Origin of the sequence: Vibrio sp. M260112 (assembly GCF_036533775.1) — a bacterium.
In the GTDB taxonomy this organism is placed as follows: Bacteria; Pseudomonadota; Gammaproteobacteria; order Enterobacterales; family Vibrionaceae; genus Vibrio.
Map to the genome: position 1 here is coordinate 1 of NZ_JATABH010000024.1, position 47,325 is coordinate 47,325.

General features: G+C 45.2%; 40 protein-coding genes and 1 pseudogene. 11 read left to right on the forward strand and 30 right to left on the reverse strand.

What is annotated here, in order from left to right; translation table 11 throughout:
* Positions 1-146 (forward strand): transposase (locus QTN95_RS11720; RefSeq protein WP_331417622.1); only part of this gene is annotated, 146 nt, incomplete at its 5' end.
* 6 nt (positions 147-152) lie between these two features.
* Here the strand turns inward: QTN95_RS11720 and QTN95_RS11725 are convergent.
* Positions 153-479 (reverse strand): annotated as a pseudogene (locus tag QTN95_RS11725) (D-2-hydroxyacid dehydrogenase); the annotation flags it as partial.
* An 85-nt stretch (positions 480-564) separates the two neighbouring features.
* Between QTN95_RS11725 and QTN95_RS11730 the strand changes: the two are divergent.
* A complete protein-coding gene (locus tag QTN95_RS11730) occupies positions 565-1,152 on the forward strand; it encodes a YjaG family protein (protein WP_138972995.1) in 588 nt (195 codons plus the stop codon).
* Positions 1,153-1,356: 204 nt separating this feature from the next.
* Here QTN95_RS11730 and QTN95_RS11735 read toward each other — a convergent pair whose 3' ends face one another.
* Positions 1,357-2,430 (reverse strand): hemolysin family protein, encoded by a 1,074-nt coding sequence (locus tag QTN95_RS11735; protein ID WP_331417598.1) that lies wholly within the window; start codon positions 2,428-2,430, stop codon positions 1,357-1,359.
* A gap of 330 nt (positions 2,431-2,760) precedes the next feature.
* Between QTN95_RS11735 and hupA the strand changes: the two genes are divergently transcribed.
* Both hupA and QTN95_RS11745 read left to right on the forward strand, forming a co-directional pair.
* Positions 2,761-3,033 (forward strand): nucleoid-associated protein HU-alpha, encoded by a 273-nt coding sequence (gene hupA, locus QTN95_RS11740; RefSeq protein WP_331417599.1) that lies wholly within the window; start codon positions 2,761-2,763, stop codon positions 3,031-3,033.
* 88 nt (positions 3,034-3,121) lie between these two features.
* A complete protein-coding gene (locus tag QTN95_RS11745) occupies positions 3,122-3,817 on the forward strand; it encodes a DUF1481 domain-containing protein (protein WP_331417600.1) in 696 nt (231 codons plus the stop codon).
* Positions 3,818-3,925: 108 nt separating this feature from the next.
* On the opposite strand, the gene purD is transcribed toward QTN95_RS11745, so the two are convergent.
* Complete coding sequence (purD, locus tag QTN95_RS11750; RefSeq protein ID WP_331417601.1) at positions 3,926-5,215, reverse strand: phosphoribosylamine--glycine ligase; 1,290 nt, start codon at positions 5,213-5,215, stop codon at positions 3,926-3,928.
* Positions 5,216-5,329: 114 nt separating this feature from the next.
* Complete coding sequence (purH, locus tag QTN95_RS11755; RefSeq protein ID WP_331417602.1) at positions 5,330-6,937, reverse strand: bifunctional phosphoribosylaminoimidazolecarboxamide formyltransferase/IMP cyclohydrolase; 1,608 nt, start codon at positions 6,935-6,937, stop codon at positions 5,330-5,332.
* A 285-nt stretch (positions 6,938-7,222) separates the two neighbouring features.
* Between purH and zntR the strand changes: the two genes are divergently transcribed.
* Positions 7,223-7,633, forward strand: a complete 411-nt coding sequence (zntR, locus tag QTN95_RS11760) for a Zn(2+)-responsive transcriptional regulator (protein ID WP_138972999.1) — start codon at positions 7,223-7,225, stop codon at positions 7,631-7,633.
* Positions 7,634-7,658: 25 nt separating this feature from the next.
* Here zntR and QTN95_RS11765 read toward each other — a convergent pair whose 3' ends face one another.
* The 10 genes from QTN95_RS11765 to QTN95_RS11810 form a co-directional block, all read right to left on the reverse strand.
* Positions 7,659-8,636 (reverse strand): GGDEF domain-containing protein, encoded by a 978-nt coding sequence (locus QTN95_RS11765; protein WP_331417603.1) that lies wholly within the window; start codon positions 8,634-8,636, stop codon positions 7,659-7,661.
* A gap of 175 nt (positions 8,637-8,811) precedes the next feature.
* Positions 8,812-9,108: a DNA-binding transcriptional regulator Fis gene (gene fis / locus QTN95_RS11770; protein ID WP_000462885.1), complete on the reverse strand. Its 297-nt coding sequence runs from the start codon at positions 9,106-9,108 to the stop codon at positions 8,812-8,814.
* Between the two features lie 72 nt (positions 9,109-9,180).
* Entirely contained in the window at positions 9,181-10,143 is a 963-nt protein-coding gene (gene dusB, locus QTN95_RS11775; protein WP_269377065.1) for a tRNA dihydrouridine synthase DusB, read from the reverse strand.
* A gap of 150 nt (positions 10,144-10,293) precedes the next feature.
* Positions 10,294-11,181: a 50S ribosomal protein L11 methyltransferase gene (gene prmA, locus QTN95_RS11780; protein ID WP_138973009.1), complete on the reverse strand. Its 888-nt coding sequence runs from the start codon at positions 11,179-11,181 to the stop codon at positions 10,294-10,296.
* Between the two features lie 210 nt (positions 11,182-11,391).
* Positions 11,392-12,735, reverse strand: coding sequence for an acetyl-CoA carboxylase biotin carboxylase subunit (accC, locus tag QTN95_RS11785; RefSeq protein ID WP_331417604.1), 1,344 nt, complete (start codon positions 12,733-12,735; stop codon positions 11,392-11,394).
* 15 nt (positions 12,736-12,750) lie between these two features.
* The gene (gene accB, locus QTN95_RS11790) at positions 12,751-13,212 is read right to left on the reverse strand and encodes an acetyl-CoA carboxylase biotin carboxyl carrier protein (RefSeq protein ID WP_331417623.1); all 462 of its coding nucleotides are present in this window, start codon (positions 13,210-13,212) and stop codon (positions 12,751-12,753) included.
* 80 nt (positions 13,213-13,292) lie between these two features.
* On the reverse strand, positions 13,293-13,742 hold the full coding sequence (gene aroQ, locus QTN95_RS11795; RefSeq protein ID WP_269377069.1) for a type II 3-dehydroquinate dehydratase: 450 nt from the start codon (positions 13,740-13,742) through the stop codon (positions 13,293-13,295).
* Positions 13,743-14,037: 295 nt separating this feature from the next.
* A complete protein-coding gene (gene acs / locus QTN95_RS11800; protein ID WP_331417605.1) occupies positions 14,038-15,987 on the reverse strand; it encodes an acetate--CoA ligase in 1,950 nt (649 codons plus the stop codon).
* A 209-nt stretch (positions 15,988-16,196) separates the two neighbouring features.
* The gene (locus tag QTN95_RS11805; RefSeq protein WP_331417606.1) at positions 16,197-16,832 is read right to left on the reverse strand and encodes a 3'-5' exonuclease; all 636 of its coding nucleotides are present in this window, start codon (positions 16,830-16,832) and stop codon (positions 16,197-16,199) included.
* A gap of 9 nt (positions 16,833-16,841) precedes the next feature.
* Complete coding sequence (locus QTN95_RS11810; RefSeq protein ID WP_331417607.1) at positions 16,842-18,668, reverse strand: DUF294 nucleotidyltransferase-like domain-containing protein; 1,827 nt, start codon at positions 18,666-18,668, stop codon at positions 16,842-16,844.
* 202 nt (positions 18,669-18,870) lie between these two features.
* Here QTN95_RS11810 and QTN95_RS11815 point away from each other — a divergent pair, with 202 nt between their 5' ends.
* Positions 18,871-20,055 (forward strand): 3-phenylpropionate MFS transporter, encoded by a 1,185-nt coding sequence (locus QTN95_RS11815; protein ID WP_331417608.1) that lies wholly within the window; start codon positions 18,871-18,873, stop codon positions 20,053-20,055.
* 116 nt (positions 20,056-20,171) lie between these two features.
* Positions 20,172-23,600: a hybrid sensor histidine kinase/response regulator gene (locus tag QTN95_RS11820; RefSeq protein WP_331417609.1), complete on the forward strand. Its 3,429-nt coding sequence runs from the start codon at positions 20,172-20,174 to the stop codon at positions 23,598-23,600.
* A 254-nt stretch (positions 23,601-23,854) separates the two neighbouring features.
* Here the strand turns inward: QTN95_RS11820 and QTN95_RS11825 are convergent, their stop codons facing one another.
* The 15 genes from QTN95_RS11825 to aspA form a co-directional block, all read right to left on the reverse strand.
* Entirely contained in the window at positions 23,855-24,337 is a 483-nt protein-coding gene (locus QTN95_RS11825; RefSeq protein WP_138973018.1) for a hypothetical protein, read from the reverse strand.
* Positions 24,338-24,431: 94 nt separating this feature from the next.
* Entirely contained in the window at positions 24,432-26,159 is a 1,728-nt protein-coding gene (locus QTN95_RS11830) for a sodium:solute symporter family protein (RefSeq protein WP_331417610.1), read from the reverse strand.
* A 12-nt stretch (positions 26,160-26,171) separates the two neighbouring features.
* A complete protein-coding gene (locus QTN95_RS11835) occupies positions 26,172-26,435 on the reverse strand; it encodes a DUF4212 domain-containing protein (protein ID WP_331417611.1) in 264 nt (87 codons plus the stop codon).
* A gap of 223 nt (positions 26,436-26,658) precedes the next feature.
* Entirely contained in the window at positions 26,659-27,036 is a 378-nt protein-coding gene (locus QTN95_RS11840; protein ID WP_331417612.1) for a MarC family protein, read from the reverse strand.
* Between the two features lie 104 nt (positions 27,037-27,140).
* Positions 27,141-27,776 (reverse strand): response regulator transcription factor, encoded by a 636-nt coding sequence (locus tag QTN95_RS11845; RefSeq protein WP_269377077.1) that lies wholly within the window; start codon positions 27,774-27,776, stop codon positions 27,141-27,143.
* Between the two features lie 191 nt (positions 27,777-27,967).
* Entirely contained in the window at positions 27,968-29,767 is a 1,800-nt protein-coding gene (locus QTN95_RS11850) for a protein-disulfide reductase DsbD (RefSeq protein WP_331417613.1), read from the reverse strand.
* A gap of 152 nt (positions 29,768-29,919) precedes the next feature.
* A complete protein-coding gene (locus QTN95_RS11855) occupies positions 29,920-30,408 on the reverse strand; it encodes an arginine repressor (protein WP_331417614.1) in 489 nt (162 codons plus the stop codon).
* 303 nt (positions 30,409-30,711) lie between these two features.
* A complete protein-coding gene (pyrI, locus tag QTN95_RS11860; RefSeq protein ID WP_331417615.1) occupies positions 30,712-31,176 on the reverse strand; it encodes an aspartate carbamoyltransferase regulatory subunit in 465 nt (154 codons plus the stop codon).
* A 17-nt stretch (positions 31,177-31,193) separates the two neighbouring features.
* Positions 31,194-32,123 carry an aspartate carbamoyltransferase gene (pyrB, locus tag QTN95_RS11865; RefSeq protein WP_331417616.1) on the reverse strand — a complete coding sequence of 310 codons (930 nt, stop codon included), beginning with the start codon at positions 32,121-32,123 and terminating at the stop codon, positions 31,194-31,196.
* A 415-nt stretch (positions 32,124-32,538) separates the two neighbouring features.
* Positions 32,539-33,549, reverse strand: a complete 1,011-nt coding sequence (locus tag QTN95_RS11870; RefSeq protein WP_269377083.1) for an ornithine carbamoyltransferase — start codon at positions 33,547-33,549, stop codon at positions 32,539-32,541.
* A gap of 164 nt (positions 33,550-33,713) precedes the next feature.
* A complete protein-coding gene (gene arcC / locus QTN95_RS11875; protein ID WP_138972744.1) occupies positions 33,714-34,625 on the reverse strand; it encodes a carbamate kinase in 912 nt (303 codons plus the stop codon).
* A gap of 57 nt (positions 34,626-34,682) precedes the next feature.
* Positions 34,683-35,906, reverse strand: coding sequence for an arginine deiminase (gene arcA, locus QTN95_RS11880; protein ID WP_269377084.1), 1,224 nt, complete (start codon positions 35,904-35,906; stop codon positions 34,683-34,685).
* A gap of 776 nt (positions 35,907-36,682) precedes the next feature.
* The gene (locus QTN95_RS11885; protein WP_331417617.1) at positions 36,683-38,131 is read right to left on the reverse strand and encodes a YfcC family protein; all 1,449 of its coding nucleotides are present in this window, start codon (positions 38,129-38,131) and stop codon (positions 36,683-36,685) included.
* A gap of 481 nt (positions 38,132-38,612) precedes the next feature.
* Positions 38,613-39,920 carry an anaerobic C4-dicarboxylate transporter gene (locus QTN95_RS11890; protein WP_331417618.1) on the reverse strand — a complete coding sequence of 436 codons (1,308 nt, stop codon included), beginning with the start codon at positions 39,918-39,920 and terminating at the stop codon, positions 38,613-38,615.
* Positions 39,921-40,072: 152 nt separating this feature from the next.
* Positions 40,073-41,524 carry an aspartate ammonia-lyase gene (gene aspA / locus QTN95_RS11895; protein ID WP_331417619.1) on the reverse strand — a complete coding sequence of 484 codons (1,452 nt, stop codon included), beginning with the start codon at positions 41,522-41,524 and terminating at the stop codon, positions 40,073-40,075.
* A 328-nt stretch (positions 41,525-41,852) separates the two neighbouring features.
* Here aspA and QTN95_RS11900 point away from each other — a divergent pair, with 328 nt between their 5' ends.
* Positions 41,853-42,368 (forward strand): FxsA family protein, encoded by a 516-nt coding sequence (locus tag QTN95_RS11900; protein WP_138972749.1) that lies wholly within the window; start codon positions 41,853-41,855, stop codon positions 42,366-42,368.
* Between the two features lie 347 nt (positions 42,369-42,715).
* Positions 42,716-45,313 carry an ExeM/NucH family extracellular endonuclease gene (locus tag QTN95_RS11905; RefSeq protein WP_331417620.1) on the forward strand — a complete coding sequence of 866 codons (2,598 nt, stop codon included), beginning with the start codon at positions 42,716-42,718 and terminating at the stop codon, positions 45,311-45,313.
* 125 nt (positions 45,314-45,438) lie between these two features.
* Here the strand turns inward: QTN95_RS11905 and QTN95_RS11910 are convergent, their stop codons facing one another.
* Positions 45,439-45,765, reverse strand: a complete 327-nt coding sequence (locus QTN95_RS11910) for a hypothetical protein (RefSeq protein ID WP_138972751.1) — start codon at positions 45,763-45,765, stop codon at positions 45,439-45,441.
* Between the two features lie 429 nt (positions 45,766-46,194).
* On the opposite strand from QTN95_RS11910, the gene QTN95_RS11915 reads away from it, so the two are divergent.
* Together QTN95_RS11915 and QTN95_RS11920 are read left to right on the forward strand one after the other, a co-directional pair.
* Positions 46,195-46,551 (forward strand): hypothetical protein, encoded by a 357-nt coding sequence (locus tag QTN95_RS11915; RefSeq protein WP_138972752.1) that lies wholly within the window; start codon positions 46,195-46,197, stop codon positions 46,549-46,551.
* Positions 46,552-46,609: 58 nt separating this feature from the next.
* A complete protein-coding gene (locus QTN95_RS11920; protein ID WP_331417621.1) occupies positions 46,610-47,194 on the forward strand; it encodes a SpvB/TcaC N-terminal domain-containing protein in 585 nt (194 codons plus the stop codon).
* The last annotated feature ends 131 nt before the right edge of the window (positions 47,195-47,325 follow it).

Consider the following 47,325-nt stretch of genomic DNA (forward strand, 5'->3'; position numbering starts at 1 on the left):
CGTCAGCTTCGTATCATCTAAATACATGTACCTTGGAAGGGATCAATAACAAGATTAAGCTAATAAAAAGAATGGGCTATGGATACCGAGATACGGAATACTTCTTTATGAAGATAAAAGCGGCTTTCCCCGGAAAGCCGCGATGAACCATAAAAATGGCGCTGATAAGCAATGCTATAACCAAGTACATACTCAGAGATCTGTTGACCAAATATTCCTTTTACATTGGTCAATGGGCCTGTAAAACCGCTCAAATGTGGAAGCAACGCATCAACACCAGCATAGATAGATTGGATCCACTCCAGTTTTGGGAACTGATCAAGGCATTTTGCTGCCATTGGTGGAGAGGCGAGTAGGATCGTTGCCTCGTGGCGTTTTTGAGTAACTTCTAAGTCATCTAGCTGCGCGGATTCAAGCAGCTTGAGATAATAAGTGTCATCTTCAGTGAGAAGGTAAACTTTATGAGTGAAATTGTTCATCGCCTTGCTTTTTTCCCTGTTGGTTATCAAGTACACTTTCCGCTGTCTAATTCAGCAACTAGGTCAACAGACCCAAAGAGTCTCTATGCTACAGAATCCTCTTCAGCTTCGCCTTGAGAAGTTAGAACCATGGAAACAGATTACCTTTATGGTGAGCTTGTGTGAACGTATGTATCCAAACTTCGCAATGTTTTGTGAAAGCACCAAGTTTGCCGAAGCGCGAATTTATCGTGATATTTTGGATAGTATTTGGGAACAGTTAACCGTTAAAACCGCCAAAGTGAACTTTGAGCGCCAGCTAGAAAAGTTAGAAGAAATCATTCCTAGCTCAGAGGATTTCGACTTCTATGGTGTTTATCCAGCCATTGACGCATGTGTGGCTCTGTCCGATCTTCTTCACGGCTTGCTAGATAGAGACTACCTGTATGAAAACATGCATAAGGTTAGCCAACAATCTGTAATGACGGTTGCTCAACTAGAAGAAGCGCAAACGGGTGAAGAGATTACGAACGAAAACCAGAAAGAGAATGAAGCGGTTTGCGGTGAATGGGATGTGCAATGGGCAATCTTCCGTCCACTTCGTGAAGCAGAAGAGCGTGATATTGAGTTGATTAAAGACTTACGTTTTGAACTGCGTGATGAAGGTGTCAGTAATATCGGTATTGAGATCTAGAAAGCCGCGACTATCCAGCTTCTAGCTATGAGTAAACAGGAAAAAGAGAAGGGTTGACATAAAACGTCACCCCTCTTTCTTTTCGCCACTCGCAACTCGCCACTCGCCACTCGCTACTCGCCACTCGCTACTCGCCACTCGCTACTCGCCACTCGCTACTCGCCACTCGCTACTCGCCACTCGCTACTCGCCACTCGCTACTCGCTACTCGCTACTCGCCTTTTCGTCATCATCGCGACTTTCGATAACGCCGTGGGTTTTCTTCCACTTCTCCCAGCGTTCAAAGGCCAGCTCCTGCATATCCGTTGCACGGTCAGCTTCGTCAACAATCTCTTCACCAACTAAGTGCTCGAAAACGTCTTCAAGGGTTAAGATCCCTTGAATCGTACCGTATTCATCGACCACCATGGCCAGTTGCAGGCGCTTTGCCATCATTTGTTCAAAGGCTTTTGGTAGCTTAATGGTGTTGAGCAGAACATGTACTGGGCGCATTACCGCACCGAGTTGTTTTTCTCCACTACCAGCGTGTTGCAGTTTGAACAGTTCGAGGCGGTGCACAAAACCAATAATATTGTCCGTAGACTGGCTGTAGACCAGAGGACGAGAAAACGGTGAATCTTTATGACGGTCAAGAAACTCATTGATTGTCATTTCTGCATCAACGCGAAAAACCACTGGGCGAGGGGTCATGACCTGTGTGACAAGTACATCTTGAATACCCAGAAGGTTGTTGAGCATCTTTGACTCACCTTCCGCAAACTCTCCGCTCTCGCGAGCAAGAATCGCCATCGCTGACAACTCATCACGCATTTTTGGTGCTTGATGCCCTCGAGATAGGCGTTTGGTTATCTGCTCTGAGAACCACACAAACGGTGTTAGCGACCATACCATCCAGCGCAGTGTCGTCGCGGCAGCTGGTGCTAATTGACGCCAGTACGTCGCACCAATGGTTTTCGGGACGATCTCAGAAAAAACAAGTATGCCGAGCGTAAGAACACCAGAGAAAACGCCTAGCCATTGACTCCCAAAGACGACGGCTGCTTGAGCACCTGCGGTTGCTGCGCCGATGGTGTGGGCAATCGTATTGAGCGTCAGGATCGACGCTAGTGGTCGGTCGATATCTGTTTTTAATTTAGCCAATGAGGTGGCAGCAGGGTGGCCTTGCTGACGCAATTGGGCGATATAACTTGGTGAGATACTCAGAAGAACCGCTTCTAAAACGGAGCAGATAAACGATACGCCAATCGCAACAGAGACGTATATTGTTAGCAGAAACATAAATGTCCTATGTGGTTTTATACACTCATCAAATTTTGCATGAAAAGGGTCAATTTTCATGCCTGCGCATTATCGATGTGAGCATTTTCTATTCGCTTTAAGTCCCGAAATATCAGGCTTTACGGGCTATTGCATGCTTATAAATAAGGCTAAAGATGGTTAAAAACAAGTATTAAGTTTCTCTGTCACAGTAACAAATTGTGAGTTAATGCTCAGATTATGGTTAAAAGTACGTCATGAGAGCTAAAGATCGCTTACAAACCTTTGCCAGATAGGGCATTTATGATTTAGAGTGAGTGGAATTCGATAACCTATGAGAAGGGAAACCTAATGAACAAGACCCAATTAATCGACTTTATCGCAGAGAAAGCAGATCTATCTAAAGCACAAGCTAAAGCTGCTCTTGAAGCAACTATTGAAGGTGTGACTGGTGCACTGAAAGAGGGTGACCAAGTTCAACTAATTGGTTTTGGTACATTTAAAGTTAACCACCGTGCTGCACGTACTGGCCGTAACCCTAAAACAGGTGCTGAGATCCAAATCGCAGCGGCAAATGTACCGGCATTCGTAGCAGGTAAAGCACTGAAAGATTCAGTGAAATAATTAAGTACCGATTTCAGAGTCAATCGCTCTAGATTGTATATAATGCGTCAAGGTAGTCCCTATCTTGGCGTATATTTGTTTTATGAAGATGAAAAAATTACTAGCCCCTTCACTAATCGCTTCTTTACTTATCGGTTGCTCTTCTAGCGTACCGACACCAAACCTTGACCAATATTCTGATTATACTGGTGGCCAGACTATTGGTGATGCGACTAGCTTATATTGGTATACCGAAAAGTTGAGCTTCCCATTTACTGCGGCTGATTATGTCAGTGCGGGCGACTACGGTTGGTATCAGACAGACTATCGCTGGGATGAAGGCCAACTTCGAGAATTGATTCGTGAGGGAGAGCAATTAAAAGACAATAAAGCGCTAGTGCCATATCGTATTCATGTACGTTTCAATAAAGATGGTGAGGCGGTTTATCAACAATATCGGCTTGATGGACGTGTACTGCCGCTCAAATCTGAGAAATTAGCTTGGTTGAAACAAGAAGCGCTGAACATTTCCAATGTCACTAAAGAGCAGAGTCGAGACGGTTTAGCTCTTATTCAAGGCTATTGGGATGGTTCGACGTTTGATACTTGCTCAGGAAAGAGTTACTCAGAAGTTGAGTTTAACGAAACTTTGCCGAGTTTTGTCGTCAACCGCCTATCCACGATTGACAGCTACGCGGCATTCCTTGGCACTACTCGTGGCAATCGAATCGTTGCTAGTGAATTGCTGATGCTTGCAGATGATAGTCATGACTGCATCGAACGGCCGAGTCTGATTGAAGAGTAACTGTTAGCCAGCGACACTAGCCATCGGTGATGACCAGAATAAACAAAAGGCTTGGTATTGATGACCAAGCCTTTAACGTTTTTGAAGCTAGAAGCTAGAAGCTAGAAGCTATTTCCCTTGCTCGCGTTCAATCGCTCTGTAGCCGATGTCATTACGATGGAACATTCCGTTCCAACTAACTTGTTTAGCGAGTACGTAAGCGCGTTCCTGAGCCTCTGAGACACTATTTCCAAGCGCCGTCGCGCATAGAACACGGCCACCGTTAGTGACCACATCGCCATCAGTATTGTTGGTTGTGCCAGCGTGGAAGATTTTCTCTCCTTCCTGCTCATTCGCTGGGAGAGAAATGACATCACCTTTCGCATAATCACCCGGGTAGCCACCTGCCGCCAGCACCACACCGATAGAAGCGCGAGGATCCCACTTAGACTCGGCTTCATCTAGCTTTTCGTTGATTGCCATCAAGCAAAGCTCAACAAGATCGGACTCCATACGCATCATTATTGGTTGCGTTTCTGGATCACCGAATCGACAGTTGTATTCGATCACTTTTGGCGTGCCTTCTTTGTCGATCATTAGACCAGCGTAAAGGAAACCTGTGTACGGTGCACCTTCAGCATCCATCCCACGAACGGTTGGGTAGATAACCTCTTCCAAGATTCGCTCATGAATTTCAGGAGTAACCACGGGCGCAGGAGAGTAAGCACCCATACCACCGGTATTCGGGCCTGTGTCTTTGTCACCGACACGCTTGTGGTCTTGGCTGGTGGCCATTGGCAGTACGCTTTTGCCATCGACCATAACGATAAAGCTAGCTTCTTCACCGTCGAGAAACTCTTCAATGACAACACGACTACCTGCTTCACCAAACGCGTTACCCGCCAACATGTCTTTAATCGCTTCTTCCGCTTCTTCTAGCGTCATTGCAACAATAACGCCTTTACCAGCGGCTAGGCCGTCAGCTTTCACGACGATAGGTGCGCCTTGCTCACGAGCATAAGCAAGTGCTGGTTCAATTTCAGTGAAGTTTGCGTAAGCAGCCGTTGGAATATTGTGGCGTGCTAAGAAGTCTTTGGTGAAAGCTTTAGAACCTTCCAGCTGAGCAGCGGCTTGCGTAGGGCCAAAGATAGGCAGACCTGCTTCACGGAAAGCGTCAACCACACCGATTACTAATGGAGCTTCAGGGCCGACTATAGTCAGCTCAATCTGTTTTTCTTTCGCAAAAGCGACCAGCTCAGAAATACTCTCAACGCCGATGTTGACGTTCTCAAGTTTAGGCTCAAGTGCTGTACCTGCGTTACCTGGTGCAATAAAAACAGTTTCTACATTTGGGTTTTGTGCCGCTTTCCAGCCAAGAGCATGTTCACGACCACCAGAACCAATAATCAATACGTTCATTTTAAATCCTTCAATCAAATTGCTTAGCTTCGAATATCGAGTAGCGAGCTTCGAGTGATTGTTGTTAACCGTACTCGCTGCTCGCGACTCTGCGCGAAGCGCTCTAGCTTCTTTTTAGTGGCGGAAGTGACGCATACCCGTAAAGATCATCGCCATACCGTGCTCGTCTGCGGCTGCGATAACTTCGTCATCACGCATAGAGCCGCCTGGTTGAATTACGCACTTAATGCCCGCTTCTGCTGCTGCATCGATACCATCACGGAATGGGAAGAATGCATCTGAAGCCATTACACAGCCTTCGACTTGCAGACCTTCGTCAGCCGCTTTAATACCAGCGATTTTTGCTGAGTAAACTCGGCTCATTTGACCTGCGCCAACACCGATAGTCATGTCGCCTTTTGAATAAACAATCGCGTTTGATTTAACGTACTTCGCAACTTTCCAGCAGAATAGAGCGTCTTTTAGCTCTTCATCTGTCGGTTGGCGTTTAGACACGACTTTAAGGTCATCTAGGCTTACCATGCCTTGATCGCGGTCTTGAACCAGAAGGCCACCGTTAACACGTTTAACATCAAAACCTGTCGTCTTGGTTGACCATTCACCACACTCAAGTAGACGAACGTTTTTCTTCGCTGCAACCACTTCAATCGCTTCAGCGGATACAGACGGTGCGATAATCACTTCAACGAACTGGCGCTCAACGATAGCCGTTGCTGTTTCAGCATCAAGCTCTTTGTTGAATGCGATAATGCCGCCGAATGCAGACGTTGGGTCCGTTTTGTATGCACGATCGTATGCCTCTAGGATGTTGCTACCGAGTGCTACACCACATGGGTTAGCGTGCTTAACGATGACACAAGCTGGCTCGTCGAACTCTTTAACACACTCTAGTGCCGCATCAGTATCGGAAATGTTGTTGTAAGAAAGCGCCTTGCCTTGGATTTGGCGTGCAGTCGAAACGGATGCTTCTTCTGGGTTCGCTTCTACATAGAAAGCGGCATCCTGGTGGCTGTTCTCACCGTAGCGTATATCTTGCTTCTTGATGAACTGCTGGTTGAAAGTGCGAGGGAATTTGCTCTCTTCATCACCTTCTTTGCTTACGGTTTCAGGGGAAGCACCGTAAGATGGAACCATTGTGCCGAAGTAGTTAGCGATCATGCCGTCGTAAGCAGCCGTGTGCTCGAATGCGGCAATCGCTAGATCGAAGCGAGTTTCTAAGGTTAGAGAGTTATCGTTAGCATCCATTTCTGCGATAACACGCTCGTAATCGTGAGCATTAACCACGATCGTTACGTCTTTGTGGTTTTTAGCAGCAGAACGAACCATTGTTGGGCCACCGATGTCGATGTTTTCAACCGCGTCAGCTAAGGTACAACCTTCTTTAGTAACGGTTTCTGCGAACGGGTAGAGGTTAACGACTACGATGTCGATAGGGTTGATGCCGTGTTTTTCCATCACATCATCATCTTGACCTCGACGGCCAAGCACACCACCGTGAACTTTAGGGTGTAGAGTCTTAACACGACCGTCCATCATTTCTGGGAAACCAGTGTAGTCTGATACTTCTGTAACAGAGATCCCTTTCTCTGCTAGTAGGCGAGCTGTACCACCAGTGGATAGAATATCAACGCCACGGTTAGCAAGAGCTTGGGCAAACTCAACAATACCAGTTTTGTCTGATACGCTGATTAGAGCGCGGCGAATAGGACGAGCGTTAGTCATGCTTCCATTTCCTCAAAGTCACAGAGTTAATATATAAATAAAGATATTTGCCAAAAATGAACTTGTTCTTACGCTTTACTAGGTAAATAGCAGTAAAATATTGGCCAGTTTTGGTAAAGACCTTTCCAGCATTGGCTGGTGATAGACTAGTCTCTGAGTTTGATGGCGCACATTCTAACTAATTTATTACAAAAAAGCTCGCGCAATCGTTTGGCATCGCAAAATTAATTGCAAAAAGCTCGTCTTTTGACTTAAAAAGTAATGAAACAGTTAATAGGAAAAGTTATGTTTCAGATCGGTGAACTGGCAAAACGGTGTAATGTCACCGCAGATACTCTGCGATTTTATGAGAAAAACCAACTGATTAAGCCTGCTGGGCGAAGTGAGTCTGGCTACCGCTTATATAATCAACAAAACCAGAATCAGGTCAGCTTTATCCTAAAGGCGAAAGATCTGGGTTTGAGTCTTGATGAGATTCGTGAATTGTTAGAGATAAAGCTAGAAGCAACAGAACATAGTTGTGCCGAAGTGAAAGCGATTACGAGTGCAAAGCTGAACTTGATTGATGAGAAAATTGGTGAGTTACAACGGATACGCAGTGCGTTGAAAAAAATCAATGATGCCTGCTGTGGGCATGTTGATGATGATGCGAGTCATTGTTCGATTCTCGGTGCGTTAGCCAGTGAAGAAAAGTGATCCCACTCGGCGATACAAGGTGGCGTTAAGACGCGCGACGGATATTCGCTTTAAGCTCGGTTGTGCTTTTAATTTGAGGCAGGTTGTCGTAGTAGAGAGTAACCTGGTTGCGACCAGTCTGCTTTGAGTAATACATCGCCTTGTCTGCCTGAACCATCAACTCGCGAACGGATGAGACTTGAGCGTTGAGTTCCGCAATCCCAATACTCACAGTAGGCAAGATAATATGGCCATCAACATGGCAAGGTGTGGATTCTATGGATTCGCGAATTCGCTCTGCGATGTCATAAGCTTGAATCGCCTTCGTGTGGCCTAAAAGCACCCCAAATTCTTCTCCGCCTAAACGACCAATATAATCGCTACCGCGAATCATCTCACGGCAGATGTGTGCTACCTGAGTAATCACTTCATCGCCAGAAAGGTGACCAACTTGATCATTGATTTCTTTGAAGTGGTCAATATCAATCATTAAACAAGAGAGCCCTTGCTCTGAAGGGGAATGAAACTCTCGCTCTAAATGCAGCATAAAAGCACGGCGATTTAAGATTCCTGTGAGTTCATCGGTTTCAGCGAGCTTCTTTAACTCCAGTTCTTGTTGACGAGCGAGAGTGGTTTCTCGCTCCTGCCACATAATGTATTTGGAGCCGTTTGTCAGAGTGATGGGCTTGAGCGTGGCTTCGAACCATCGTTCTTCGACACCACGCCATGCATCCAGTTCTTCAATAGAAGACATAAGTAACTGACATGGAGTAACCGAGTAGCGAAGCTGAGTCGTTTGGTTGGATTTAAACGTTTGCGTTAAGCTCTGTTTCACGTTTTCAGCAATGTGTGGAGGTACCATCTCGCTGAATGTTAGGTCTAGATTATCCGTGCTGTAAGGGGGAATTTGAACCGCACCACCAAAACTCTCCAAGATGCGACCACACTCATCAAGGATCAGCAGTCGATCTGGCAGCTCTCGTAGCATCAGGCTTAGCCATTCTTCCCTTTGCATATCAGCCATGTAGCTTAGTCCGAACAAAAAACGTAATTTTGCATTATATCCGGAGTGTTGCACTAAGCAATCGTATTAGATCACAGAATGACGAATGTTTAATCAGTTCATATTGTTACGATCAATGAAAAAGCCGGGCTCACAATGTGAGCCCGGCTTTTAAATCAAGAAAGGTAATGAACGATTAGTTCATGCCGTATTTCTTCAGTTTCTTGCGAAGAGTACCGCGGTTGATACCCATCATAGTTGCTGCGCGAGTTTGGTTACCGCGAGTGTACTGCATGATGGTATCTAGTAGTGGCTGTTCAACTTCAGCTAGAACTAATTCGTATAGTTCTGTGACTTCTTGACCGTTTAATTGAGCCAAGTAGTTTTTAAGAGACGCTTTAACAGAGTCACGTAAAGGCTTCTGAGTGATCTGGTCTTGTGACGTTACTGTAGTTACTGTTAATGCTTCTGAAGTCAGATTTTGTTCGAACATATTCGGTCTAGCTCTTCTCTTAATTATGATGCAACGTTAACCCGTAATAACTGAAGCCTTAGCTCCAATTATTTAGGCCTTATCAAAATACTCTTCTAATGCTTCAAGCTGTAGCTCTGCTACATCGATAGCATTGAAGGTACGGCGAAACTCACTTGCCTGTTCATGCTCTTTTAGATACCAGCCAACGTGCTTACGCGCGATACGTGGACCTAAATACTCACCATAGAAACTATGTAGAGCATTGACATGACCAAGCAGGATGTCTTTCACTTCCGAAATCGGGAGATCAGGCATCGTAGTGCCGTTTTCCAAAAAGTGTTGGATTTCCTGAAAAATCCACGGACGACCTTGGGCTGGGCGTCCAATCATTAAAGCGTCTGCACCGGTGTACTCCAGTACATACTTAGCTTTCTCTGGGCTATCGATATCACCGTTAGCAATAACCGGAATAGAGATCGCCTGTTTTACCGCTTTAATGCTGTCATATTCGGCCTCACCTTTGTACATGCATGCTTTGGTACGCCCGTGAAGGGCTAAAGCTTGTATGCCGCAGTCTTCGGCTAATTTAGCGATTTGGACACAGTTTTTGTTGTCTGTATCCCAGCCCGTGCGGGTTTTCAATGTCACAGGGACATCGACTGAATTAACAACAGCTTTCAGAATATCTTCGATGATATCTGGGTACTGGAGTAATGCAGAGCCAGCGAGCTTTTTATTCACTTTTTTTGCTGGGCAGCCCATGTTGATATCGATGATCTGTGCACCGTTCTCAACACTAAACTGAGCAGCGTCGGCCATAAGCTGTGGGTCGGCTCCGGCAATTTGTACAGAGCGAATGCCCGATTCGCCTTCGTGTACCATGCGTTGCTTGGACTTAGACGTTTTCCAAAGTTTAGGATTTGAGGACATCATTTCACTGACGGCCATTCCCGCACCATAGCGGAGACACAACTCACGGAATGGTCTATCTGTCACGCCAGCCATTGGGGCAACGATGAGATTGTTCTTAAGTTGGTAGTTTCCGATTTTCAAAACGTCTTCACAGTTTAATGGTCAACAAACCTATAGCAGGGCGCGCATTTTACGCATTTTTTAGCGCCGTGAAAAGACTAATATTTGAGCATTTACAATTTGTTTTAGTAAAATGCCAAAAAATCAGTCAATTAGCTTGTAAAGTCTTGTCTAGCCTTGCTTTCGACCAGAGATGCGACACCATTCACTTTGCTCTTTGATAGGATCAATGTGAAGCTCATCACGGTAATAATTCGCAACATCTTCAGCTTGCGTATCCAGCACACCAGACATCGCAAGGTGACCATTTGGTTTCACTAATGACTTAATAATTGGTGACAGTTCACGTAGAGGAGCGGCCAAAATGTTCGCAACAACGACATCCGCGATCAGACCGTCAGGCTGATCTTGAGGCAGGAAGACTTCAAGTTGTTCAGCAACACCATTTCGCTCCGCGTTATCTTTTGATGCTTGCAGAGCTTGAGGATCAATGTCGATCCCGATAACTTTTTCTGCACCAAGCTTGATCGCAGCGATCGCAAGAATGCCAGAGCCACAACCAAAATCGATGACTGTTTTACCGCTTAAATCTAGCCCTTCAAGCCACTCGAGACAAAGAGCCGTCGTTGGGTGAGTCCCCGTACCAAATGCTAGGCCTGGATCGAGCAGTACATTGACTGCGTCTGGCTCTGGGATATCACGCCAGCTTGGACAGATCCATAAGCGCTCGCCAAACTTCATCGGGTGGAAGTTATCCATCCATTCGCGTTCCCAGTCTTTATCTTCGAGCTGTTCTACTTTGTAGGCAAAGCCTTCAGCAAGTAAATTGCTTAGCTTTATTTGCTCAATAATAAAGTTGCTGTCTGCTTCTGCGTCATACAGTGCGAGGATATCAGTATCACCCCAAAGGCGCGTTTCACCCGGAAGAGGCTCAAATACAGGCGTATCGTGAGCGTCTAAAAACGTGACAGACAGGGCTCCAGTCTCTTCCATTAGCATGTCACCGATTTGTTCGGCGTTTTCATTGGTCGCGTTGAGTTTAATTTGAATCCAAGGCATGGGTATGTGCTCTTAAAAGTAAAATTTGCGCAGAGTTTAGCAGATATCTGCTGAGATTATAGACGTAAACAAAAAATGCTCACCGAAGTGAGCATTTTTAAAATAGTTGCTAGTTGCTAGTTGCTAGTTGCTAGAGACAATGTATTCTCGTAGCTCGTAGCTCGTAGCTCGTAGCTCGTAGCTCGTAGCTCGTAGCTCGTAGCTCGTAGCTTACTGTAGCCCCAGCTTCTTCTCTAGGTAATGAATGTTGGCACCACCATGTTGGAAGTTTTCATCATTCATAATGCTTTCTTGAAGCGTGATGTTAGTTTTGATGCCTTCAACGATCATCTCGCCTAACGCGTTCTTCATGCGAGCGATGGCTACGTCGCGGTTCTCACCGAATGTGATCAGTTTACCGATCATTGAATCGTAATGAGGTGGTACCGTGTAGCCAGTGTAGATGTGTGATTCCCAACGAACACCCATACCGCCAGGAGCATGGAAGCGTTCGATCTTACCTGGTGAAGGTAGGAAGCGCACTGGGTCTTCTGCGTTGATACGACACTCAATGGCGTGGCCACGGATCTTGATATCATCCTGAGTGAACGACAGAGGTTGGCCCGCAGCAACACGAAGCTGCTCTTTGATTAGGTCAACGCCAGTGACCATTTCAGTTACTGGGTGCTCTACCTGAATACGAGTGTTCATTTCGATGAAGTAGAATTCGCCGTTTTCGTACAGGAACTCAAACGTACCCGCGCCGCGGTAACCGATTTCTAGACATGCACGTGTACAACGTTCACCGATGTATTTACGCATCTCTTCAGTGATACCTGGTGCTGGAGCTTCTTCCACAACCTTTTGGTGACGACGCTGCATCGAACAGTCACGTTCACCTAGGTGGATCGCACCGCCTTGACCATCAGCAATAACCTGAACTTCAACGTGACGAGGGTTCTCTAGGAATTTCTCCATGTAAACCATGTCATTGTTAAAGGCTGCTTTTGCTTCTGCGCGAGTCATAGCGATAGCTTCAACCAACTCGCCTTCTGAGCGTACGACACGCATACCACGACCACCGCCGCCACCAGAAGCTTTGATGATCACTGGGTAACCAATTCGCTTAGCGTGCGCTTTGTTTTTGGCTTGATCGTCGTCTAGTGGGCCGTCAGAACCTGGTACACAAGGTACACCAGCTTTCTTCATTGCAGTGATTGCAGAAACTTTATCACCCATGATACGAATGGTATCAGCCTTAGGGCCAACGAAGATAAAGCCGCTACGCTCAACTTGCTCAGCAAAATCCGCATTTTCTGACAAGAAGCCGTAACCTGGGTGGATAGCCACCGCGCCAGTGACTTCAGCCGCAGAGATGATGCGAGGGATGTTTAGGTAGCTGTCGATACCGCGAGCAGGACCGATACAAATCGATTCATCAGCAAGCAGTACGTGCTTTAGGTCACGGTCGGCTGTTGAGTGTACAGCAACCGTTTTAATACCTAGTTCTTTACATGCACGAAGGATTCGAAGAGCAATTTCTCCTCGGTTCGCGATGACTAATTTATCTAGCATAAGAGAGAGCCTCTATTATTCGATAACAACAAGTGGTTGGTCGAATTCAACTGGTTGGCCGTCTTCAACTAGGATAGCGGTAACAACACCAGACTTGTCAGCTTCGATTTGGTTCATCATCTTCATCGCTTCAACGATACAAAGAGTGTCGCCAGCTTTTACAGTTTGACCAACTTCTACAAATGACTTCGCATCTGGACTTGGAGAACGGTAGAACGTACCTACCATTGGAGAAAGAACTTGGTGACCCGCAGGTACCGCAGGTGCTGCTGCTTCAGTTGCTGCTGGCGCAGGAGCCGCCGCTGCAGGTGCAGCTGCCGCTACAGGAGCTGGCGCTGCTGCATAGTGAATCGGCGCAGGCATTGCAGTGCCGTTACGGCTGATGCGTACCGACTCTTCACCTTCAGAGATTTCTAGCTCAGCAATGCCAGACTCTTCTACTAACTCGATAAGCTTCTTGATTTTACGGATATCCATCTTTTCTTTCTCTTTTATCTTGTGAATAAGACAGCTCATATTGAGCTGCAGAGTGTTTATTTACTTTGATAGTAACTGAGTTACTTTGCCTGCAATTTATTAATAGCAGCAGACAGAGCGAATTCGTAACCTTGTGCGCCTAAGCCGCAAATGACACCTTCTGCCTTATCAGAAAGATAAGAGTGGTGACGGAATGGCTCACGTGCATGTACATTTGATAAATGCACTTCGATAAATGGGATAGCCACGCCGAGCAGTGCATCACGCAGCGCCACACTAGTGTGAGTGAAGGCGGCTGGGTTGATGATAATAAAGTCGACGTTATTGTATGCAGCATGAATGGCTTCAATTAGCTCATATTCACGGTTTGACTGGAGGTGTTGAAGTTCAACGCCGGCTTCGTGAGCTTGTTTGGTTAACGTATCGACAATCTGTGGTAGGCTTTGAGAGCCGTAATGAGCGGGCTCGCGTAGACCTAACAGGTTTAGATTTGGACCATTTAAGACAAGAATGCGTGATTTTGCTGTCATTATGCTGCCATCTTCCTACTTCATGATATGAACTGGAATATTCCCATATTATCGCTGATTCAGCATGCTTATTTTGTTAAAAACAACACTGGATCTTTGAAATAGACCCAGATTATAGCCAATTCAGCGCAAATCGCAGCAATTTACTGGTCTAATCTCCCACCTTGGACGTCGTTTTTTGTAACCGAGGTAACATTTTTAATTCGGTTGAGTCAGTGAAACGCTCGTTTTGACAGGCTTAGAAACAACAAAACCGCCACGATGTGACGGTTTTGTTGTATAGGGGAAGGGGGAGTTACGCGAGTTCTGCTTTTTCTGCAATGAGCTTCTCAACCACACTAGGATCGGCCAATGTTGACGTATCACCTAGGTTGCTGGTATCACCGGTTGCAATCTTACGCAGAATTCGGCGCATGATCTTACCTGAACGAGTCTTCGGCAGAGAGTCTGTCCAGTGCAGTACATCTGGAGTCGCGATTGGGCCAATCTCTTTACGTACCCAGTTTTTCACTTCAGCATGCAGTTCTGCGCTTGGGAATTCACCGTCATTTAGGGTGATGTAAGCGTAAATTGCCTGACCTTTGATATCGTGTGGGATACCAACAATTGCGGCTTCCGCAATCTTGTGGTGAGCAACAAGCGCTGATTCAATCTCAGCAGTACCCATACGGTGACCTGACACGTTTAGTACGTCATCAACACGACCTGTGATCCAGTAGTAACCGTCTTCATCACGACGAGCACCGTCACTAGTGAAGTACATACCTTTAAAGGTAGAGAAGTAAGTTTGTTCAAAGCGTTCGTGGTCGCCGTAAACGGTACGCATTTGACCTGGCCATGAATCAAGAATGACTAGGTTACCGTCAGTCGCGCCTTCGATGATGTTACCCATGTTATCGACTAGGGCAGGCTGCACACCAAAGAACGGACGGGTCGCTGAGCCAGGTTTTAGGTCTGTTGCCCCTGGTAGTGGAGCGATCAAGATACCGCCAGTTTCTGTTTGCCACCAAGTATCAACGATTGGTGAGTTCTCATTACCGATGGTTTTGTAGTACCACTCCCAAGCTTCAGGGTTAATAGGTTCTCCCACAGAGCCCATGATACGAAGGCTGCTACGAGACGTACCTTCTACCGCTTCGTTGCCTTTCGCCATTAACGCACGAATGGCTGTTGGCGCAGTGTACAGAATGTTGACTTGATGTTTATCAACCACTTGGCTCATTCGGTTGGTGTTAGGATAGTTTGGTACACCTTCGAACAGAATGGTTTTTGCCCCGTTTGCTAGCGGGCCGTAGATGAGGTAAGTGTGACCAGTGATCCAGCCTACATCCGCTGTACACCAGAAAGTTTCGCCTGGTTGGTAATCAAAGACGTATTTGAACGTCATTGCGGCATATACTAGGTAACCACCCGTTGTGTGTAGGACACCTTTTGGCTTACCTGTTGAGCCGGACGTGTAGAGGATAAAGAGTGGATCTTCTGCTTTCATCTCTTCAGGTGGGCAGTCAGACGAGACGCTTGCAGTTGCTTCATGCCACCAAACATCGCGATGCTCGTGCCAGTCAATGTCACCGCCCGTACGCTTCATAACGATGACTTTTTCGATGGTTTTCACCTCTGGGTTGGTGAGTGCTTCATCGACATTTTTCTTCAGTGGTACTGCGCGACCACCACGTACGCCTTCGTCAGCGGTGATGACGACTTTAGCATCAGAGTCGATAATACGGCCTGAAAGTGCTTCAGGAGAGAAACCACCAAATACCACAGTGTGTACGGCACCGATACGAGTACAAGCAAGCATGGCAACGGCCGCTTCAGTGACCATTGGCATGTAAAGACAGACAACATCACCTTTGCGTACGCCTTGTTCTTTAAGTGCATTTGCGAACTCACAGACTTCTTTGTGTAGTTCTTTGAACGTGAGTGTTTTGTCATCGTTTGGATCGTCGCCTTCCCAGATGATGGCAATATCATCGCCACGCTCAGCTAGGTGACGGTCAATACAGTTAGCGGATACGTTAAGCGTGCCATCTTCGAACCAACGAATGTCTACGTGGCCTGTGTCGAAAGAGGTATTTTTAACCTGAGTGAATGGCTTGATCCAGTCGACAATTTTGCCGTGCTCACTCCAGAAGCCAACAGGGTCTGTGACAGATTGCTGGTACATGGCTTGGTAAGTATCGTTATCCGCGTGTGTGTTTTTCTTGATGTTCTCTTTTACCGGATAAATATGGGCTTCACTCATTGCTTGTCTCCTTGTTGCTTAATTCAGTGTGAATCGAGCAATTGTCCGTTTAAAACGAGAAGGTCACCTGACCTCGACGTTGTAAAATCCTTATGCCTATAACTTTCAATCACAGGAGTAGATTCGACAATTAGACTTTAGGATGATAGGAAGAATTCTGCTTAAAAATTAGCGATCTATGTTTGAAATTGGGATTTAAATTGGCCTTTTTACTCGCTTCTGTAGGGGAGGCTAAGACTAGGCAGATCACCTTTTGTCAGGCGAACGAAGACCAAGGCAGCAGAAATGGCATCTTGAAGTGCGTCGTGCTTATCTTGGATTGGCAGATCTAAATGGCGGCAGATCGCGTCGAGACTGAGATCAAAATACGCGTTGGGTAAATGCTTTTCTAACTTGTCGTGATAAATCTGGCTGACTTCGATCAACGGATTTGGCAATGGAAATCCTAGCTGTTTAAGACAGGCTAAATCGAGTATTTTCTTATCGTAACGAATGTGATAGCCAACCAGAGGTCGATTGCCAATAAAATCTAACAGTTGAATAAGGGCTTGTTTTTCATCGATACCATCAGCGAGATCTTGGTGGCGTATCTTGTGGATTTTGACTGAGCCAGAATCAAGGGACTGAGGAGCACGCAGTCGCACCTCAAATGGTTTGCTGGTGATGATTCGGTTATCGATGATTGTGGTCGCGGCAATCGTTACTAGTTCTGCACGATTAGGATCCAAACTGGTTGTTTCACAATCGAGCGAAACATATTCGCCTTTTTTAACAGAGGCAAATAGCGGCTGATAAGGCGAGCCTTTAAGTTTGTAATACCAGTAACGGCGGACTATCCAGTTCATCGCAAAGCCTTAATCCCTGATTTGATAATGATAGCCTAAGAACTGCTTAAACTTTTTCACTACATGTAAGCTATGTCGCAGCAAGTCACGCTCGGTTCGGTCTATCTGACTGAGATCGATACGGTTGTGGTTATGTTGATTACTTAATTGCTGATTCAAGCGCAGTTTAAACAGTAGCTTGAGGGCTTCGCTAAGGTTGTCAGCAGTGTCAGGTTCTAGAATCCGCTTTTTGCGTAGGGCTTCGATGCGCTCAAAGGTGTTTTTCTCTTCAATACCGTACTCCAGTGACAAGGTGCGAATACCATGCACTATTGGGAAGATACCGCCACTTTTGACATCCACCCCTTGTTTGTCTTTCTTTACGTTGCCAAACAGAGTTAACGGAAGAGAAAACTGTAGAGCGGGACGAGAGAAGTCTTGCAACGCCAACATGTTATTGAACATGATTTTCTTCAAATGTGCCATGACGGGTTCTAGCAACGATTTGTTGCCTGCAACCGCGTGAGCGTCGGTGAAGATAGCAAGATCCATGACTTGCTCTGCGGAGTTGGGTTTTGACCACACGCCTATGGTGTTCTTCCATGCGGTTTGTGTTTTAACCCATTTTGGATTGTTAACCATCACTTTTCCTGGGCAGAGAGGGTAACCCAATTGCTGCAATGTGTGTGTTAGCTGTTCCATGACGGCTTCACACTGATGCCAGTGCACATCGTCTTTAATAATTAAGGCGTTGTCTTGGTCTGTTTTGAGGATTTGTTCTCCTCGCCCTTCTGAGCCTAAAACAACCAGACAACACTGGTCGTGAAGGGCGGGAGGAACAATCAGTTCAAAAGCTTTTTCGATGATTTGTTCATTAACCGCAGAGATCAACTCCATGATAAAGCGGGTGCGAATACCGTTATTAAGCAGACTTTCTACTAGGTGACGCTGACGATTAGAAGCCAGTGCGAGTTCTTCAATGCTTGAGCTGCGAGCAATACTTAAGGTCAGTACATGAGAGTGAGTGGAGAAAGCACTCAAAATCTGTGTCATGTCGAGCATGCCAACCGCTTCTTTACCATCGGAGACCATGACGCGCTTCATTCGATTGCGCGTCATTTTTATCATGGCGTTAAACAGAAAATCCCCATTCTCGACATGAATGACCGGAAAAGTTGCAATTTGACCAACTGGGGTGTCGAGTGGATGGCCATCAAGCATGACTGCGTGAAGCATGTTGGTTCGAGTGATGATGCCATAAGGCAGAGAATGTGGGTCATTCACTACGCGTTCGTCATCGTCATTGAGTCTGACGAGTGCAGAATCAATCCCGTTTTGTTTTAAAGTGAGTGTCACTTCATTGAGTGGTTGCTCTGGTGACAGTAGCATCGGTGGATGATAAATATCGCTATCCACTTTGGTCAGAATAAATTCAGCGAGATTTTGCTGCTGTTGGGCGGCTTCAATCAACTTTTGTCTACGAGCTAGGTTGTTATCGAAGTAAGCGGCAAATTGACCATTGGCGTTGTAAAGTTCTAGAAAAACCGTTTTTGGGAGCAGATAAGAAAGTGTGTCTTCGAGTGCCACATATCTGTGCTTGACAGTCTCTTCGAACAGCGCGCGAACATCAAACAAGTCATCATTGGCGTAGTGGGCAAAGATCTCTTTGTCGTCTTCTGAACGTTCCTCAACGGCGCCCTTGATGAGTATATGTAAATGCTGACTGGCGACACCAGGCTGGAGTAAGGTCTCTTTGGCGCGAAAGTAAGCTACATCGAGTGAGCTACGCAGTTTTTTTTGCTGCTCAGGGTCTAAACGGTCAAAGGGTGGGGATTGCATATTGAACTTATCTGGCATAGCGACTGACTCATGCGATCTCTACATCCGTTTAGTGTGCAGGATTTTGACAATTGTGCTAGACGACTTTGGTCGAACCCGTGGCATGGACATTTTCTAATATGACAATAGGGAAACTAAGTTGTGATAATTCTTCCCTTTTTATTCCGCCTTGAGCAAACGATAATACCTTGCCCCTTATTTGATGTATTTCGAGGTTTTGATGTTAACCCCTTCTCCTTATGGCTGGATCTCCCAGTATTTTGTTGGCTTCTTTTTTGCCTACGGCGTCTATCTGCCGTTTTGGGCATTATGGTTTGAAGAGCAGGGGATATCCGCAGCTGACATTGGTCTACTTGTCGGCATTGGTTTTGCGACTCGTTGCGTCGCTAATATGGTACTGACGCCTCGAATTCATAAAGTCGAACATTTAATTCCGGCACTCCGCTGGTTGACGGTGGCCTCGATTATTTTTGTCGCATTTCATTTCTTCACAGGGGGAAGCTTCTGGTTGATGGCGTTGGCCACGGTACTATTCAACCTTTGTTGTGGTCCTGTTGTTCCACTTTCTGATGCCATGGCAAACTACTATGCACGGCTTAAGATGCTCGACTACGGACGTACCCGTCTATGGGGTTCCCTTGCCTTTATCGCAGGGTCAACTGTGGTTGGCTACCTTGTTGCTCAGTACGGTTCAGATATGATTATCTATACCGCGTTGTCAGGTGTCATCGTCGCGCTAATCTTTTCGGCGCGTAGCATTAACCCAATGCCCGTGACGACCTCAGAAGATGACGCTGAACGTCCTAAACTGACTGAGTTGCTGCGTGAACTGCCTGTGATTAAATTTTTACTACTGGTGGCAATGATTCAGGGAAGTCATGCGGCGTATTACAGTTTTAGTTCAATTTATTGGAAAGGTGCGGGTTATTCTGAAGACATAATCGGTTACTTGTGGAGCTTAGGGGTGGCGGCTGAGGTGGCAGTATTTGCTCTAAGTAAACGTCTGTTCTCTGGCTGGAGTTTGCGCGCTTTATTTGTCGTAGCAGCACTAGGGGTAATCGTTCGTTGGGGTCTAACCGCGTCGACGACGGCATTGTTAGCGTTAGTTGCAATCCAGCTATTACACGGCGTGACTTTCGCGATGGCACATATTGCTGCCATTCAATATATTCAGCATTCAGAGCAGCGCAAAATGGTGGCACTGCAAGCCTTATATAATGCGATTCCGCTCGGTGCTTTTATTGCGCTAATGACGACCCTAAGTGGCTGGGGATATGAACACTGGGGTGCGAATATTTTCTGGGCAATGGCCGTGATGGGAGTGGTGGCTCTATTTATTAAGGTTGAGCCGCAAGGACACAGTGCCGATCAGATAATGAAAGCGGAGCCCAAAGCACAGAATTAAGCCTATTTGATTGAGTTCGTGTGCTTTAATGAGTTTAATGAAACCTCTTCAATATGAAGAGGTTTTTTGTTTCTGACCAGAACAAATACCATGGATGAATAAGATAAGGATATCTGATGCAAGGTTGGCTCGTGATCACCGTATCACTGTTGTATCTCGGTTTGCTGTTTTTCATTGCCTGGTACGGTGATAAACAACACTCTTGGTTAGCGAAGTGGCGACCTTGGGTCTACAGCTTATCCATTGCTGTGTACTGTACCTCTTGGACCTTTTATGGCACCGTTGGGCAGGCCAGCAGCAACCCATGGTCATTTCTTCCCATTTATCTAGCCCCAATACTGGTGTTTACTCTAGGCTGGCGTATTCTTGCTCGCCTTATCATTACGGCTAAACGGGAACATATTACGTCGATAGCTGACTTTATTGCGGCACGCTACGGCAAATCCCAAGGTTTGGCTGTGGTGGTTACTTTAATCGCGGTAGCAGGCATCCTACCTTACATAGCGCTCCAGTTGCGTGGTATTACCATGGGATTGGAGATCATCGCCCCAGATTTGCCAGCACAATTCGAAGGGTCAGGGTTCGATGTGTCTTGGTTTGTTGTCGTTGCATTGGCTATCTTTACCATGCTGTTTGGTACACGACATATCGATAATACCGAGCACCACCGTGGCATGATGATGGCGATTGCGTTCGAATCGATTATCAAGCTGGTGGCCTTCCTTGCGGTTGGCCTGTTTATCCTATTTTTGGCATTAAACCGAAGCGATGTGGAATTAGTCGATATCGCTCGACAAACCTATCAGTCGCCCAATATTCCAACTTTACTGATCCATACTCTGCTCACCATGTTGGCAATTGTTTGTCTGCCGCGTCAGTTCCATACCATGGTGGTAGAAAACGAACGTGCTCAAGACTTACATACTGCTCGTTGGTTGTTTCCCGTGTATCTGATTTTAATGGGGATGTTTGTTCTTCCTATTGCTTGGGTTGGTCAGGCGCTGCTGACGGACGCTAGTCCTGATACGTATGTGATTAGTTTGCCAATGGCCGTCGGTGCACAAGATGTGGCATTGTTGGCGTTCTTAGGTGGTACTTCCGCCGCGAGTGGTATGGTGATTGTCTCGACGATTGCATTGGCAATTATGGTCTCCAATGACTTAGTCATGCCGCTGTTGCTACGTAGAATGCGCTTGTCTCAGCGTAATCACAGGCATTTCTCCGGTTTACTGTTGGTTATTCGCCGTGGGCTAATCCTGTTGCTGCTGCTTGGTGCATGGGCTTTTTATCAGGCGTTGGGCAGCATCCACTCCTTGTCAGCGATCGGTTTTCTTTCTTTTGCGGCGATCACTCAATTCGCCCCAGCCCTGCTAGGTGGGATGTACTGGCGACAGGGCAATCGAAAGGGGGTTTATGTTGGCTTAGCGGTTGGCTTTACCCTCTGGTTGATCACTTTGATGAGTCAGACTGATATGTTGGCGGGCAGCGCGGAGAGTAATCTGTTGTTATGGCTGATTACACCACCTGATTTGCTGCAGCATTGGGATGTGACTAATTCTGATTGGGGCATATTGCTGAGTATCTCTCTCAATGCTCTTTGCTACGTTGTCGTTTCGCTGTTTACCCGCGCAAGTTTGAGTGAACGACTACAATCCGCTTCTTTCGTTGGTACTCCATTACCAGAAAGCGAGAACATGAGCCTTTATCAAAGTCGAGTGACCGTCGGCGAGTTAGAAATGCTCGCTTCTCGCTTTGTTGGTCGCCAGAGAGTGCGTAACGCCTTCCGACAATATTGGCACCAGCAACGAGAAACCATGCTGCCAAATCAGCAGGCTCCATCAACCTTAATCCGCCATACTGAGCGTGTTCTCGCTGGTGTGTTTGGTGCTTCTTCAGCAAAGTTAGTACTAACTTCAGCTCTGCAAGGACGCAACATGCAGTTAGAAGAAGTGGCTACCATCGTCGATGAAGCGTCAGAGCTGTATGACTTCAGCCGAGGTCTATTGCAAGGTGCGATTGAACACATAGGTCAGGGAATTGCGGTGGTCGATAAGCAGTTACGGCTGGTGGCGTGGAATCAGCGCTATCTTGAATTATTTACTTTTCCAGCCGGACTGATTCAGGTTGGTCGACCGATCGCCGATGTGATTCGCCACAACGCTCAACAAGGTCTATGTGGCCCAGGCGACCCTGAAGAACATGTTCGTCGGCGTGTGTTCCATTTAGAGCAAGGTACGCGGCATACCTCGTCGCGGGTTCGCCCTGATGGTCGAGTTATTGAAGTTCAGGGCAATCCAATGCCGGGTGGCGGCTTTGTTATGAGTTTTACTGATATTACGGTGTTCCGAGACGCAGAACAGGCACTAAAAGACGCCAATGAACGCTTAGAAGTGCGAGTGAGAGAGCGAACTCAAGAGCTAGAACAATTGAACAAAAAGCTGGTTGTGGCAACTCAGCGATCGGAACATGAATCTCAATCTAAATCTCGCTTCTTGGCAGCAGTAAGTCATGATTTGATGCAGCCGCTCAATGCGGCTCGTCTGTTTGCGTCCTCGCTATCAGAGGTTGCGAGTGAGCCAGAAACCAAGCAGTTGTCTGGTCATATAGAGAGCGCATTGGGGGCGGCCGAAGATCTGATTGGTGACCTGCTGGATATTTCTCGTCTTGAGTCGGGCAAACTTGATACTCACGTTCATGGTTTTGCCATCAATGACGTATTGTCCAATCTCAATGCCGAATTTAGTGCCTTAGCCAAGCAACAGGGCATTGAGTTTTCAATGATACCGAGCCGGATGCTGGTTCAGTCAGACCCTAAGCTACTGCGCCGAGTGGTGCAAAACTTTTTGACCAACGCATTTCGCTACAGCCCTAAAGGAAAGGTTGTGCTTGGCGTCAAGCGTGTTGGGGGGCAAGCGAGAATCGATGTTTGGGACAACGGCATGGGGATCGACGAAGACAAACAACAAGAGATCTTCGAGGAGTTCAACCGTGGTAGTCAGGTCCGTTCAGATCAAGGGCTTGGTCTTGGTTTAGCCATATCAAAAGGCATCGCTCATGTGTTGGGTCATCAAATCACCATGCGCTCATGGCCGGGCAAGGGAAGTGTTTTCTCTATTACGCTAGCACGCAGTGAAAAAGTCCAGCCTCCGGTTAAAGAGAGTGTTGCAACCACAGTCTCTGACCTTAGTCATTTGAAAGTTCTTTGTGTCGATAATGAACAAGATATCTTGGTTGGAATGGATAACTTGCTCGGACGTTGGGGCTGTGATGTTCGCACGGCTATCGATTTGGTGGGCTGCTTGCAGTCGATAGACGAGCACTGGGTACCAGACGTGATATTGTCAGATTACCGTCTTGATAATGGGCGCACGGGTCTAGAAGTTCTGCAGCAGTGTCGTTTACGTTTAGGTGATAGTTTTGTTGGAGTCATCATCAGCGCCGATCGTACCGAAGACATGTTGTATGGCATTAAATCGAACGGCTTTAGTTTTATTCCTAAGCCAGTCAAGCCTCTAAAATTGAGAGCGATGTTGAATCGGGTGTAGGGGTTTAGAGTGGGCTTCGCCCTGCGAGAATTTAGAACGCTGCGCTCCGATAATCGAGACCAGACTCCGTCCTTCGAGAGGTGCGCGTTATAGCTGCTGGGTAGGTATCTGAACCAGAGCTTTTTGTTGGGAACTTACGTCTAAAATACAGAAAAAAAGGTTGACGCCTTAACGTCAACCTTGCAAATTTTCTCGCTTCTCGCTTCTCGCTTCTCGCTTCTCGCTTCTCGCTTCTCGCTTCTCGCTTCTCGCTACTATTCTGTAAACAATGTCTCGTACTTCACAAACGCAGTCTGTGTCTCGCCATAGTAAAGCGTGCCATTGGACTGAATGGCCACACGTAACCAGCTCTCTTCAGATTCAGGTTTCGGCAGGGAAACCATCCATTGTTGTCCACTACTATCTGCGGATTGCATATCAACGGGCTGTCCGCTCTGCTCTTGGCCGTTAACCAGCGACAGTTTTACCCCTTCTAAAGGAAAAGCGGATTTTAGCGACAGTTCTAGCCCTTGTGCTGTGAGTTTTTCGGAGCGAAATTGCACTTTAAAATCGCCGTTGGTCATGTCGCATAAACCACTGGTATAACGACAGTTAGACTTAGCCGCCAGCTTATATGTTTCCCCTTCCACAGCGGCATGAGGTTTCTCACTCAACGCGATATCTGCGCCGAAATAGGCAATGATGGAAAGAATCGGGGCGATCAGTAAGGCGATGATTAAGTGCTTATTTTTGAACATCTTGGCTTCCTTGCTACAACAGACAGCGAATACGGTAACTGAAATTTGAGAAGAAAAAAGCCCCAGATGGGGCTTTTGTGGTTTGGATTAGATTTTAGTGGTCAACAGCGCCGCCAGCACCAGCTGGTACACGTACGTGTTCAACCAGATCTTTCACTTCTTGTGGAGTTTCTGCTGTTACTTTCGATACAGCGAATGCCACGATGAAGTTGAATAGAGCGCCAATTGCACCAAATGCATTTGGTTCAATGCCTAGGAACCAGTTGCTGCCCCAGCTCTCTAGATATTTCCACTCAGGGATGAATAGAATACCTTTGTGCTGGAACACATAGAACAGCGTGATACTGATACCCGCAATCATACCTGCGATTGCACCTTCTTTATTGATGTTCTTGCTGAAGATACCCATCATTAGTGCAGGGAAGATAGAGGATGCCGCTAGACCGAATGCCAGAGCTACCGTACCCGCTGCAAATCCTGGTGGATTGAGGCCTAGATAGCCTGCCACCGCAATTGCGACCGCCATAGAAATTCGGCTGGCGAGCAGTTCTTTCTTCTCCGATATGTTTGGATTGATGACACCCTTGATTAAGTCATGGGATATCGCGGACGAGATAGCCAACAATAGACCCGCTGCCGTTGATAGTGCGGCTGCAAGACCACCCGCTGCGACTAATGCAATTACCCAGTTTGGTAGTTTAGCGATCTCTGGGTTCGCCAGTACCATAATGTCATTATCAACTTTGAGTTCGTTGGTTGCTGCATTAGATGTGTACTGGATAGCGCCGTCACCGTTCTTATCATCAAAGCTCAGTAGACCTGTCTTCTCCCAGTTCTTAAACCAGTCAGGACGCTCATCGTAAGCAAGGTGTTGTCCAGGTGCTGGGTTTACTGTATCCATTAGGTTCAAACGAGCCATTGCAGATACTGCTGGAGCAGTAGTGTATAGAATCGCGATGAATACGAGTGCCCAACCTGCTGAAGTACGTGCGTCACGTACCTTAGGTACAGTGAAGAAACGGATGATTACGTGTGGTAAACCAGCAGTACCGATCATAAGTGACATTGTGTACACGAACATGTTTAACGTATCACCACGGACTTGGGTCGTGTATTCACTAAAGCCAAGCTCGGTCACGACCTGATCGAGCCTATCGAGTAGATAAACATCGGTACCTTGAAGCGTACTACCTAGACCAATCTGAGGTAGAGCGTGGCCTGTTAGTTGCAGAGAGATAAAGATTGCTGGAATGGTGTAAGCTAAAATGAGTACGCAATATTGAGCAATCTGCGTGTACGTAATCCCTTTCATACCACCCATTACGGCGTACATGAATACGATACACATACCAATCAGAAGACCTGTTGAATAGTCAACTTCTAGGAAACGACCAAACGCAACACCAACACCTTTCATCTGACCGATAACGTAAGTTACAGATGCGATGATAAGACATACAACCGCTACGATACGCGCTGCGTTTGAGTAGAAACGTTCACCTACGAACTCTGGTACAGTAAACTTGCCGAACTTACGTAGGTAAGGTGCAAGTAGAAGTGCTAGAAGTACGTAACCGCCTGTCCAACCCATTAGGAATACAGAACCGCCGTATCCCATAAAGGCGATAAGACCAGCCATAGAGATAAATGATGCAGCTGACATCCAGTCTGCTGCTGTTGCCATACCGTTGGCGATCGGGTTTACACCACCGCCAGCAACATAGAACTCTTTAGTTGATCCAGCACGTGCCCAAATCGCAATACCGATGTAAAGGATAAAGGTCGCACCAACAACGAGGTAAGTGATAGTTTTCAAATCCATCTGAGTTACTCCTTACTCATCTACGCCGAATTCACGGTCAATTTGGCGCATTTTCCACGCGTAGTAGAAAATAATACCTAGGAAGGTATAGATGGAACCTTGCTGTGCGAACCAGAAGCCCAGTTTGTAACCACCTAGTTGAAATTGATTGAGTACATCGACAAATAAGATGCCGCAGCCAAAAGAAACGACAAACCAAATCACCATTAGGCTGATCATCAGTTTTACGTTCTTATCCCAATAGGCTTTGGCTTTATCTTGACTTTCAAACGCCATTGCCGCCTCCTTACGATTGGTTTTGTTGTTAAGAAAATGTTTCAATGTCTACATTAGCAAGGGTTGGACAAGATCTCTTTTCAACTTTAGTCGTGGCATGAAAAACAAAAAGCACCTAAAAATTAGGCGCTTAAGATAAGTGGTGGTTGTTTTTGTGATGTTAATGTTGTGTTAAATTAGCCTAAAGTCTAACGTTTCCCGCTCAAACTCAGAAATTATTTTACTAAAGGTAGAAATCTTTGATCCCCACCAGTAGGTTATTGACTGCAACGGCAGCCAAAATTAACCCCATAACACGGCTAATAATGGCGGCACCGACATTGCCAATCCATTTTTGGATATGAGTCGCTCCTAGCAGCAGTAGCAGTCCTACTGCAGCTTGGAAGGCGGGCAGAGGAATCTGCATTGCTTCTAGTAACAATTGACTAGCGGCGAGGAAAAACAGCAAAACCCCAGTAGCAATAGCGACCGCTTTTAGTGCAACCAGACGGCGCTGTTTGGCGGTGAGGTGTTGTGTTTGGGATAGGTAAACTGGCACTGAACCAATAGGGTCAATCACCGCCCATAAGACGACGAATTGGGTAATTAACATGCTTAGCAAGAGAAGTACTCCCAGAGTTAGTGAACTGAGGAGTAAATCAGATTGATGCTTGATACAAGCATTTTAGAAAAAAAACAGCGATGTCAGTGTTAATTTCTCGTGAATTAAGTTTCAGATTCAAGCTGTTGAAGTAAAATTACTGCTTGAGTTCGGTTTTTTACACCTAACTTTCTGAAAATCGCCGTCATATGAGCCTTTATGGTGGCTTCTGATACATTTAACTCATAAGCAATCTGCTTATTTAGTAGACCATCAGATAGCATTCCTAAGACTTTGTACTGTTGTGGCGTTAAAGTGGCAATTTTTTCTGCTAAATCGTTACAGGCCGCATTGTTGGTAATGGAACCTTCTGGGAAGAAGGGGTCACCGTTTAGCACTTGGTTTAATGCGCTAACCAACTCTCTCATATCACTCGATTTAGGAATAAAACCAAATGCACCATGGCTTTTAACTTGAGTGACTACGGCAGGCTCTTCACTTGCAGAGACAACAACAATCGGTAGGTCAGGGTATTCGGCACGAAGTTGCATCAGGCCGGACATCCCGTTGGCGCCAGGCATCTTCAGATCGAGGAGTAGCAAGTCTGGCTCATCCTCTTTCGCGAGTAACGAAAGAAGAGCATCTAAAGAATCTGCTTCCAGCAGATTCGCACCACTGACCGCCATATGCACTGATTGAAACAGGGCATTGCGAAACAGCGGGTGATCATCAGCGATGATTATGGTGTATGTCGAATCCATGACGTTAACTACTTATGAATGTTTGGTTAATAGAATTATTAACATCTTTGCATGTGTGGACAATATTTATGCGCTAAAAGTCTGAAGTGTATCGGGTTTTATTAGTGATATTGCATATAGATGCGCGAGGGTGATGGAAAAGAGCAGATTAATCAGCGTCCTCCGATGACTGAAGGACGCCGAGAGATGGCTTAAAGCTGGTGATTATTCAGATGATTAAGGAAGGTTTTTGCGTCCATAAATCCAGTGATACGAGCGTTGGAAATTGACTCTCCGTTGGCACCCCAAAATTCAATAGTAGGTAAGCCAAGCACGTTCATTTTTTTCAGCAACTCGATATCCTGAGGTTGGTTGCGAGTAACATCCGCTTGCAGCAAAACAAAATCCTTTAGTCGCAACTCAACATCTTGCTGGTGGAAGGTGTATTTCTCAAATTCTTTACATGCAACACACCAGTCGGCATAAAAGTCTAGCATCACTGGTTTTCCGAGCTTTTTCGCTGAGTCGAGTTGCTGTTCGAGCTGGGCAACATTTTCAATCCGAATGAACTCGATTTGACCCTGTTTCTCAACACTTGCTGTATTGCCAAAGTAGTAGTTCAATGCTGGCTGTGCTGAAGCGAATAAACCGAGCACCGCAACTATCCCAACGACACTTTGCTTCCACCCTCCAAATGAGAGTAAGTTTTTAACGTGATACAGCCAACCGAATGCCACTAGACCAAGGGCGGACCATAAACCCGTCGCCCAAGCTTCAGGCAAAATACGTTCAAGTAGGAAGATAGGAGCGGCGAGTAACACGAAACCAAACAGTGTTTTCACTCGATCCATCCAATTGCCTGCTTTAGGCAGAAGTTTATTGCCAAATACCGCGACGAGCATCAATGGAATACCCATCCCAAGCGCTAAGGCGTAGAGTGCGACACCACCGGTGACTAAATCACCACTTTGAGCAACGTACAGAAGCGCTCCTGACAATGGAGCGGTCGTGCAGGGTGAACAGACTAGGCCAGAAATTGCTCCCATAGCAAACACGCCTAATGAGCTGCCACCTTTCTGTTTATTGCTGAGGTTGTTGAGCCAAGTCTGAACCGAACTAGGAAGCTGCAAACTGTAGAGGCCAAACATCGATAGTGCTAGGGCAACGAATAGTGCGCTGAGCCCGATCAGTACATAAGGATGTTGCATTGCCGCTTGGAACTGCATACCCGCAGAAGCGACGACTAGGCCAAGTAGGGTGTAAGTCACCGCCATCCCTTGAACATAGATAAAGGCCAGTCCAAGAGCTCGACTATGGCTGAGCTTACCGCTGCCTAACACGATACTGGTTAAAATCGGGTACATAGGCAACACGCAAGGTGTGAAAGCCAAACCTACACCAAGGGCTAAAAATAGGAGGGGGGTCCACCAGTTATCGCTTAGCTTTGAGGCTAATTTAGACTCGCTAGACACCGGAGGATTGTTAGATTCTGTTGCTGGTGATGCGTCATTAATAGCGTTGGCTGCTTTGTTTTGGATGACCGCGCGACTTTCTTGAAAGTCAAAACTGGTCAGATCGAGAACTCGAGTTTCTGGCGGGTAGCAGAAACCTGCTTTGGCACAGCCTTGGTATTGAACAATTAAACGGGCGCCGTCTTGAAAGTTTGCTAACGGAACTTCGACAAATAGTGGCGAAGTGTAAATATTCACCTCACCAAAGAACTCATCTTTATAAGGTTCGCCATCACGTATTTCAACATCACCAAGGGTGATGTTTTCTCCGCTAACTGAAATTCTATGTTGGTAGAGGTAGTAGCCCTCTTTAACTTGCCAATCTAAAAATACCCGATTCCCTTGCTGATATGAGTTGAATGGGAAGGCTTGATCGACTGGCACGAAGGAATTGCTGTTCTGACCGAAAGTTGGCGCAGAGTTTGAGCTACCAAAAAGCGCCATAGCAGGCATTGAAATTACGGATAACAGCAAGACGAAAAAGGAGAATACGACGCGCATAGAAGAGCCACAGAGTTAAATTTGATTCATTTTAACTCAATCAGACAGGAGAAAGCGCGAATAAGTTCCAACTTGATGGAATTATTACAGATATTCGTCAAGTGCTAGCCACACCCCTCGCCGTTCTAGAGGGGTGTGAAACAGATAGAGTGCTAAGAAACACCTAGGCGAGCGCGAACGACTCTTTCACAGGCTTCGATATTATTGGTATCTTTTGGAATCACCAGCACCGTATCGTTACCGCCAACAGTACCAAGAATTTCAGTATGTGGGTCGATATCGACAAGGCGGGCGACCAATTGCGCACTGCCTGGGTGCGTCTTAACGACAACCATTGATTGGTTGTGAGTAATGAATTCAATTTGCGATGAGATAGAGGACCCTACACGAACGGGTGCAGTTTCTACTGTTATGCAGTAAACCTTTTTACCGCAAGCATTCTGTACTTTAACTACCCCTAATTGTGAAAGTAGTCGAGATACGGTTGACTGGCTTATGCCTTCGAAACCAATAAGAACTAATGCTTCGCGCAGCTCGTTTTGCGTGCTAAAGCTCTGCTGCTGAAGAAGACGCTTACAAGCCGCAGTAAGAGTTTTATCTTCGCTGTAATCAACGGTGACCGAGGTTAGAGTTTCGCTCATGGGAACTCCTCAAAAAAACATGGCGTAGGAATACGATCATCCATGCTGGTATCAGCACATAACTCCATATAAGTGCTGTTTAATTGTGAGCAATCACTTCTGTGGTGATTTGATTTGTCGTTTGATAAATAGATTAACACCAAATTTTGTGTGGCATTGTGAAAGAGATCGCCAAACAAACAACTGGTCATTGCGGTTTTTTGTGAGCTGAAATTCTGTTGAGTGTGGATATTTATTCGCTGCTGCGAATAAATATCCAGTGCGGTAAAGGGCGTTGCGTTGCAGGATTAGATACCTGTTGAATTAACGCGCTTCAGTCATGATTTCACGAGAGAATACTTTTTCACAGTAGTGGCATTTTAACTGCACATTCTCATGTTTCTGTTGCACTTTAAATCGACTTTCAACGGGCTCTCCGTGTGAAATACAGTTGCTGTTAGGACATTCGAAAACACTTTCAATGCTTTCTGGCAAGGTCAAATTCAGCTTACTTATCACCTTGTACTCTTCAATCTGATTGACGGTAGCTTTTGGAGCATACAGAGCTAACTGGCTCGCTTGCTCTTTCGTCAGGTAGATGTTTTCGATCTTGATCAGGTCTTTTGAACCAAGTGCCGATGAAGGTAGGTTAAGGCCAATCGTGATGCGTTGGTTTGCTTTGTGCATCTTAAATAGCTTAAGAATTTTGATACCGATATGCGCAGGGATATGGTCAATCACAGAGCCGTTACGAATCGCTTCTACCTGAAGTTGAGTTTCTTTCACCATGATGTCTCTCCTGCTTATTAAATGTTTTCGTTAAGTACTAGTGCCAATAAAGCTTCGCGGGCGTATACGCCGTTTTCTGCTTGCTCGAAGTAGTAAGCGTGCTTGGTTTTATCTACATCAATGGTGATTTCATCAACACGCGGCAGTGGGTGTAGAACTTTAAGATTGTCGCGAGCCTCTTTAAGCGTGTCTGCTGTGAGGATAAATGCGGACTTGATGTGCGCGTATTCTGACTCGTCAAAGCGCTCTTTTTGAACACGGGTCATGTACAGCACATCTAATTCAGATACGACATCTTCGATATTGGTGTGGTTGCTAAATTGAATTCCTGCTTCCTCAAGTTCTTCACAAATGTAATCAGGCATCGCTAATGCCTCTGGCGCGATAAAGAAAAATCGTACGTTATCGAATTTTGCTAGTGCTTGAGTTAGAGAGTGGACAGTACGGCCATATTTTAGGTCACCGACGAAAGCCACATTTAGGTTATCTAAAGTGCCTTGAGTTTCGTAGATAGAGAAAAGATCCAGTAGAGTCTGAGTTGGATGTTGATTCGCTCCGTCACCGCCATTGATGACAGGTACACCGTTAGAAAATTCAGCAGCTAGACGTGCAGCGCCTTCTTGTGGGTGACGCATCACAAAGGCATCAACATACGATGAAATTACCTGCACGGAATCTGCCAGCGTTTCGCCTTTTTTGGCCAGTGAAGTGTTACCACCGTTATCAAAGCCAATCACTGTACCACCTAAACGCTGTACCGCAGTTTCGAAAGAAAGACGTGTGCGCGTTGAAGGCTCGAAGAAGCAGCTTGCAACCACTTTGTTCTTAAGCAACTCAGGATTCGGTTCAGCTTTTAGCCTTGCCGCTGTGTCGACAACCAGCTCTAACTCTTTACGGCTGAGCTCTGGGATGGAGATAATGTGCTTGTTAAATAACGAATGCGCCATAGCAGTTTTCCTCGTCTCGAATCAGGATGACAGACAAAAAAAAGCCCCCTAAAAATAGGAGGCTTCAAAATAGAATAAATGGAGAAAATGAAACAGATAACACCCCCGACTCTGGGCGTGTTTTGCAACAGCGTTCGATGGTGGATATGTGTGTCATTGTTTTCTCCTTAGACAAATTGCGGAGGATTATACGTACAAAAAAACGCCTTGCAAGCGTTTGCGAAAACTATCCAAAAAATGGATTTTTATGCGAATTTCGCATATTTTCGCTCTATTTTCCCAGCCGTTGTGAGAACTTGCTTTAAGGCGTTTTGTTGACGAATTTGTTTCAAACTGTGTGAAAAAAAATGCGGGTTTTATTCAGGGGGATTTTACTCTCCTTGCCAAATGCCACCCGCATTCCCCTGCAGTTCGATTAGTCGCCTAGAGTTGCCACCATTACCGCTTTGATAGTGTGCATGCGGTTTTCTGCTTCATCGAACACGATAGAGTGTTTAGATTCAACAACTTCATCCGTTACTTCAACACCGTCTTTTAGTTGTGGGTAATCCGCAGCTAGTTGTTTACCAACAGTTGTATCTTCACCATGGAACGCTGGTAGACAGTGCATGAATTTCACATCTGGGTTACCCGTCGCTTTGATCATGTCCATATTGACTTGGTAAGGCATCATTAGGTTGATACGCTCAGCCCAAGCTTCTTTCGCTTCACCCATAGATACCCAAACGTCAGTGTATAGGTAATCACAGCCTTGAACGCCTTCTTGAACGTCTTCTGTCATGGTGATCTTCGCACCAGTTTCTTCAGCGATTGCACGACATTGAGCAACAAGCTGCTCTTCTGGCCAGAATGCTTTTGGCGCTACAAGGCGAATATCCATACCCATCTTAGCCGCACCAACCATGAGTGAGTTACCCATGTTGTTACGTGCATCACCTAGGTAAGCAAACTTGATTTCATGCAGTTGTTTACCACGGCCGTGTTCCATCATAGTTAGGAAGTCAGCTAGGATTTGAGTTGGGTGGAATTCATCTGTTAGACCATTCCATACTGGTACACCAGCGTAAGCGCCTAGCTCTTCAACGATCTCTTGACCAAAGCCACGGTATTCGATGCCGTCATACATGCGACCAAGAACACGCGCAGTATCTTTCATTGATTCTTTGTGACCGATTTGAGAGCCAGATGGGCCTAAGTAAGAAACTTGAGCGCCTTGGTCAAATGCCGCAACTTCAAAGGCACAGCGAGTACGAGTTGACGTTTTCTCGAAGATTAGCGCAATGTTTTTGCCTTTTAGACGAGGTTGCTCATAGCCGTTGTATTTTGCTTTTTTAAGTTCCGCAGAAAGATCCAATAGGTGCTGGATTTCACGTGGAGTAAAGTCTAGTAGCTTTAGGAAGTTACGGTTGCGTAGGTTGAAAGCCATGATGTTTTCCTTCTTATCGTTTAACGCTTTCTGGTTGCAGGGAAAGAGGTAGAAAGCGCAGTAATAAATTGAGTATTTTTGCCTTTGATGACAGTTGGGGTTCAGAAGCCTCGCTAATTCAACGAGACACAAGGCTTCTGACCCGATTCAAACTGTCAGCAGTGTTAACCTTTAGTGATATTGGTGCCCGCAGTGCCTTGTAGGATGCGAAGACCATCTTCTAGTGAGCCGATACCGACCACTTTGCCGCCTTGTTTAACGAACTCACATGACGCTTCGATTTTTGGTCCCATTGAGCCAGCATCAAATTGGTATTTGGCCAGTTCACTAGGAGTGGTGCTGCGCAGTGCATGTTGAGTTGGTTTGCCCCAGTCTAGGTAAACCGCGTCGGCGTCAGTCAGGATAAGTAGCGCATCCGCATCCAGCTGTTTTGCTAGGAATGCTGCTGACATGTCTTTGTCGATAACGGCTTCGACGCCAACCAGTTTGCCGTTTTCACGTTTAACTGGAATACCACCGCCGCCAGTACAGATAACTAGGTGACCTTCATCGATGAGCTTAGTAATCGCTTCGTGCTCGATGATGCCAGTTGGTTGTGGGCTTGGTACGACACGGCGGAAGTGTTTGCCATCTGGTTTGATAGTCCACTGGTACTTCTCAGCCATTTCACGCGCTTCAGCTTCTTCGTAGATTGGACCGATAGGCTTAGTTGGGTCAGCAAACGCAGGATCGTTTGGATCAACCGTCATTTGAGTCAACATGCAAGTCGCGTTGATGTCAGGCATTTGGTTCTTGAACTCTTGCATTAGCATGTAGCCGATCATGCCTTGTGTTTCGCTACCCAGTACGTCAAGTGGGTATGGAGATACTTTCTTGTATTCCAATCCTTGAAGAGCGAGTAGACCTACTTGTGGACCATTACCGTGTACCAGTACCACGTTGTACTCTTTGGCAATTTCAGAAATCGTTTTTACCGCGATTTCAATGTTATGGCGTTGAACTTCTGCTTCTAGTGGCTCACCGCGACGAAGTAGGGCGTTACCGCCAAGTGCTACTACTACTGTTTGTTTAGTCATTGCTTTAATCTCTCTGCAGGGGCAGGAGCAATAGGGCTCCTGCCACAAATCACTTAGTTAGATACCATCACGCTCGATTGGGCAGCTCATGCAGCGCGCACCGCCACGACCACGACCTAGCTCGTCACCTGGGATAGGTAGAACCGTGATACCTGCTTTGTCGTATTTCTCGTTGGTGTAAGTGTTGCCTTCGTAGCCAATGACCACGCCTGGTTTCACCGTAAGAACGTTGTTAGCGTCGTTCCATTGCTCGCGTTCTGCGTGGAAGTTGTCACCACCAGTGGTGATTAGATTTAGCTTGTCTACGCCTAGTGCTTTCTCGATAGCAGTAACGAAGTAGCCTTCTTCTTTCACATTTACTTTGCCTGATTCATCGCCAGTTAGGCTCCAGCACTTAACGTCTTTACGAATAACTTCTGGGTAGACAGAGAAGGTATCTTCATTCATGTGCGTCATTACAGTATCTAGGTGCATGCAAGAGCGGTGTTTAGGTAACTCCATTGCAATGATCTGTTTCGCTTGACCGTTTTTGAACAGGCCTGACGCTAGATGTTCAACACCTTGAGCGGTTGTACGTTCAGACATACCGATAAGCACTGAACCGCGGCCGATAACGAGTACATCACCGCCTTCAATCGTAGAGTTGTCGTAGTTGATGTTTTCATCGTCGCCGAAGTACTTAATGAAGTCTTGGCCAGCGAAGGTTGGGTGCCAGCGGTAGATAGCACGTACGTGGTTTGTTTCACGTTGACGAGCCGGTTTCGCCATTGGGTTGATAGATACACCACCGTAAACCCAGCAAGACGTGTCGCGAGTGAATAGATGGTTTGGAAGTGGTTCGATGATGAAGTCAGTTGGAGCATGCAGACCTTGCATCATTGAAGATGACTTCATTGGCATTTCTGCGTATGAAAGACCACCAGTAAGGATCTTAGCAAGCTCAAGGTTTGGCAAATCACCTAGGTAGCAGCGAACGTCGTTAGCGAATGTTTTGCCCAAACGGTAATCAGATACCTGACGGCTTAGAAGCCAATCTTTTGCTTCAGCTACTGCTAGCGTATCAGCAAGCAAATCAGTAAGAAGAAGAACTTCAACACCTTGATCGCGCAAAGTTTGAGTGAATACGTCGTGCTCTTTACCTGCACGCTCTACCGCTAATACGTCATCAAATAGCAGGTCGTGACAGTTAGAAGGCGTCAGGTGAGTTAGAGCTCGTCTTGGACGATGAACAAGAACGCGACGTAATTGACCGATTTCAGAACCTACGTAAAACTTACTCATGATCGTATCTCTCTTATTTTATAATTAGTCTTTATTTAAAAACTAATAATTAATTTGTAGGGAATTGAGGTGTGAATTTATTTATTCACTTATTTTGTTTCTGGAATTCATATTACGCCTGTTGGTGTAGGTTTCTTAGAGATCAATCACAGAACGTTTTTTATGCTCCAGCCCTTGTTTTATAAGGCTTTTAACAATATCTATGCAGTTGTTATTGAGCTGTAACACCCCTAAAAAGCCGCTTGTCGTGGAATTTTATGCATTCAGTTATTCAACAGGCTAAGTAAATATTTGATATGAGGAAGAATATGCATTGTGATTATATTGATTAATGTCTGAATAAGATTGAAATATGCAGTAAATCTCCCTAGTTAAGTGTTTTTGTAAGTGTATTTAATCGTTTTATAACAAAATATTTGGTGGTAAATGTAATCTCGATCACATTAAGGATTTTGAATTCAATTATTCGATATTGGTGAGTGGATTAATTTAATTAATTATATTTGATACTTTTTCTAATTAACGGAAAAGCATCGGCATACTGATGAACGCTTGGTACGGATAATAGGCACGCCATAGAGGGAATTTGGACCTGACTTATGGGCAAAAGAGGCCACAGCGGTTTGCAAGGGCGTGAGAAGGTAGGAGGTAAAGGTATTGAGCGAGCCTGTTTTTGAACAGAGCAAATCCTTTATTCGCTACAAAACAAAAAAAACCGCCCGAAGGCGGTTTTGAGTGGGCTCACTACCTTGTGAGCCAGGGTTAGGAAAAGAAACCTAGATTAGAGCGCCAATACTTAGCACTGCAATACAGAATAGAGTCAGGATGGCAAGTAGTGGTGCGACCCATTTAACCCAGCGCACGTAGGGTACGCGAGCAATAGCAAGACCACCCATAACCACTGCTGATGTTGGTGTAATCAAGTTAACTAAGCCAGATGCAGATTGGTATGCAGTGATAACCAGATCTCGACCTACGCCTGCGAAGTCTGCTAGCGGTGCCATGATTGGCATTGTTAGGACCGCTAGACCAGAGGTAGAAGGCACTAGGAATGACAGTAAGATCTCAAGGAAGAACATCACGTTAATGAACACAACAGATGAAAGACCTGTAACCATTTGTTCAGCAGAGAACAGAATCGTGTCGGTAATCATACCTCGGTCCATGACCACAACAATACCGCGCGCGATACCGATGATCAGTGCGACACCTAGTAGGTCACGTGCACCATCAATAAAGCTATTAGTGAACTCTTCTTCGCTCATGCGAGCAACTAAGCCGACAAGAATTGTTGCTGCTAGGAACATCGCAGAGATTTCTGCCATCCACCATCCAGCAACTGATACGCCGTAGATCATCACACCAAATGAGCCGCCAAAGATAGTCAGGATAACTTTGCGAGTGGTAGTGAACTCAAGACCTTCGTCAGATTGGTTGCCTAAGAAGTGAGCCTTATTCTCTTCGTATTTGTCGTAAACGATTGATTTAGATTGGTCTTCACGCACCATACGAGCGTAGCGCATAACGTATGCTACACAGATGCCGTAGCCGACAACCAACATAATCGCACGTAACATGATGCCATCGGTAAATGGAATACCAGATGCATTCGCTGCGATAACAGTAGCAAATGGGTTGATGGTTGAACCTAGTACACCGATACCTGCGCCGAGTAGTACCGTTGCCGCTGCAACAAGTGGGTCGAAGCGTGCAGCCATCATGACAGGGACAAGAAGGGTGTAGAATGGTAATGACTCTTCAGCCATACCGTAGACAGTACCACCTGCAGCGAATAGCGCCATCAGGATCGGTATCATCATCTCCTCACGGCCTTGCAAACGATGGGTAACGCGTTCGATACCCGCATCAATGGCACCTGTTTTGGTCACAAGACCAAGGAAACCACCGATAACAAGGATAAATAAAGAAACGTCGATAGCCGCTGCTTCATAGCTATTGTGGTCATAGAAACCATCAATAGGCGCTAGAAGTACATCGATAACACCTTGCGGGTTTCCTTCAACCGCTTTATAGGTTCCGGTGACTGGGACTTCACGGCCCAGATCTTCGTTCATTGCACGGTCGTATTGGCCTGCTGGAACAATCCAGGTCAGCATTGCAACCAGAGCGATTAAGACAAAAAGAATGGTGTATGCAGAAGGGAATTTAAAGTTGGCAAAGAAGCCGCCTTTTTTTGCTTCAGTCGGTACAGTTTGGGTTGTCATGGCTATCTCCTTACTTTTATTTATATACCAATAAATAAAAGTGAATCAGCGACTCATTGTTATTAATAATTAAATAACTTATTGGTAGGGTAAGTTATTGGTATTCGTTTAAATATTTAGAACGTTATATTTCCGTTCTTTGTTGTCATTTTATAAGTATTAAGATGAGATTAACCTTGGTGATCTTCACAAAAACATACAGATGAAAATCGCTTGAGTCAGGATGTGTTTTTTTCTTGGGTTATTTGTTTGAAATAGGCGGATTAATATTCTTTATCGATATGGAGAAACTAGTGTTGAGCAAGCGCTGATGGGGTAGATTAGAATTGACGGGAATTTTATTCAAACAGCGGGATTAAAATGCATAAAAGGTTTTTGAACACTTTATTGATTAAAGTCAAAAATAAAATGTGATCTTAATTTTTTACGAGAAACAAAATAAAAAAGGGAGCCGAAGCTCCCTTTTTAATCGTCGTGTTTATTAAATGAATAAACCACCGAATGTAAAGCCAAGAGCAACCGCTGATGCAATAGTCACCACACCAGGGATAAAGAATGGGTGGTTAAATACGTATTTGCCAATGCGTGTTGAACCTGTATCGTCCATCTCTACCGCTGCAAGCAGAGTAGGGTAGGTAGGCAGAACGAACAGTGCACTCACTGCAGCGAACGAAGCCACTGCCGTTAGCGGAGCAACACCAATAGCAAGTGCCGCAGGCATTAGAGCTACGGTAGTTGCACCTTGTGAGTACAGCAGCATTGAAGCAAAGAACAGTACCATTGCTAGCATCCATGGGTAATCAGCAAGCAATTCACCGGCCACCTCTTTAATGCCTGCAACGTGCGCGTTGACAAACGTTGAACCAAGCCATGCGACACCTAGAACACAGACACATGCTGTCATACCTGAACGGAATGTTGCAGCAGATGGGATTTTAGATGCATCAATTTTGGTAATAAGCACGATTGCCGCCGCCGCTGCCAACATCACTGTCATGATCGCCTCGTTACGACCCAGAGCAGGGTCTTTGATCAGACCAATAGAGCCAGAGATTGCAGCGGCATAACAAACCACAAAGCCAATTGCAGCAAGGAAGATGTAAGTGGCTGTTTTTGCAGTTGGTAAGATTTCACGTTGGGTTTCAGTTGATAGCTTGATCAGACCTTTTTCAAGACGTTCTTGATAAATAGGGTCATCTTTAAGGTCACTACCCATGAAGTTCGCGACGAATGCACCAATCATACAAGCAAGGAATGTTGTTGGAATACATACAGCCAGTAGCGTCAGGTAATCAACACCCATAGGCGCTAGCATAGCCGCGAATGCCACAACAGCTGCAGAGATTGGCGAAGCAGTGATAGCAATCTGAGAAGCAACAACCGCGATAGATAGAGGACGAGAAGGACGTACACCTTGACCTTTAGCAACTTCAGCAATAACAGGCAGTGTTGAGAACGCAGTATGTCCCGTACCTGCCATTAGCGTCATGACGAAAGTTACAATTGGCGCATAAAAGGTGATGCGCTCAGGGTGTTTACGCAAAAAGTTTTCTGCCACTTGCACTAGCCAGTCCATACCACCGGCAACTTGCATTGCGGCAATTGCTGTGATTACAGACATGATGATAAGAATAACATCGACCGGAATAAACGCTTGGCTGGTTGGTACGCCAAGCACTAGAGAGAGTGCAATAACACCTGCACCACCCGCTAAACCAATTCCGATACCGCCAATTCTTGCTCCTAAATAGATAAAGAGCAGAACGACAAACAGTTCGACTGCCACCATATTGATACCTCTCAAATGTAAATGATAATTCGAATTACCTAACGACTCAGTGTCTAAGTGGTTAGATAATAGGAATAGAAAACCTTGTTCGTTGTGTGGTTAACGTGTAAGCGTCCAAAAAAGGGCTCCTTGGGAGCCCTTTCTTGCGGTGATTATTCGTAGCGTTTGGCTTTATACGTTGGGTGCATAAAGTTTTCAACAGAAAGAATATCGTCCAGTTCTTCCGCAGTGAGTAGGCCTCGTTCAAGGACAACTTCACGAACACTCTTACCTGTTTCTGCACAGATCTTACCGACGATATCGCCTTCATGGTGGCCAATGTATGGGTTTAGGTAAGTCACGATGCCAATTGAGTTGTAAACGTAGTTTTCGCAAACTTCTTTGTTCACAGTAATGCCATCGATACACTTATCACGTAGGTTGACACAGGCATTGTGTAGTAGAGAGATAGACTCAAATACACTTTGTGCAATCACTGGTTCCATAACGTTTAGCTGTAGCTGACCACCTTCTGCTGCAAAAGAAACCGTGTTGTCGTTACCTAGAACTTTAAAGCAAACTTGGTTTACTACTTCTGGGATAACTGGGTTTACTTTAGCTGGCATGATTGAAGAACCAGCTTGCATTTCAGGAAGGTTCAGTTCGTTTAGACCTGCACGTGGACCAGAAGAAAGCAGACGAAGGTCGTTACAGATCTTCGATAGTTTCACCGCTAGACGTTTAAGTGCACCGTGTGTCATTACGTAGGCACCACAGTCAGAAGTCGCTTCAATTAAGTCTTCAGCAGGAACGACTTCAAGACCAGTTACTTCGGCTAGGTGTTTTACCGCTAGAGCTTGGTAACCTGTTGGAGCATTCAGACCAGTACCGATCGCTGTCGCACCAAGGTTAATTTCTAGCAGCAGCTTAGATGTGTAATCTAGGGCACGAATTTCTTCGTTTAGCGTTACTGCCCACGCATGGAATTCTTGGCCTACTGTCATAGGAACCGCATCTTGAAGCTGAGTACGACCCATCTTCAGTATGTTTTTGAATTCTTGTGCTTTAAGTTCGAATGCACCTTTTAGGTACTCAATCGCTTCCATCAACTGGTGTACACTGTTGTAAACCGCAATGCGGAAACCAGTAGGGTAGGCACAGTTCGTTGATTGGCTCTTGTTTACGTGATCATTCGGGTTGATGAACTCATATTGGCCTTTTTCCTTGCCCATAAGTTCTAGTGCAACGTTCGCGATGACTTCGTTGGTGTTCATGTTCACTGAAGTACCAGCGCCACCCTGGAATACGTCTGATGGGAACTGATCCATGCACTTACCTGTTTCAAGGATCAAATCACACGCTTCAAGAATGTAGTTTGCAACGTCTTTAGGAATAGCACCCAACTCTTTGTTCGCAAGTGCAGCCGCTTTTTTCGTCATTACCATACCGCGAACAAACTCAGGTACATCTGAGATGGTGGTACTTGAAATGTTGAAGTTTTCGATAGCGCGAAGAGTGTGGATACCGTAGTAAGCGTCAGCAGGAACGTGACGTTCACCTAGTAGGTCTTCTTCAATACGAGTTGCTTGATTCGCCTTTTGTGGGGCATCAGTTAGGGTAGCCATACAGGATCCTTAGAGATTTATTCTGATAATTAAGTTCAATTCTAGCCATTCTGTAGTTAAGGAATCCGTTCGGCAGAGTTTTTGGCTGTATAATCCGTCCTGACTTATGTGGCACATAATACTGTACCTAGCATTTAAAAATAGTAACTTGATCACCTTTTTTGCTTTTGTTTAGTTAAAGTTTTGCAAGATATGAACAGGGTATTAATAGCCCTTTAGTGGTAGTGGCTTATTGAGTGTTTTATCACATGCTTGTCACGTTTTTTTACTGCTTTAATTTGAGCTCACCCTGTTGAACACGTACACTGAAGCGAACAAAGGAGGGCGTGTGTTTCCTATCTTATTATTGCTGTTTATCTTCGTACCTATTATTGAAATAGGCCTATTTATTCAAGTGGGTGGCTACCTAGGTTTGTGGCCAACCATTGCCTTGGTGCTGATCACTGCATTTGTCGGTGCATCTTTGGTTCGCAGTCAGGGTATTCAGACTTTAATGTCGGTACAACATCGCCTTCAGCAGGGCGAACTCCCTGCACAGCAGATCTTTGAAGGTGTGATGTTAGCGGTTGCGGGTGTGTTGCTGTTAACACCTGGCTTTATGACTGATGCATTGGGGATGCTTGTTCTATTACCAGCGCCTAGGTCTGCAATCGCTAAATATCTGATGAGTAAAATGGTGGTTAAATCTGTAGGCGGTGGATTCCATGGCAGTTTTCACGGCGATCAGTTTGGACAGAACCCTTTCAATCACGATACCTCCTATCGACATGATCAAAGCCAAGGTTCGACATTTGAGGGCGAGTATGAACGTAAGGATGATGACGAACATAACAGGCTGAAATAGCTTTAATACCTTCTCCAAAAGGCGCTGTATAGCGCCTTTTTAATACACATAAAAGGACACTGCTGACTAGAGCTTTTATTCTATTAATTAGCGAAAGCTTAATTAATTCAGTGCTCTAATCTCAAAAATGAAACTTCTGTTATCCCGTTTTGTTGAAAATTTGACTGTGCTTCAATTATTCATCACATCTATGAGATCGGCATCTCACTGTCATTGAATGTGATTTTTTGTTTCATAAAAAAGGTCAACACTGGACATGGTTTTTTAATAGGTAGTTACACAAATAGTGATTTGGAACACGCTTTCTCGTTGTTGTTCGACATTGGAAGCGATGCATGGTGGATAACATGAAACAAAAATTTACTCCAACGCTACTTGCAGCAGTGGTAGCAGGTGCTCTCTCGTCTCCAGCAATGGCTGACGTAATTATTTCTCAGTATGTCGAAGGTGGCAGCAACAACAAAGCGATCGAAATTGCCAATACGGGTGATAGTTCGGTTTCTCTGGATGGCTATGAACTGGCGAAAATCAATAATGGTGTCGGTGATTGGGGCAGTAAGTTGTCATTAAGTGGTCGTGTATTAGAGGCGCAAAGTGTTTTGGTTGTCGCGAATACCAGCGCGAGTAATGAGATCAAAGCCGTTGCCGATATCCTAAATGGCTCAGTTATGAGCTTTAATGGTAACGATCCTGTTGCGCTACTCAAAGATGGTGTGGCACATGATGTACTTGGAGTAATGGGTGGCAGTTCTTTCGCTACAGACATCACCTTAGTACGTAATTCGGATGCGATGACGCCATCTTCTAGTTATGACGCTTCTCAATGGTCATCACTACCGAAAGACAGTATTCAAGGTTTAGGTGTTCTTGATGGCGGTACGGCTCCACAGCCGTTTGCTTGTACTCAAGACGGTGCTGAGCCAATCTTTACTTCTATCCAAGAGATACAAGGCGAAGGTGATACCTCTCCATTCATTAGTGGCTATCCATACATCACGGACCAAGAGTTCTTTGTTAAAGGTGTTGTGAGTGCTGTGACGACTGGGCTAACTAAAGGTTTCTACCTTCAAGCTCTGACCGATGACTACAACCCTGAAACGTCAGAAGGCCTATTTGTGCATACTAACCAGTCAAGCTCGGAACTTCAGGCTGGCGATATCGTGTGTGTAAAAGGCAAAGTACAAGAGTACTACAACCATACGCAGCTAAAAGTGGAAAACAACAACTGGGTTAAGCAGGGTGAGCAAGCAGCTCCGAGTGCAACGGATATCGAAATCCTTGCAACTGACGCTAACTTTGATCGCACTCTTGAGCGCTACGAGGGCATGCTAGTTAGAACAACGGAAGCGTTGGATATGCGAGTCACTCGTACTTTCGGTTATGACTATGCAGCGCGCCGCAACAACATGGTTCTCGCTCAAGGCCGCATTAGCATGCAGCCAAACCAGAATTTTGCCGCGGGTTCAGAAGAAGCGAAACAGCAAAGTATCGAGAACGCAGAGCGTCGTCTATTTGTTGAGTCTGACGCTAAAGCGCCAAATGGCTCAATCCCATATTACCCAGACTTTGGTCGTACAGATGTAGATCAAGATGGTTCAACGGAAGATTACATCCGTATCGATGATACGATTGTTGGTCTAGAAGGTGTGATTACCTACAGTTACGGCGATTACCGTCTGATTCCAACCAATACTCTAACAAGTGAAAGCTTTGTACGTAATGACCCGCGAACTCAAGACATTGAGATGAAAGAGGGCGACCTACGCATCGCGACTTTCAACGTATTGAACTACTTCAACTCACCATTCGGTGGTAATACCAACCCGCATGGCGATAGCCGTGGTGCGAACAATTACGAAGAATTTGAAGTTCAACAAGCGAAAATTGTGAATGCTATCTTGCGTCTTGATGCTGATATCGTTGGCTTAATGGAAATTGAGAATAACGGTTTTGGTGACAGCGGTGCGATCCGTCAGTTGGTTGATCAATTGAATGCTCGTATCGAGAAGAAGAAAGATCGTTACGCTATTGTTGCTATCGATTCAAATGGCGACAAGGTGACGGATGAAAATGATTACATCGGTACAGATGTCATTACCACAGGGGTTATTTACCGTCCAAAAGTGGTTAAGCTGCAAGAATCTCGAGTTATTGCCATGCCAAGCCAACAAGCTCCAGAAGTCGTGGATGATAAAGGTAAAGTGATTGAAGATGGTAAGAACTACCAGCGTGATTCATTGGCACCTACCTTTAAAGTCAAAGGTACCAAAGAGCAGATCACTGTTGCTATTAACCACCTTAAGTCAAAAGGTTCTAAGTGCTGGGAAGATGCAGCGCCAGTAGAACAAGGTGGTCAGGGCGGTCAAGATCTAGATAAGCAAGGCTCATGTGAGAACTTCCGTGTTGCTGCGGCTGTTGCTCTTGGCGATGCACTGAGCAAAATTGATGGTCACAAAGTTATTCTTGGCGATATGAACTCTTACGGTATGGAAGATCCAATGTTGGTTCTGACTGACTACAGTGAAGAGAAATACGCTAAGACAATCAAAGCAGCACGTAACACTTACATTAATGGTGAAGTGCAATACGGCGATGAAGGTGCGTTGATTTCACACAACTACGGTTACATTAATGCGGTAGCAAAAGCACATCCAAACAGCTGGAGTTACTCGTTCAATGATGAGGTTGGTGCACTGGATCACCTATTAATCAGTTCAAGTCTAGAGAAGCATTTTGTCGATGCCACTGATTGGCACATCAATGGTGGTGAGTCGACATTGTTTGACTACAACGATGAATTCAAAGGTGATCTACCTAAGTACAAAGACCACTTCCGTTCTTCTGACCACGATCCTGCGGTCCTGGAACTTAACATGGCAGGTTCATTTGGCTTTGGCGCCATGATGTCACTGTTTGGTCTAGCTCTATGGCGTCGTCGTAAGTAATAGGCCTTAGCTTTAGTCAAAAAGAACACCGCCACACTATGAATGATGTGGCGGTGTTCTATTTTCTGAATCAATTTCATTCTATTAGCTTTATTCTGCACTTATGATTTCCTGAATGACGGTTTTTACTCGCGTTTTGTTGCGATTATATTGTCAATCACCCTAATACCTTCCTCATCGCAACTTGAATCAATCATTACAGGTATTTCAGCGATAAATGCACTAAGAATTAGTGACTTAGCCATATCATAGACTTCACTGTTACTTTTTAATATCCACGCGCCAACACCATTTTCTCCTTCACAGTTTATGCTTCCCCCAAGTTCAGACGAGACCTTTATAGTGTCCCCTGATAGCTCGACCTCAACATCTCTAATTAGATAAAAATCATCTATTGCATATGAAAACGTCGAATTTAACATTACAAGTAATAGAAGTGTTATGTATTTCATTGTGACCTCTCTGTAATATGTGAAAATCTTAATCACTTTTTATTATCAAATTAATAGCTTAGATCTTAAAATGATACCTCCAATACATTGAAAACCATTGATAATAATTTATCACTTATTTTTCTTTTAATTTGTAGGTATTTTCTTTTTAAGAGGGAGGTAATTTCTCACATCAAATCTGAACGCAATTATCGAAATACTCAGGCGTTTGTTTTTTAAAGGTGGATTTTAAAATGCTCATTTACTTTTTGATGAATATGTTTTGGATTCTTTTTTTGTAAGAAAATTACTATTTTTTTAAAGTTTGAATTAGCTTTGTCTTTTTGTTGTTATCATTGTTATCTTTGTTTTTTTTAAAGTAAGTTGTTTTTATTGAGTTGATGTTTTACATATTTAAAGCACTTTCTTTTAGGTTTAAGAGGTGGTTCCATGAAGAATAATCTAATGAAGTTATTACTACTACCTTTATTTGCTTCCTTTGCTTCCGTTATTTTTAATGAAAATAATAAGGATGCCGAAGATTTATCTACAGTTAACATAATTAATCCAGAGAAGCATGTTTTGAGCCCGAATGCTAGTTTTCCCTCGCCTATAATTCAATTGCAACAGACATTGGCGCACGGTTTGATTGAAGTTGAACCGGATGATTTTCCTATGTTAAGTAAAGATATTGTGGATTTATATCAGAAAAATATAGAACACAGTACCTTACCTCCAGCACCAGAGCTTGAGGAACTGAAAAAAAAGTTGAAGAGTCTTAAAACTTACATCCAAAAGAGTAATTAGGAGATGGCTTTCCGAATAACTTGCTTCGTCATTGGTATTTTAAATAGTGGTGGTCAGTATGAAACTAGCTCGTATATCTGAATACTTTACAGTGCTATCGTTTTTATTACTTTCGTCGTTTTACTCCAATTCAGTATTTTCACTGACTGCTGATGGAGGTAAAAGCATCGAGCTATCGGGGAGTTTTTCGGTCTCTGGTGGTCAGGCGAGTTACTCGTTACCTATATCTGTTCCACCTGGGCGCGCAGGGCATCAGCCTTCATTGAGTATAGAGTATCGAAGTGACTCACCTAATGGCATATTGGGAGTAGGTTGGAGTCTAGGTGGATTGTCGTCAATAGCACGCTGTGGAAAAAACATTTATAAAGATGGTGCTTGGGGTGGGATTAACTTTGATAACAATGACCGATATTGTCTAGATGGACAGAGATTAGTCGCTATTTCCGGACGTGATGGAGGTAACTTAACTGAGTATCGAGTTGAAAATAATGGCTATGCAAAGGTTGTTTCCTTTGGGCAAGCAGGCAGTGGTCCTGAGAGTTTTAAGGTTTGGTATAAAAATGGTTCAGTTTATGAGTACGGTGTTACTCAAGATTCACGTGTAGAGTTACCTCTACGAGCGGATATCGGCGTTGTTGCCTAAATCAGTTGAACCTTTTTCGAGTCTTGCGATCTGACCCTTTATGATGGTTAGAGCGGTGGTGGCATGGGTAAGGCAAAAAAGAAGATAACTAACTGGGCGGAGTACAATAAGGCTCTGTGTAAACGGGGCTC

What these genes read in the sequence shown, in the direction of transcription:
- QTN95_RS11810 (WP_331417607.1), bottom strand. Translation starts at nt 18,668, where the DNA reads ATGCCAGATAAGTTCAATATGCAATCCCCACCCTTTGACCGTTTAGAC.
- QTN95_RS11885 (WP_331417617.1), bottom strand. Translation starts at nt 38,131, where the DNA reads ATGACAACCCAAACTGTACCGACTGAAGCAAAAAAAGGCGGCTTCTTT.
- QTN95_RS11765 (WP_331417603.1), bottom strand. Translation starts at nt 8,636, where the DNA reads ATGGCTGATATGCAAAGGGAAGAATGGCTAAGCCTGATGCTACGAGAG.
- hupA (WP_331417599.1), top strand. Translation starts at nt 2,761, where the DNA reads ATGAACAAGACCCAATTAATCGACTTTATCGCAGAGAAAGCAGATCTA.
- QTN95_RS11870 (WP_269377083.1), bottom strand. Translation starts at nt 33,549, where the DNA reads ATGGCTTTCAACCTACGCAACCGTAACTTCCTAAAGCTACTAGACTTT.
- aroQ (WP_269377069.1), bottom strand. Translation starts at nt 13,742, where the DNA reads ATGACAGCAAAATCACGCATTCTTGTCTTAAATGGTCCAAATCTAAAC.
- QTN95_RS11745 (WP_331417600.1), top strand. Translation starts at nt 3,122, where the DNA reads ATGAAAAAATTACTAGCCCCTTCACTAATCGCTTCTTTACTTATCGGT.
- QTN95_RS11735 (WP_331417598.1), bottom strand. Translation starts at nt 2,430, where the DNA reads ATGTTTCTGCTAACAATATACGTCTCTGTTGCGATTGGCGTATCGTTT.
- QTN95_RS11920 (WP_331417621.1), top strand. Translation starts at nt 46,610, where the DNA reads ATGAAACTAGCTCGTATATCTGAATACTTTACAGTGCTATCGTTTTTA.
- QTN95_RS11905 (WP_331417620.1), top strand. Translation starts at nt 42,716, where the DNA reads ATGAAACAAAAATTTACTCCAACGCTACTTGCAGCAGTGGTAGCAGGT.
- fis (WP_000462885.1), bottom strand. Translation starts at nt 9,108, where the DNA reads ATGTTCGAACAAAATCTGACTTCAGAAGCATTAACAGTAACTACAGTA.
- purH (WP_331417602.1), bottom strand. Translation starts at nt 6,937, where the DNA reads ATGACTAACGCTCGTCCTATTCGCCGCGCTCTAATCAGCGTATCAGAC.
- pyrB (WP_331417616.1), bottom strand. Translation starts at nt 32,123, where the DNA reads ATGGCGCATTCGTTATTTAACAAGCACATTATCTCCATCCCAGAGCTC.
- QTN95_RS11730 (WP_138972995.1), top strand. Translation starts at nt 565, where the DNA reads ATGCTACAGAATCCTCTTCAGCTTCGCCTTGAGAAGTTAGAACCATGG.
- QTN95_RS11820 (WP_331417609.1), top strand. Translation starts at nt 20,172, where the DNA reads ATGCAAGGTTGGCTCGTGATCACCGTATCACTGTTGTATCTCGGTTTG.
- QTN95_RS11890 (WP_331417618.1), bottom strand. Translation starts at nt 39,920, where the DNA reads ATGGTGGCAGTCGAACTGTTTGTCGTTCTGCTCTTTATCTATTTAGGA.
- acs (WP_331417605.1), bottom strand. Translation starts at nt 15,987, where the DNA reads ATGAGTGAAGCCCATATTTATCCGGTAAAAGAGAACATCAAGAAAAAC.
- zntR (WP_138972999.1), top strand. Translation starts at nt 7,223, where the DNA reads ATGTTTCAGATCGGTGAACTGGCAAAACGGTGTAATGTCACCGCAGAT.
- QTN95_RS11835 (WP_331417611.1), bottom strand. Translation starts at nt 26,435, where the DNA reads ATGGCGTTTGAAAGTCAAGATAAAGCCAAAGCCTATTGGGATAAGAAC.
- QTN95_RS11825 (WP_138973018.1), bottom strand. Translation starts at nt 24,337, where the DNA reads ATGTTCAAAAATAAGCACTTAATCATCGCCTTACTGATCGCCCCGATT.
- QTN95_RS11815 (WP_331417608.1), top strand. Translation starts at nt 18,871, where the DNA reads ATGTTAACCCCTTCTCCTTATGGCTGGATCTCCCAGTATTTTGTTGGC.
- QTN95_RS11910 (WP_138972751.1), bottom strand. Translation starts at nt 45,765, where the DNA reads ATGAAATACATAACACTTCTATTACTTGTAATGTTAAATTCGACGTTT.
- QTN95_RS11915 (WP_138972752.1), top strand. Translation starts at nt 46,195, where the DNA reads ATGAAGAATAATCTAATGAAGTTATTACTACTACCTTTATTTGCTTCC.
- purD (WP_331417601.1), bottom strand. Translation starts at nt 5,215, where the DNA reads ATGAACGTATTGATTATTGGTTCTGGTGGTCGTGAACATGCTCTTGGC.
- pyrI (WP_331417615.1), bottom strand. Translation starts at nt 31,176, where the DNA reads ATGGTGAAAGAAACTCAACTTCAGGTAGAAGCGATTCGTAACGGCTCT.
- QTN95_RS11850 (WP_331417613.1), bottom strand. Translation starts at nt 29,767, where the DNA reads ATGCGCGTCGTATTCTCCTTTTTCGTCTTGCTGTTATCCGTAATTTCA.
- prmA (WP_138973009.1), bottom strand. Translation starts at nt 11,181, where the DNA reads ATGCCTTGGATTCAAATTAAACTCAACGCGACCAATGAAAACGCCGAA.
- accC (WP_331417604.1), bottom strand. Translation starts at nt 12,735, where the DNA reads ATGCTAGATAAATTAGTCATCGCGAACCGAGGAGAAATTGCTCTTCGA.
- arcC (WP_138972744.1), bottom strand. Translation starts at nt 34,625, where the DNA reads ATGACTAAACAAACAGTAGTAGTAGCACTTGGCGGTAACGCCCTACTT.
- accB (WP_331417623.1), bottom strand. Translation starts at nt 13,212, where the DNA reads ATGGATATCCGTAAAATCAAGAAGCTTATCGAGTTAGTAGAAGAGTCT.
- arcA (WP_269377084.1), bottom strand. Translation starts at nt 35,906, where the DNA reads ATGAGTAAGTTTTACGTAGGTTCTGAAATCGGTCAATTACGTCGCGTT.
- QTN95_RS11855 (WP_331417614.1), bottom strand. Translation starts at nt 30,408, where the DNA reads ATGAGCGAAACTCTAACCTCGGTCACCGTTGATTACAGCGAAGATAAA.
- QTN95_RS11805 (WP_331417606.1), bottom strand. Translation starts at nt 16,832, where the DNA reads ATGAACTGGATAGTCCGCCGTTACTGGTATTACAAACTTAAAGGCTCG.
- QTN95_RS11830 (WP_331417610.1), bottom strand. Translation starts at nt 26,159, where the DNA reads ATGGATTTGAAAACTATCACTTACCTCGTTGTTGGTGCGACCTTTATC.
- QTN95_RS11845 (WP_269377077.1), bottom strand. Translation starts at nt 27,776, where the DNA reads ATGGATTCGACATACACCATAATCATCGCTGATGATCACCCGCTGTTT.
- aspA (WP_331417619.1), bottom strand. Translation starts at nt 41,524, where the DNA reads ATGGCTACCCTAACTGATGCCCCACAAAAGGCGAATCAAGCAACTCGT.